52 protein-coding genes, 1 pseudogene and 1 riboswitch (1 of these 54 running past the window's edge) are annotated in these 57671 nt (G+C 48.1%); of the genes and pseudogenes, 19 read left to right on the forward strand and 34 right to left on the reverse strand.

What is annotated here, in order from left to right:
- Positions 1-319, reverse strand: a 319-nt coding sequence (locus tag C6Y45_RS17860; protein WP_218017815.1) for a hypothetical protein, incomplete at its 3' end; no start/stop codon positions are given.
- Positions 320-505: 186 nt separating this feature from the next.
- Here C6Y45_RS17860 and C6Y45_RS12320 point away from each other — a divergent pair.
- The 6 genes from C6Y45_RS12320 (at position 506) to C6Y45_RS12345 (ending at position 8985) form a co-directional block, all read left to right on the forward strand.
- Entirely contained in the window at positions 506-1915 is a 1410-nt protein-coding gene (locus C6Y45_RS12320; RefSeq protein ID WP_107585533.1) for an MFS transporter, read from the forward strand.
- Between the two features lie 314 nt (positions 1916-2229).
- Positions 2230-3987, forward strand: a complete 1758-nt coding sequence (locus tag C6Y45_RS12325) for a helix-turn-helix domain-containing protein (protein WP_107585534.1) — start codon at positions 2230-2232, stop codon at positions 3985-3987.
- A 135-nt stretch (positions 3988-4122) separates the two neighbouring features.
- Positions 4123-5439, forward strand: a complete 1317-nt coding sequence (locus C6Y45_RS12330; protein WP_107585535.1) for a Zn-dependent hydrolase — start codon at positions 4123-4125, stop codon at positions 5437-5439.
- Positions 5436-6554 carry a TRAP transporter substrate-binding protein gene (locus C6Y45_RS12335; protein WP_107585536.1) on the forward strand — a complete coding sequence of 373 codons (1119 nt, stop codon included), beginning with the start codon at positions 5436-5438 and terminating at the stop codon, positions 6552-6554. The genes C6Y45_RS12330 and C6Y45_RS12335 overlap by 4 nt, the downstream gene beginning before the upstream one ends.
- Before the next feature lie 636 nt (positions 6555-7190).
- A complete protein-coding gene (locus tag C6Y45_RS12340) occupies positions 7191-7733 on the forward strand; it encodes a TRAP transporter small permease (protein WP_245922652.1) in 543 nt (180 codons plus the stop codon).
- The gene (locus tag C6Y45_RS12345; protein WP_107585537.1) at positions 7711-8985 is read left to right on the forward strand and encodes a TRAP transporter large permease; all 1275 of its coding nucleotides are present in this window, start codon (positions 7711-7713) and stop codon (positions 8983-8985) included. The genes C6Y45_RS12340 and C6Y45_RS12345 overlap by 23 nt, the downstream gene beginning before the upstream one ends.
- A 177-nt stretch (positions 8986-9162) precedes the next feature.
- On the opposite strand, the gene C6Y45_RS12350 is transcribed toward C6Y45_RS12345, so the two are convergent.
- On the reverse strand, positions 9163-9963 hold the full coding sequence (locus tag C6Y45_RS12350; RefSeq protein WP_160058349.1) for a class F sortase: 801 nt from the start codon (positions 9961-9963) through the stop codon (positions 9163-9165).
- A gap of 689 nt (positions 9964-10652) precedes the next feature.
- The gene (locus C6Y45_RS12355) at positions 10653-12005 is read right to left on the reverse strand and encodes a copper amine oxidase (protein ID WP_146159180.1); all 1353 of its coding nucleotides are present in this window, start codon (positions 12003-12005) and stop codon (positions 10653-10655) included.
- A gap of 695 nt (positions 12006-12700) precedes the next feature.
- Here C6Y45_RS12355 and C6Y45_RS12365 point away from each other — a divergent pair.
- Both C6Y45_RS12365 and C6Y45_RS12370 read left to right on the forward strand, forming a co-directional pair.
- A complete protein-coding gene (locus C6Y45_RS12365; protein WP_107585585.1) occupies positions 12701-13261 on the forward strand; it encodes an RNA polymerase sigma factor in 561 nt (186 codons plus the stop codon).
- The gene (locus tag C6Y45_RS12370; RefSeq protein ID WP_107585541.1) at positions 13258-14100 is read left to right on the forward strand and encodes an anti-sigma factor; all 843 of its coding nucleotides are present in this window, start codon (positions 13258-13260) and stop codon (positions 14098-14100) included. The genes C6Y45_RS12365 and C6Y45_RS12370 overlap by 4 nt, the downstream gene beginning before the upstream one ends.
- A 198-nt stretch (positions 14101-14298) precedes the next feature.
- Here the strand turns inward: C6Y45_RS12370 and C6Y45_RS12375 are convergent, their stop codons facing one another.
- Together C6Y45_RS12375 and C6Y45_RS12380 are read right to left on the reverse strand one after the other, a co-directional pair.
- Entirely contained in the window at positions 14299-15225 is a 927-nt protein-coding gene (locus C6Y45_RS12375) for a CobW family GTP-binding protein (protein WP_107585542.1), read from the reverse strand.
- 81 nt (positions 15226-15306) lie between these two features.
- Positions 15307-16233 (reverse strand): AEC family transporter, encoded by a 927-nt coding sequence (locus C6Y45_RS12380; protein ID WP_107585543.1) that lies wholly within the window; start codon positions 16231-16233, stop codon positions 15307-15309.
- A 1135-nt stretch (positions 16234-17368) separates the two neighbouring features.
- Here C6Y45_RS12380 and C6Y45_RS12390 point away from each other — a divergent pair.
- Positions 17369-18184, forward strand: a complete 816-nt coding sequence (locus C6Y45_RS12390) for an MBL fold metallo-hydrolase (RefSeq protein WP_107585545.1) — start codon at positions 17369-17371, stop codon at positions 18182-18184.
- A 334-nt stretch (positions 18185-18518) separates the two neighbouring features.
- Here the strand turns inward: C6Y45_RS12390 and C6Y45_RS12395 are convergent, their stop codons facing one another.
- Positions 18519-20192: a C69 family dipeptidase gene (locus C6Y45_RS12395; RefSeq protein WP_218017816.1), complete on the reverse strand. Its 1674-nt coding sequence runs from the start codon at positions 20190-20192 to the stop codon at positions 18519-18521.
- Positions 20193-20444: 252 nt separating this feature from the next.
- Here C6Y45_RS12395 and C6Y45_RS12400 point away from each other — a divergent pair, with 252 nt between their 5' ends.
- A complete protein-coding gene (locus C6Y45_RS12400) occupies positions 20445-21881 on the forward strand; it encodes a phospholipase D-like domain-containing protein (protein WP_160058351.1) in 1437 nt (478 codons plus the stop codon).
- 53 nt (positions 21882-21934) lie between these two features.
- On the opposite strand, the gene C6Y45_RS12405 is transcribed toward C6Y45_RS12400, so the two are convergent.
- Positions 21935-23011 carry an alpha/beta hydrolase gene (locus tag C6Y45_RS12405; RefSeq protein ID WP_107585547.1) on the reverse strand — a complete coding sequence of 359 codons (1077 nt, stop codon included), beginning with the start codon at positions 23009-23011 and terminating at the stop codon, positions 21935-21937.
- Between the two features lie 620 nt (positions 23012-23631).
- Here C6Y45_RS12405 and C6Y45_RS12410 point away from each other — a divergent pair.
- Positions 23632-24708, forward strand: a complete 1077-nt coding sequence (locus C6Y45_RS12410; RefSeq protein WP_107585548.1) for an Ltp family lipoprotein — start codon at positions 23632-23634, stop codon at positions 24706-24708.
- Positions 24709-25041: 333 nt separating this feature from the next.
- Here C6Y45_RS12410 and C6Y45_RS12415 read toward each other — a convergent pair whose 3' ends face one another.
- The 3 genes from C6Y45_RS12415 to mgtE form a co-directional block, all read right to left on the reverse strand.
- The gene (locus tag C6Y45_RS12415) at positions 25042-26910 is read right to left on the reverse strand and encodes a putative bifunctional diguanylate cyclase/phosphodiesterase (protein WP_107585549.1); all 1869 of its coding nucleotides are present in this window, start codon (positions 26908-26910) and stop codon (positions 25042-25044) included.
- A gap of 666 nt (positions 26911-27576) precedes the next feature.
- Complete coding sequence (locus C6Y45_RS17605; protein WP_160058353.1) at positions 27577-27783, reverse strand: hypothetical protein; 207 nt, start codon at positions 27781-27783, stop codon at positions 27577-27579.
- Between the two features lie 155 nt (positions 27784-27938).
- On the reverse strand, positions 27939-29300 hold the full coding sequence (gene mgtE / locus C6Y45_RS12430) for a magnesium transporter (RefSeq protein ID WP_107585552.1): 1362 nt from the start codon (positions 29298-29300) through the stop codon (positions 27939-27941).
- Between the two features lie 228 nt (positions 29301-29528).
- Positions 29529-29694: riboswitch (M-box (ykoK) riboswitch) on the reverse strand.
- A 228-nt stretch (positions 29695-29922) separates the two neighbouring features.
- On the opposite strand from mgtE, the pseudogene C6Y45_RS17965 reads away from it, so the two are divergent.
- From C6Y45_RS17965 to C6Y45_RS12450, 3 genes and pseudogenes are all read left to right on the forward strand, one after another.
- Positions 29923-30087 (forward strand): annotated as a pseudogene (locus tag C6Y45_RS17965) (IS5/IS1182 family transposase); the annotation flags it as partial.
- Positions 30088-30333: 246 nt separating this feature from the next.
- Positions 30334-31329, forward strand: coding sequence for a DoxX family membrane protein (locus C6Y45_RS12440; RefSeq protein ID WP_107585553.1), 996 nt, complete (start codon positions 30334-30336; stop codon positions 31327-31329).
- A 532-nt stretch (positions 31330-31861) separates the two neighbouring features.
- Positions 31862-32611 carry a potassium channel family protein gene (locus tag C6Y45_RS12450; protein ID WP_107585555.1) on the forward strand — a complete coding sequence of 250 codons (750 nt, stop codon included), beginning with the start codon at positions 31862-31864 and terminating at the stop codon, positions 32609-32611.
- A 6-nt stretch (positions 32612-32617) separates the two neighbouring features.
- Here C6Y45_RS12450 and C6Y45_RS12455 read toward each other — a convergent pair whose 3' ends face one another.
- On the reverse strand, positions 32618-33088 hold the full coding sequence (locus tag C6Y45_RS12455) for a DinB family protein (protein ID WP_107585556.1): 471 nt from the start codon (positions 33086-33088) through the stop codon (positions 32618-32620).
- Between the two features lie 241 nt (positions 33089-33329).
- Positions 33330-33812, reverse strand: a complete 483-nt coding sequence (locus tag C6Y45_RS12460) for a small multi-drug export protein (protein ID WP_107585557.1) — start codon at positions 33810-33812, stop codon at positions 33330-33332.
- Between the two features lie 80 nt (positions 33813-33892).
- Between C6Y45_RS12460 and C6Y45_RS12465 the strand changes: the two genes are divergently transcribed.
- Positions 33893-34498: a TetR/AcrR family transcriptional regulator gene (locus tag C6Y45_RS12465; RefSeq protein ID WP_107585558.1), complete on the forward strand. Its 606-nt coding sequence runs from the start codon at positions 33893-33895 to the stop codon at positions 34496-34498.
- A gap of 181 nt (positions 34499-34679) precedes the next feature.
- On the opposite strand, the gene C6Y45_RS12470 is transcribed toward C6Y45_RS12465, so the two are convergent.
- The 3 genes from C6Y45_RS12470 to C6Y45_RS17610 form a co-directional block, all read right to left on the reverse strand.
- Complete coding sequence (locus tag C6Y45_RS12470) at positions 34680-35369, reverse strand: DUF1361 domain-containing protein (RefSeq protein ID WP_107585559.1); 690 nt, start codon at positions 35367-35369, stop codon at positions 34680-34682.
- A gap of 92 nt (positions 35370-35461) precedes the next feature.
- Positions 35462-36283: a hypothetical protein gene (locus C6Y45_RS12475; RefSeq protein ID WP_107585560.1), complete on the reverse strand. Its 822-nt coding sequence runs from the start codon at positions 36281-36283 to the stop codon at positions 35462-35464.
- 27 nt (positions 36284-36310) lie between these two features.
- Positions 36311-36517: a hypothetical protein gene (locus C6Y45_RS17610; protein WP_160058357.1), complete on the reverse strand. Its 207-nt coding sequence runs from the start codon at positions 36515-36517 to the stop codon at positions 36311-36313.
- 297 nt (positions 36518-36814) lie between these two features.
- On the opposite strand from C6Y45_RS17610, the gene C6Y45_RS12480 reads away from it, so the two are divergent.
- The gene (locus C6Y45_RS12480) at positions 36815-37360 is read left to right on the forward strand and encodes a DUF6155 family protein (protein WP_107585587.1); all 546 of its coding nucleotides are present in this window, start codon (positions 36815-36817) and stop codon (positions 37358-37360) included.
- Positions 37361-37508: 148 nt separating this feature from the next.
- Here C6Y45_RS12480 and C6Y45_RS12485 read toward each other — a convergent pair whose 3' ends face one another.
- The 6 genes from C6Y45_RS12485 to C6Y45_RS17615 all read right to left on the reverse strand — a co-directional run bounded on the left by C6Y45_RS12485 (position 37509) and on the right by C6Y45_RS17615 (position 42112).
- A complete protein-coding gene (locus tag C6Y45_RS12485; RefSeq protein WP_107585561.1) occupies positions 37509-37916 on the reverse strand; it encodes a VOC family protein in 408 nt (135 codons plus the stop codon).
- Between the two features lie 139 nt (positions 37917-38055).
- Positions 38056-38406 carry a DUF2200 domain-containing protein gene (locus C6Y45_RS12490; RefSeq protein WP_107585562.1) on the reverse strand — a complete coding sequence of 117 codons (351 nt, stop codon included), beginning with the start codon at positions 38404-38406 and terminating at the stop codon, positions 38056-38058.
- Positions 38407-38487: 81 nt separating this feature from the next.
- Positions 38488-39990, reverse strand: a complete 1503-nt coding sequence (locus C6Y45_RS12495) for an amidase family protein (RefSeq protein WP_107585563.1) — start codon at positions 39988-39990, stop codon at positions 38488-38490.
- A gap of 35 nt (positions 39991-40025) precedes the next feature.
- Positions 40026-40868, reverse strand: a complete 843-nt coding sequence (locus C6Y45_RS12500; RefSeq protein WP_107585564.1) for a sulfurtransferase — start codon at positions 40866-40868, stop codon at positions 40026-40028.
- Between the two features lie 116 nt (positions 40869-40984).
- Positions 40985-41887: a macrolide 2'-phosphotransferase gene (locus C6Y45_RS12505; RefSeq protein ID WP_107585565.1), complete on the reverse strand. Its 903-nt coding sequence runs from the start codon at positions 41885-41887 to the stop codon at positions 40985-40987.
- 21 nt (positions 41888-41908) lie between these two features.
- Positions 41909-42112, reverse strand: a complete 204-nt coding sequence (locus C6Y45_RS17615; RefSeq protein ID WP_107585566.1) for a hypothetical protein — start codon at positions 42110-42112, stop codon at positions 41909-41911.
- A 608-nt stretch (positions 42113-42720) separates the two neighbouring features.
- Here C6Y45_RS17615 and C6Y45_RS12515 point away from each other — a divergent pair.
- Positions 42721-43743 (forward strand): ArsR/SmtB family transcription factor, encoded by a 1023-nt coding sequence (locus C6Y45_RS12515; protein WP_107585567.1) that lies wholly within the window; start codon positions 42721-42723, stop codon positions 43741-43743.
- Positions 43744-43758: 15 nt separating this feature from the next.
- Positions 43759-44985, forward strand: a complete 1227-nt coding sequence (locus tag C6Y45_RS12520; RefSeq protein WP_107585568.1) for an MFS transporter — start codon at positions 43759-43761, stop codon at positions 44983-44985.
- Positions 44986-45518: 533 nt separating this feature from the next.
- Here the strand turns inward: C6Y45_RS12520 and C6Y45_RS12525 are convergent.
- The 6 genes from C6Y45_RS12525 to ctaG all read right to left on the reverse strand — a co-directional run bounded on the left by C6Y45_RS12525 (position 45519) and on the right by ctaG (position 50026).
- Complete coding sequence (locus tag C6Y45_RS12525; protein WP_107585569.1) at positions 45519-45848, reverse strand: ArsR/SmtB family transcription factor; 330 nt, start codon at positions 45846-45848, stop codon at positions 45519-45521.
- A gap of 3 nt (positions 45849-45851) precedes the next feature.
- Positions 45852-46502 (reverse strand): SRPBCC family protein, encoded by a 651-nt coding sequence (locus C6Y45_RS12530; protein WP_107585570.1) that lies wholly within the window; start codon positions 46500-46502, stop codon positions 45852-45854.
- Between the two features lie 132 nt (positions 46503-46634).
- The gene (locus C6Y45_RS12535) at positions 46635-47243 is read right to left on the reverse strand and encodes a class I SAM-dependent methyltransferase (protein WP_107585571.1); all 609 of its coding nucleotides are present in this window, start codon (positions 47241-47243) and stop codon (positions 46635-46637) included.
- Positions 47244-47365: 122 nt separating this feature from the next.
- Positions 47366-48190, reverse strand: a complete 825-nt coding sequence (locus C6Y45_RS12540) for an MIP/aquaporin family protein (RefSeq protein WP_107585572.1) — start codon at positions 48188-48190, stop codon at positions 47366-47368.
- A 280-nt stretch (positions 48191-48470) separates the two neighbouring features.
- Positions 48471-49094, reverse strand: coding sequence for an SCO family protein (locus C6Y45_RS12545; RefSeq protein ID WP_107585573.1), 624 nt, complete (start codon positions 49092-49094; stop codon positions 48471-48473).
- Between the two features lie 14 nt (positions 49095-49108).
- Positions 49109-50026, reverse strand: coding sequence for a cytochrome c oxidase assembly factor CtaG (gene ctaG / locus C6Y45_RS12550; RefSeq protein ID WP_107585574.1), 918 nt, complete (start codon positions 50024-50026; stop codon positions 49109-49111).
- Positions 50027-50191: 165 nt separating this feature from the next.
- On the opposite strand from ctaG, the gene C6Y45_RS12555 reads away from it, so the two are divergent.
- Positions 50192-50644 (forward strand): GNAT family N-acetyltransferase, encoded by a 453-nt coding sequence (locus C6Y45_RS12555; RefSeq protein WP_107585575.1) that lies wholly within the window; start codon positions 50192-50194, stop codon positions 50642-50644.
- Between the two features lie 335 nt (positions 50645-50979).
- On the opposite strand, the gene C6Y45_RS12560 is transcribed toward C6Y45_RS12555, so the two are convergent.
- From C6Y45_RS12560 to C6Y45_RS12590, 7 genes are all read right to left on the reverse strand, one after another.
- Positions 50980-51906 (reverse strand): YusW family protein, encoded by a 927-nt coding sequence (locus C6Y45_RS12560; RefSeq protein WP_107585576.1) that lies wholly within the window; start codon positions 51904-51906, stop codon positions 50980-50982.
- Positions 51907-52297: 391 nt separating this feature from the next.
- Positions 52298-52603, reverse strand: coding sequence for an AzlD domain-containing protein (locus C6Y45_RS12565; protein ID WP_107585577.1), 306 nt, complete (start codon positions 52601-52603; stop codon positions 52298-52300).
- The gene (locus tag C6Y45_RS12570) at positions 52600-53310 is read right to left on the reverse strand and encodes an AzlC family ABC transporter permease (protein ID WP_342752442.1); all 711 of its coding nucleotides are present in this window, start codon (positions 53308-53310) and stop codon (positions 52600-52602) included. Before C6Y45_RS12570 ends, C6Y45_RS12565 begins: the two co-directional genes overlap by 4 nt.
- A gap of 66 nt (positions 53311-53376) precedes the next feature.
- Positions 53377-54663 carry an SgrR family transcriptional regulator gene (locus C6Y45_RS12575; RefSeq protein ID WP_107585578.1) on the reverse strand — a complete coding sequence of 429 codons (1287 nt, stop codon included), beginning with the start codon at positions 54661-54663 and terminating at the stop codon, positions 53377-53379.
- A gap of 6 nt (positions 54664-54669) precedes the next feature.
- A complete protein-coding gene (locus C6Y45_RS12580) occupies positions 54670-55902 on the reverse strand; it encodes a M20 family metallo-hydrolase (RefSeq protein WP_107585579.1) in 1233 nt (410 codons plus the stop codon).
- A gap of 4 nt (positions 55903-55906) precedes the next feature.
- Complete coding sequence (locus C6Y45_RS12585) at positions 55907-57205, reverse strand: amidohydrolase (protein WP_107585580.1); 1299 nt, start codon at positions 57203-57205, stop codon at positions 55907-55909.
- Positions 57198-57671: the end of a M20 metallopeptidase family protein gene (locus C6Y45_RS12590; RefSeq protein ID WP_107585581.1), read on the reverse strand. The gene runs 717 nt beyond the window's last position; only the last 474 of its 1191 coding nucleotides appear in the window; the start codon falls outside the window, past its right edge; its stop codon occupies positions 57198-57200. The genes C6Y45_RS12585 and C6Y45_RS12590 overlap by 8 nt, the downstream gene beginning before the upstream one ends.

The raw sequence follows: 57671 nt of genomic DNA on the forward strand, positions 1-57671 counted from the left end.
TTTCATCAACAAACCATGGAAGGTCGTCTTCCCCGGCAAGAACTATGGGTTTGATAACGAAAAAACGAAAAAGACAGACCCATGGAGAATGAGTGAGAACGTGTCCAGAATTAGGGGGCCTAACCGAAACAGGCCTCTGATCGGACTTCGTTCGTTTCAAAAATATGCCCTTCTGCTTCCGCCACTGGAAGCCTCCGTAAAAATTAAGTTCCTTTCCGCTGGTCCGTAAAAGTTCAGCCTCTGCATGACTGGTAAATAACAGCGGGAAGCTGCTCCGGATCTTCTGCTTGAACTTGCACCTCCTGCTTTCATCGTTCATAAAAGGTTATTTGTATCATCACCTTCCTGTTTCCCCCTGTGACCAGTCCCGGTTATTAATGGGCATACGGAAACTATCAACCTCTTTCATTGAATTGTATTGAATTTTCAAAATAATTACATTATACTTATAACAGTTACATACCAACTGGTCAGTATATCTAATTATTAGAAATGGGGAGATGGCATGTCGGCGAAACAGGAACAGGATGTCGCGGCTTTACAGGCTCTGCAGCAGGAAAGGCAGGCAGCCCAGCAGGAGCGGCCGGGCCATAAGGAAATGCTTCATTACGGGATGGGCTTTTTCGGGATTATTTTAATTTGGACGATGGTCGGAACGTTTCTCGCGTTTTACTATACGGATGTTGTCGGTATCTCTGCCGGAGTCGTGGGAACGCTCATGCTTGTCTCCCGCCTGCTCGACGGCGTGACTGATATAGGCATGGGATCGGTCGTGGACCGGACAAAATCGAAACATGGAAAAGCCCGGCCGTGGATTCTCTGGATGGCAGTTCCGTTCGCGGTATCGGGAGTTCTCCTCTTTGCTGTGCCTGACATCAGCATGACCGGCCAGATCATTTATGCGTACGTCACGTATATCCTGCTTATTTTAACGTATACGGCGATTTCGATTCCTTACAAAACGCTGCTCGGCCTGATGACGCAGGATCCGAAAGGCCGCTCCCTCGTTAATGTGTATACCGGCGTGTTCACGATGCTCAGCACGATTTTAGTTATGACACTCGCGGAACCGATTGCAAGTGCTATCGGCGGCGGGCTGGGCTGGACAACGATTGCTCTTGCGATCGGTCTTATTATCATCATTACGTGCTTTATGTCCTTCCGGTCAACGACAGAGCGGGTCGATGTGCAGCCGGCCACCGAGCCGAAAAAGACCGTCCCTTTTAAAATTGAATTCAAGGCGCTGTTAACAAATAAGTTCTGGGTTATTATTACGATTTACTGCGTTCTCGCTTATACGCTGAATGCGCTTTTGACTGGTGCCGGCATCTACTACGCGACCTATATTTTAGGAAACAGCAGTTATTTTTCGTTCTTTGCCCTGTCGTTATTTTTACCGACGATTATCTGTTTCTTTTTTGTAGGAAAACTGGCGGGCAGATTCGGCAAACGAAATATTGCTTTAGTTGTTTCCATCATCGCGATTTTCGGTTCGCTTATTAAAATGATTGACCCCGCTAATCTAACAATTTTTTTAGCAGGGAATGCCATCCAGGGATTCGGATTAATTCCGGTTATCACGTTTTTATATGCGATGATTAACGACACGACGGAATACGGCGAATGGAAAACGGGCTTCCGGACAGCCGGACTCGTGAACAGCGCGGCCAGTTTCGGCATGAAAGTCGGTACTGGAATCGGCGGCGGATTGATCGGATGGATGCTTGCATTCGGCGGGTACCAGGGAGCGCTGGCTGAACAGACAGCCGCCGCAAACCAAATGATTCTTGCATTAAATATTCACCTTCCGCTGCTGTTCACTGTGCTCCAGGTGATTCTGCTGTGGATGTATAAACTGGATAACCAATACCCGCAAATATTAGACGACTTAGGAAAACGAAAACTGGAAGAGTAAGGATCCGGCAGCACTTTCTGCACTGGATAGAGCAGCAGGACGGGGAGTATTCCCCGCTCTGCTGCTCTTTTTTTCTGCCCCGTTCAGCCGCTGACGATTCACTCTGGTCTACGGCCGGCTGGTAATTTTCGATTAATCGAATCGGGTCGTATAGGAAATTTCCGGTTTTTGCAGGCAGCAAAGCAGACGTCTCATGAATAAACCTGCTTCCACCTGTTGTCCCTTCTCTTTCCTCCTTTATAATAGAAGAAAAGACTCTGTATCGTCTGACATTCAAAACAACTCAGATATACGCGCAGAAAGAAGGAGATGGCATGGAACATAACCAAAAGCTGATGAGCCTGATCGGTGCGGCAAGAACGCTGACGTCCTCTCTCGACCTGGAGACGGTGCTTCGGCAGCTGACGACCGAGGTGAGCCGTGTGATCGACGGCGCCCACGGGATTCTTTTGTTTCTATACGATGAAGATCACGACCAGCTCCGCATCCGGATGACCGGCGGCTATTTTAAGCTCGGGGAAATGCGGCATTCTGTTCTCGCTCCCGGGGAAGGTATGAGCGGCTCGGTGTTTGCTTCGAGAAAGGGGCACATTTTCCGGTCTACGGAAGAAACAGAGAAAATGATGACAAATATCCGTCCCGAATCCCGGGAGGCCTATACAAAAGCGCTCGGCGGATACTTTCTCCCGACGAGCGTGCTGTCGGTTCCGATGATCGTACGCGATAAAGCGATCGGTGTGCTGACAGTGGATGCATTCGATGAAAAAATCACGTTCAATAAAGAGGACCTGGAGCTTTTGGAAACGTTTGCGTCCCAGGCTTCCATTGCGATTGAAAACGCCATCCTTTTCGCCCGCAACGAGCGGACGCAGATGATTCACGAAGCGCTGTCCAACGTAGCGCTCGCCCGCGGCGGTACGCGGGACATTACGCGTACGCTTGCGGATTTGATCGATGAAAAAGTCCTCCTCGTCAACGATGTGTTCGATCTTATGGAAAGCTCCTCCCCCGCAGCAAAAAGCAGTGCTTTAACGCTTTTGGAAACAGAAAAAGAAGCCGTGATTAATACGGTAAGCAGTAATAACCCTTCCCTCTTCCAGTGGGAAACTCCGCACGGCTCTGAGCAGGCGGTTTTCTTTCCGATCCGCTCGGAAGGAGCGACGCTCGGCTATCTCGCTGTACTGATGGACGGAGGCAGCCGGCTGGACCCGCTGGACCGGTTCGCTATTGAACAGACGAGCGTCGTGTTTGCCGGGGAAATGTCGAGAAGAAAGCGGGACATTATTGAAGCGGCGGCTGCACGGGGCGAGCTTTTGATACCGCTGCTCGATTCAGAATGGCAGGATCTGTCGTACATGCAGATCGCCTCTCTTCCGTACCATCACGTAAACGAAGCGGATTACATCGTTGCACACATTACCCTTATGCAGCCTGTAGAAACCGGTGAAACGAGCCCCCTCCTCCGCTATTTAACGAGAACGCTGCTTGAAGACGAAGAAAATACGTACATTCTTCACCGCGGCCAGGAATTGACGATTATGTTTACATTAACAGCGGCGGACGAAAAAAGTCTCTCCACTGTCCGGCGCCGGCTGGAGGAATTCACGGGCCAGGTGGAGCGCTATGCAAAGGTCCGGACAGCTTCCGGGATCGGCCGGACAGTCAAGCACTTGAAACACGTCCGCACGTCCTACCGGGACGCCCTGAAATGCGCGGAAACGGCGAAAAGCGGCGGCGGCATTCTGTCTCCGGAGGACCTCGGCCCGGACCGTCTGTTTATGAGTCTCGAGCACAGCGAACTGGAAGGCTACGTGGAAGAAAAGCTTACGCCGATTCTAGCGTATGAAAAAGAGCGCGGAGCTTCTCTTCTTCCTTCTCTTGAAACATACCTCGATCATAACCAGTCGCTCCGCGCGGCTTCGGACGCGCTGTTTATTCACGTCAATACGCTGAAATACCGGCTGAATACGATTCGCACGCTGCTCGGAATCGACACGCTCGACGGGCGGACGCTGTTCGAACTGCAGCTCGCCCTTTATATTCGGCAGTACATGCAGAAAACTTCCAGATAGCGCCTCCAGACACGTCTCTTTGTCGGAAACCGACAAAAGGACGTGTCCTTTTTTGTCGAAATAGTATCTGTCATTATATTCTGAATAGTCTATAATCAATACGCAACAACCGATTATGAAGGCAGGAGGAAACAGATGAAACAACAACTATTAAATGATTACAACACATCGCTCTCCCATTCAGGAATAAACGGAGAACGGCTTGCCTCCCGTCTCGATGAACTTTCCGCCATCGGAAGTACAGAAGACGGCGGCAGCTTCCGGCTCGCTTTCAGCCCGGAAGAAAAACAGGCAAAGGATCTTGCTGCTTCGTGGATGGAGGAAGCGGGAATGATCGTTCGCCGTGACGGAGCCGGAAATGTTATTGGACGTCTTGAAGGCTCCACCCTCCCCGGACGACGGGTAATGAGCGGCTCTCATCTCGACAGCGTACCGCACGGCGGACATTTTGACGGACCGCTTGGAGTGCTTGCCGCCATCGAAGTGGCCCAGGCGTGGAAAGACAACGGTGAACAGCCTCCCCTTACGTTTGAAGCGGTCGTTTTCAGCGATGAAGAAGGCGCCCGGTTTCAAAGCGGCCTTTCCGGAAGCCTCGCGATGACCGGTGAAATTAACCTGGAAGAAAAAGCGGGCCTAAATGACGAATCCGGCAGAAGCTACGAAGAAGTGCTGAGCGATCAGGGACTCGATCTCGATTCAGTCCGCCGGGCAGAAGAAGATTTTTCCGATGTGGAAGCTTTTCTTGAAGTACATATCGAGCAGGGAAAGCGTCTTGAAAAAGCGGGGCTCTCCACCGGGGTCGTTGAAGGAATTGCCGGCCCGGCGTGGTTGAAAGTCACTTTTACCGGACGGGCCGGACATGCCGGCAATACGCCGATGGACGACCGGGAAGATGCTTTGATTGCCGCCTCCCGTTTCGTGACCGAAGTGGAAAAAATTCCGGCAGCGATCAGCCGCACCGCTGTAGCAACCGTTGGAAAAATGCACGTCAAACCGAACGGCGTCAATGTAATTCCCGGAGAAGTGACGTTAACTGTGGACATCCGGGACATTGATCAAAAAGCGAGAGACGAAGTTATCCGCCGCACGAAAGCGATGGCACAGTACATCGCCGATGACAGAGGGGTTGCCACTTCCACCGAAACAATGATGTCGACGCCTCCGCAGCCGGTGCCGGAGGAGCTGCTCGCACTCGGAGCGGAAGCGGTCGAAAAAACGCTCGGCACGAAGCCGTACATTCTGCCGAGCGGTGCCGGGCACGACGCGATGATTATCGGCAGAAAAGCTCCTTTTGCGATGCTCTTTACGAAAAGCCGGGACGGCGTGAGCCACCATCCCGCCGAATGGTCGTCGCTGTCAGACTGTGTGGAAACGATCCACGTATTGAAAGTATTGACGGAAGCCGTGATGACACAGGCACAGACTAAAAACCAAGGGGGAAATATTTCATGAAAAAATCAGTTCGTCTTACACTCGGAACAGCAGCGGTGACACTCTTTCTTGCCGGATGCGGCGTGGAAAGCGGTAATAACGGAGGCAACGACAATACAGCGGCGGATAACAATGCGAATGAAGCTGCAGACAACGACGGCGGAGAGGAAAACGAAGAAGGTGAAACGTATGAAGCCGGTGACGGAGAGGCAGAGCATGAATTTCAGATCGGCTGGAACTCCGGTTTGGAAGATGATTCAAAAGGTGTCGCTGCCCAGGCGTTTATTGAGTACGTAGCGGAAGAATCCGACGGCGCCATCGCTTTTGAACTTTTCCCGAATGAAACGTATGCCACTTCCCCGGAAATGATCGAAGCTGTACAGGTCGGCGCGCTGGATATGGCGCTTCCCGGAGCGAATGAACTCGCAAGTGTCGTTCCGGAATACGCCGCCCTCTCCCTCCCGTTTTTAACGGAAGGTCCGGAGGAAGCCCACGCCGTACTGGACAGTGATGTCGGGGATCATCTGCTCGAGCTGAGTGAAGGAACCGGTTTTTATTCCCTGTCTGACGTCGAGCTCGGCTTCGCCCAGATTACGAACGATGTGCGTCCGATTGAAGAACCGGAAGACGTGGAAGGCCTTACGATCCGCTCCCCTGATGACGCCAGCCTGATTGAAACATTCAACACACTCGGCGCAAGCGTTTCTACGATGGCCTACACAGAGCTTTACAGCGGCCTGTCCCAGGGAGTTATTGACGGCCAGTTCAACCCGCTCCCGTCCATTTACGATCAGAACATGCAGGAAGTGCAGGACTACTTGTCTGTAACGAACCACTCCTACTACTATTCCTACTTCATCATTCACGATGATTTGTTTGATGAACTGGATGAAGATCTGCAGGAAATCATCCGCCAGGGTGCGGATGAAGCCCGCCACGCCGCACGTGAATTTATCGCGGACGAAGAAGAAGCCGCACTGGAGCGGGCGGAAGATGAATTTGAAGTCGTCTCCTATCCGGAGCTGGAGCCGTTCCAGGAAGCAGTACAGCCTGTGTATGAAGAAATGGAAGACGTGATGGGCGAGGATATCATCAACAGAATGCAGGAGTTCCTCGAAGATTACCGCAGTGAATAATCATACCATATGAAAAGGGAGCTCCGTTCGTTTAAGGAGCTCCTTCTTCTCAAAAAGCTGCGTTGAAAATAGCTCGTTTATGAGATAGGCATAACGCTGCTGCACTTGCGGCGGGGCTTACCCGAGGGCTTGTTCTCGACTAATTTTGGCGGGAGAACCGGCCGCCAAAATGGATTCTCGAACGGCGCTGATCCTCCGGGTGTCCCCGCCTTCGTTACACAGCGTTAGATATTTTCATTTTTCATCGGGCTATTTTAACTGCATCCATGTCTCTGTTAATGCTCCGTTTTGGTAGATGGGCACCCACAGCTCTTTCCACCTGCCGCGGAGAAAACTCTCGGCTGCCCTTCGTCCGGGAGTATCTTCCAGCTTTCTTTTCCGCAGGCGTCACCAAAAATCATCTTGGTGCCCTTTTAGTGAATGGTAAACTCTTCTCCTGAAAAGCAGGCGTTTCCACTTAGAATAGATCGCAAGACGAAGCGGAAACCGGCCCGTGGAAGAAGGAGATTGGAAGTTCCCGCAGGGTGTAAGCTCAAGGAAGCTGGAAGATCTCCTCCACGGCAGAGCGGAAGCGAAGTTTTCTGCATCTACCAACGCGAAAATTTAACAGAGCTTTCCCAAAAAAGGAGGATACCGATGACTGTATTTCAGCCAAAAAGTCGTGCGGAACGTCTGATGGGAGGCGCTATTTACGGTATTGACCTTGTGTCGGCACTGCTGCTGGCGCTCCTGACGGCTGTCGTGTTCCTCGAGGTGTTCAGCCGCTATGTGTTTTCACTGCCGCTTGTGTACTCGAATGAACTGACGCTGCTTTTATTCCCATGGATGATTTTCATTGCCGGCGTTTCCGTGACGTTTCACGATAATCACCTTGCGATAACCTTTTTACGGAGGAAGATGCCGCCGAAAGTCCAGCAGGGAATGTTTTTGATTTCCAAACTGATCATGCTGTTTTTCTCGATCATGATGACGTATGCCGCCTGGCTGTATACTGAAAATCAGGCAGGACAGGTCATGCCCGTCCTGCGCATTTCCCGCGGCTGGCTCAGTACGTCGATGCTTATTGCATTTGCCTTGATTTCACTCGTTCTTATTTATCATATTATCCGGATTGTACGCGGCAGAATGACGGTTCCAAGAGAGGAGGAGGATATCGATGCTGTGGCTGATGATAATTAGCTTCTTCGTTCTTCTTCTGATCGGGGTTCCGATCGCTTTTTCCATGGGGGCTTCTGCTCTATTGTATTTCCTTATTGCAGGGCTTCCGATGGAAATGATGTCCCAGCGGTTTTTTTCCAACACCCAGTCATTCGCCTTTCTTGCGATTCCGTTTTTCATTTTTGCCGGAAGCCTGATGATTCAGGCCGGTATCGCCCAGCGTATTATTAAAGTTGCCGACTCGATGGTGCGTCAGCTGCCGGGCGGACTCGGCTGTGTGTCGGTCGTGACGAGTATGGGGATGGCCGGTGTTTCCGGGTCTTCCGTTGCCGACGCGGCTTCCACAGGTAGTGTACTTATTCCGGAAATGAAGCGGAAAAAATACGACGCTCCTTTCGCGGCTGCGATTAACGCCTCGAGTTCGGTTGTAGGAATCATTATTCCTCCTTCGAGCACGATGATCATTATCGCCTGGCTTGCTGACCTTTCCGTCGGCGCGATGTTTCTGGCCGGAGTTATTCCGGGACTCATCGTCGGCCTTGCATACTTAGGTACGACCGTACTGATTGCGCTCCGCCGCGGCTATCCGAGCGAACCGCGCCCTACACTGAAGGAATTCGGACGAAACATCTGGAGTGCATCCTTCGCCCTTCTTCTCCCGATTCTTCTCGTCAGTGTAATCATTTTCGGTATTGCAACAGCGACAGAAGCCGCTTCGCTTTCTGTTGTGTATGCCCTTCTTGTCGGTTTATTGATCTACCGGACCTTGAACTGGGATAAGATTTTGTTTGCGATGAAGGAAACGGTACAGGGAACGGCGATTGTTATGATCACGATCTGTGCGTCGATGATCTTTACGTGGGTGCTTATTTCCGAAGGAGTGCCGGGAGTAATCTCCGAGGCGCTCGGAGGACTCGGCCTTCCCGGATGGGGACTGCTTCTCGTGATGATTGCGATCATGCTTGTCGCGGGCATGGTACTGGAACTCGTACCGAACCTGTTTTTATTTATTCCGATTTTCATGCCGATTGCGACAGAAACGATCGGGATGGATCCGATGCACTTCGCGATGATTATGCTCGTGACACTTGCCCTCGGCATGTTCACACCGCCGGTCGGTGCGACGCTGTTTATTTCGTGCTTTATCGCAAAAATCAACATCGAAGACACGATCAAGGACGTAGCACCTTACTTCCTGACAGGTATTATCGTTATTCTCCTTATGTCCTTCGTACCGGGCACGAGCCTCTGGCTGCCGGGACTGTTTGAATAATTGGTTTATAAAAATAAACGCCCGCGGCGGTATTCCGCTGCGGGTGTTTTAATGCATCAGGGCTGCTTTCGGATGGCGCAATGACTTACCCTGCAGGCAAAAACTTCGCTCTTATTAATCAAGCTTATGATTCTGTCTGCAGCGGGAAGAAAAATGGAGTTATCTACGAAAGAATCCCTATTTCTTTTCCGATGGAGATGATTCTGTTCCCTTCCTGCTGACGGCGGTAATAAAATGCTTCTCTTCTCCAACGTTTTCTGATATATACGTTTTACGCTCATACGTAGCGATGCTGTCAACCTGTTCCGACGATCCGTCGGCGTATTCTACATACACCCGGTATCCAATAACCTCCTCTTCATCTACCGCGTGCCAGCTGATCCGATTGCCCCGAATTTCAACATTTTCAGGGGAAGAGGGCCGTTCTTTTTGTTGAGCGTTCTGTTTTTCAGACTCGTCTTCCACCAGCTGCGTATAAACGACCAGCCGGTCATCATGGGTGCCGTATTCCTGATTGAATGTTCCGGTGCACGTAATAAGATTTAAATGACGTCCTTCCGAGCTGCCAAATATGTCTTCAATAGGAGCTTCTCTACGATCGTATTTTGCAACTTTCGTCACCTCAAAGGTCAATGTCCCTCCCTCTTCATCTGTCACATGCACTTCATCCCCAGCTTCCATCTCCTTCAGCTCATAAAAAACTGCAGGTCCTGAACGGCTGTCCACGTGTCCTGCCATTACGGCGTTTCCCTGTTCTCCTGGTTTCACTCCCGGTTCAAACCAACCGATACCTTCTGCAGAGTCAGGTACTCCCATCTGTCCATTATCAAGAATCCCGACTTTTTCTACAGGCCCTCCGACTCCAACCGAAGGAATTTCCAGTCCCACTGGTTCCTGACGCTCTGGTTCAGAAAATTCTTCGCTGTCTTCCTGTCTCTGGCTATCCCTGTTTTCCGGATGAATTTGAAATTCTTCCACTTTTTCAAATTCCCCTGCTTCTTCTTCAGAAAGGTTTGCCTGATCACTTTCCGTTTGTATGTTTTCTCTTTCTGAAAGAATTTCCGTTTCTGATCCAGCAGAAGAAAAAACGGATCCTGCGTAAAAAAAAACTAAGTACTACAATGGATCCCGCGATGATCGGGTATAAAATGAGATATAAAAAACGTTTCATACATACAGCTCCCCTTTCAATAAAACGATCTCTGCCGAAAGTCTTGTACGTTCAGACAGTAACGAAGAAAAAACAAGTTGTTTTCCCTTCGTTACTCCCCGAAAAAAAGGTGAAAGAGTGTTTTCTATTTATATATACAGTTTTTTGCTTTCGCCTCCGCAGGACGCTTTCCGGGCGGGCCGGCTTCAGCTCATTTCTTCCTCCCACTGCTCGGAAGAAATGGATCTTCTGCTCGTCCTATCTCGCCTCTCGCCTGCTTCAGCTTCAGCAAAAAATAAAAAGAAGAGTTCTCTTCTAAAAACTTGTTGATTGCGTTCTTTTTTCCTTCAAGGAGCTGCTTTTTCTTCCGGAATGTCCGGCGGTTAGTGAAGGAGAAAGCTATACGCTGGAATAATTGTTCCACCAATAAGACTTAATCAACAATCTGAGGAAAAGAGAAGGATTTTCTCTTTTCCCAGTTTGTCCGTAAGGTTTGGTGCAGTCGTCTGTTTTTATTTTATTGTTCTGTATTTACTTTCTTCCGTCCGTATAGAAAAGCACCCGCTGCTGCTGCGAAAGTTGTGACCATCGCCCAAAGAACCATTGTATTCGAGCTGCTTCCCCCAAGACCTGTAGCAGGCATTTCTTCCGGCATTTTATCTTCAGCAAACATTTCCGGATTCTGAGCCACAAACGCACCGCTCAGTACTTCTCCCAGTCCAAACATATGGTGGAACCCGTGACGGAACTCTTCATTCCAAGTGCGGTCAAAGTTCCCGGCTGCATAGGCATCGAATGTATTAGTAACATCTGCTACGTGTGCAGAAATGGCTTCTTCGCCCGCTTCCTGTGGAATGCCGCCTTCTGTAGCTTCGTCAAGGAAAGCAGAGAATTCTACGACGTATTCAGCTAAATCCTCTTCTGCTTGTGCCCGGGCTTCCTCATTACCTTCTACTTCCGCACCTGTCATGTCGCCAAAGAAATTAATGTGGCTCTGCCAAATGGGTTCAAATGCTTCTGCTCCTTCCTCTCCGTAAACAGATTCGACAGCTTCTGTAAGGTCGGCTGTATTTTCGTCAAGTGCCCACTGAGCTTCATCGAAATCATCTGCTCCATCAAGGCCTTTCTGCATTCCAAATACAGCAAGGAAGAAATGTTCCGAGAGCAGGTGATTCAAGTCAGAACGAAGATCGGAAGCCGGTGTAGATACCTCTGTGTTATCAAACTCTTCCGGCATCTGCTCCGTAATGGCTCCTCCGAGATTCACACCAATGTCAAACATATGATGAAAACCGTGGCGGAAATTCTCGTATGCTTCCTGGTGGTCTCCAGCAGCATAGGCATCAAACGTATTCGTTACATCTGCCACATGTGCCGTAATGGCTTCTTCCCCGGCTTCCTGAGGCAGGTTTCCTTCGGTAGCTGCGTCCAGAAATCCGGAAAATTCCTGCACATAATTTTCAAGGTTGGCTTCTGCCTCTGCCCGGGCTTCTTCATCTCCCTCAGCTTCGGCTCCGACCATATCTCCAAAGAAGTTGATATGACTCTGCCAAATACGTTCAAATTCTTCTGCGCCTTCCGATCCGTAAACAGATTCAATCGCGGCTGTCAGTTCAGCTGTGTTCTGGTCCAGCGCTGCCCCCGCTTCTTCGGCATCTCCTTCTCCATCATACGCTTTCTGCATAAAAGCTACTGTCAGGGCAAAGTGTTCGGAAAATAGATGATCCAGATCGGCTCTTAAATCCGCGGCCGGACTGGTAACCCCTGCTTCTTCATAATTTTCTCCGTGATCCTCGTGATCCGCTGCCATTGCCATAGATGGTGCAAGTACTAGTGCTGCACAGGAAGATAAAACTGTTTTCTTAAACATTCCCATATTCTCATCACCTTTCTTTCGATTTTTTGAGGAAAATATTATATCCATTTCCCTCTGTACTTAAGACAACGAAAAAGAAAAGCGGATGGATCATATTTTTTGCAGATTTTTTTATTTTTTTTGAGTAGGTTCCTTTTTCGTTCGGAAAAGCAGCTACGTACAGCGGAAATCCGCCCGGGAGAAAATGCCGGCAGTAAAAGTAGAATTTCTTTATATAAGAACAATTTTTCCGAATTGTCCATGTTCTCTATTATGGAAAACAGTTATTCAGGTTTCCTTTCGTTTCTGATTCATGATGAAAAGACTGCATGGTTTTTTAACTTGAATAAATAAAGGGGTTATACATTACTATTTTTTTATTCTCCGCCTTATTATTCTGATAGTATATTTGTAGGGTTCTTTTATCGGCTCTACTATTATTTATTGTCCCGAATAACCAACATGGAAATTCTTAAGAATGGATAAGTGAATATATCACTTAATTAAAACGTTACGGAAAACGATTTTCTTTCCTCCTTTCAAAACGAAGGATAAACTTACATAGCGGCCGCCTCTTAAGCCGATCGGAAACGAAGTGATCAATTTTAACTTTCCATTCCACTTAATAAAAAGTTTGCGCCAGGATGATCAAATCCTATTTTTCTTTCGTTTATAGGAGTAGAAGCGTGTTTCTGAAAAAGGAGGGTCATATGGAAAAGCACGAAGACGTACAATTGTACGAGCGGATCCGTGCCAAGGATGAAGCTGCGATGGAAATGCTTTACGACAAGTATGCGAAACTGCTCTATTCGTTTGCCTATAAAATGGTTTATAATGCCGCAGGGGCGGAAGAAGTAGTTCAGGAAGTAATGATTAAGCTTTGGAGAGGAAAAGGCATTTATTCTGAAGAAAAAGGAAAATTCACGACGTGGCTGCTTACGATAACCCGGCACACGGCCATTGACTACCTTCGTAAACAGAAAAAAACTACAGAAGACGTGATTCACCAGGAAACAGAACACGAAGACTCCCAGCCAGGAACAGAGGAACTGGTGGAATGGAAACACCGCGGCGAACGTGTAAAAGAAGCAATGCGTACGCTCAAAGAAGAACAGCGGCTTATTATCGATCTGTTTTACTTCAAAGGGTATTCCCAGAAAAAAATAGCAGAAAAAGTTAATGTGCCCCTGGGCACAGTCAAAGGCCGTATACGGCTTGCTTTAAAGCATTTAAAAGATGAACTTTACGAAGAAAGGAGGGATTGGCAGTGACGAATCACCAGTGTGAAAAACTGATTGAATACTTTAATGGACAAATGCTGGAGGAGGAAAAAGAAGCGTTTGAAAAGCATTTGGAAAGCTGTGAAGAATGCCGGGAAGAACTTTCGGAATGGGAAGAACTCTCCGCAGACCTTCCTTTTTTAAGCGAGGCAGAAGAACCACCGCAGGGAATGAAAGAACGGGTGCTGACGAACGTTTGGAACAGCGAAGAAAACAAAGAAAATACAGAAGCACCGGAAAAAGAGAAAGATGAGGAAAAAAACCACTCTTTTAAACGTCCATCTCCTATCTGGCTCGCTGGCACAGCCGCTGCCGCTCTCCTTCTTTCTTTGGCAGGGAACGGTTATTTACTCAGTGAAAACCAGCAGCTCGCAGAGGAAAGAGAACAACTGGCAGAAGAAGCAGAGCAGCTTGCTTTGGAACGGGATGTCATTGCGTCAGACTACGAAGCTCTTCTTGAAGAAGAGGAAGATGGAAACGGCGTGGCAGACGTTCTGCTTGCCTCAAATCTTGCTTCTGCAGATGAAGCTCTCTTTTCAGGAGAAGGTTCGGCAACCATTATTTCAGAAGACGGGCACGTTGACCTGCTCGTTCAAGTAAGCGGCATGCCCGAACTGGAAGGAGAAGAAGCTTTTCAGGCATGGATCATTGAAGGGGAGACTCCGGTATCCGCCGGAAGCTTTACCATCGATGAAAATGGAAACGGAGCTGTCCGTTATCGTCTAAGTGATATGGAAGATATGCAAATTGATCAGATCGCTGTTACGCTCGAACCGCAGCCAAACAATGACCAGCCGGAAGGGCAGATGGTCCTTGCCTCGCCTCAATAACAGTTTATAATGCAGTCAAGGGCTGCCCCCATCGACAACGTCGATTATGGGGCAGCCCTTGTTATGGACGGATGGATATTTCAGTTCTCATTAACGGATTTTTAAAAATCGAAATTTTACAGCTTCTCCCAAACAAATCCCCGAAACGCTTAGGATGATTCTTTTCGATGTCACCTCATCAAGAAACCTCGGATAATATTAAGCAGTCCCTTTTTTCTCTATTTCCATCAAAGTCCTGGAAAGCTCCTCATGATCCATTTCGTCACCTATAAAAACAAGCGTATTTTTCATTTTTAGGTCGGCTTTTTCGTAGGAGGTCATTCCATAGGAATATTGGAAGAACAACGTTTCCTTTTTCTCGTCAAAGCGGAGGTATCCTTTAATGCGGTAAATCGAATCCGGCATCGACCGTAGAAAGTCTTCAAACAGCTGCTGGGAGACGGGGTTTTGAAAACTGTGAACGAACGTTTTTATATGCAGATGCCCGTCCGCGTGAATTTTCACGTGATCCCCGCTCTGCTGTCTTTCATTCTGTATCAGTTCATTGAGATCGACATCCGCAAATGTCGTCGGCACGACAGCCCCCTTCGGATTAAGAGAGCGCACTTCTTCTTCCACCGCCCGGCGGGCATCGTCACGTATGCAATCTATTTTATTCATCACGACAATATCCGCGTGTTTTACCTGCTCGGTAATGAGCTGCCTTACAGGAATACTGAGGGAGTGCCGTTCCTTCCAGCTCATGACATCCAACAGAGTGATAATAGAACGTATTCTTAATTTCTCCGCCAGCATCGGGGACAAACAGGTATCCAGTACTTCGACGGGATGAGCCACCCCTGTCGTTTCGATATATATTACGTCCAGCTCATGTCCGTGGAGTAGTTCGGAAAGCTTAATTTCCAGCTTGCCGGAGAGGGTGCAGCAAATACATCCGTTAAGAAGCTCTTTTAACGGGGTTTCTTCCGGAACAGAATCGGAATCGATAGAAACTTCCCCTACCTCATTCATTACTACCGCTGTTTTTCTGCCTGCCTCCTGCTCCTGCTTGAGCATTTTTTGCAGGAGGGTCGTTTTCCCGGATCCAAGAAACCCCGATAAAATAATGACGTCCACTTTTTTCATTGAGTAACCTCCTCTTTGCGAGCTTTTTTACTTTGAGTAATTATTTTGTTTCTTCGTTTCAAATGAAGCGTTTGTTCCGACTTATAGGAACAGGAAAATAATGAATGGAAGCGTGGCTATACTGAAAAATGTCGTCAGCACCACTGCGGACATGCCCAGTTTCTCGTTACCTCCGTATTTGGCAATCAGTACTGTCGCCAGCGTGAAGGAAGGCATCCCCGCCTGAATAATAATCAGGCCTTTTATTTCTTCTGATACGGGCAGAAATGGGGTGACCATTGCGGCCGCCACGGGCAGGGCCAGAAGCTTCACGAAAACGAGTATGAGAAGAAAAACGAAATACGTGCTTCCAAGCCACTTCAGATCAGGGAGTTTAAGCTGTCTCGCGAGCATGCCGATGTAAATCATCGCAAGCGGTCCTGCCAGTCCTGCGAGCATAAATGTGCTTTCCAACAGAATAGCAGGCACGGCAAGACCGAGCCCCGCTGCCGGCAGCGTAATTAGCAGCGTGACGAAAGGCGGGTTAAGCATGGCTTTCATCTGCGACAGCTTAAACCGCTTCCGGCTTAACAGAAAAATTCCGAGTGTGAAGGCCGTCGTTATCGAAGCGGCATCGTATATAGCTGCATACACCGCCGCCGAAGACCCGTACATCATTACGGCGAGTGGAATTCCTATGAATCCTGTATTCCCGCATCCGCATAAAACGGCGAGCTGCTTTCTTTCCAGCTCTCCGTAACCGGCCAGTCTGCCGAAAAGATAGCCGAAAAATATGCCCGTCAGATTCAACGTCAGGGAAGTTGTATAAATGACTGCCAAATCCTGAAGCAGATCACTTGTGATGTCTCTGGAAACGATACTCGAGAAAATCATGCTCGGCAGTGCGATATTAACGACGATAAAAATGATAAATAAACGGACGGACGACGTTAGTTCGATCCGCCCCGCTAATAGGAAACCGAGAAGGCCGATGAGAGCCATCACCAGTATCGGCAGAAATCCTTCCATAAGCAAGACATCCTTTCTTCTGCCGATAATATTAACAGACTTTTATCAGACAGCCTACTCCAACGGATAATTTCTTCTATTCCCCCTATCTTAAAGACTCCCTTGAAAATAAAGAGAAACGTCCGCTTTCGTTTCCATGAAGAGGCTTTCCGAGCGGACCGGCCTCAGCTGATTCCGCCCTCCTTTTGTCGGTCTGAGTGGGGCTCGGCCTTCATCGCTTCGGAGTCCCTCCATGTCCACTTCAGCTTACGGTAAAACGCTCACGGCATTTCCTCTTTTGAAGTGAAAAGCAGAAGTTGTCAAACGAACGATGGAGAAGACTGTTTTCATTTATTGTGATTAAAGCTTTCTATTATTTTTGAAAGTCGCCTGGAGATCGGTTTTTACAGAAGAAAGAACAGCGTTCATGTAAAGCAGAACTTTTCTATTTTTCCATTCATTTAGAGCTTTAACACAGCTATATTAAATGCAATTTCCAAAGCATCACCTAAACTTTATGCCTTCCTTCTTTTATATCTGCGGACCGCCGCAGAAGTAAAAGGTAAAATATACATGCCGATAAAATCATAAAGAAAACGAAGTCACCAATTGGGAAAGGCGATTCGGACTGTCCAAATATCCCCTGTTCATGCGCCATTCCTGCAAACACTAAGGACGACCCGTGCAGGACCTGGACAGTAAAGAGAATTAAAACAATTACATAAAATTTCCTCATTAAAAAAGCGTTCAAACGATTCATATGGAGCACCTCAATGATGTAGTTAAGTAGTTGAATAAATCCTATGGTAAAGGAAATATGTGTAAAGATCTAAGCTGCACAAAAATATTTTATAACCAGGAACAAATATCCTAGGAAGAAAAAATCAGAGGTGCCGCTTCTCTTCCCTGCAAATGAAGGACTTTTTAAGATGCGGGCACGATCCTAACGAGTAGCCTGCCCGGATACTAGCATAACTATCTATAGATAGAATTTCACCTTTTTCATAACCTATTTTTCACTGTCACGTGTGGATTAAACCAGAGCGGTGGTTCCTGCGGTCGAAACCTGTATCCGTGTTTTTATACGCAGTTATTGAATGAACAATCATTCATAATATGCTACTATGGTAAAAAGTACCTTTCGGGGGGAGAGGCTATGTTATTAAAAAGGAGTTTTACAGAGGACACTGTCAACGGCGTACAGATCGGATGCGGCACGGTCGCTTTTCAAAATATGAAGCTTCATGTGTACAGCTATTACACCGACGGCATTTTAATCGATACGGGTGCTGATTCCTTACACCGTTTGTTCAGGAGTTTTTTTAAGAAGCTTGATATTGAAAAGGTATTGATTACTCACTATCATGAAGACCATACAGGGGGTGCGCAGTTTTTACAAGATGATTATAAGCTGCCTATTTATATGGACAGCTTGATGATCCCTTACTGTAAGGAGAAGGCGGACTATCCTCTGTATCGAAAATTATTCTGGGGAAAGCGGAAGCCTTTCCGAGCTGAGGCGGTTACGGATACGTTTCATTCGGAGAATGCTGTGTGGCGGGCTGTCAAAACACCTGGTCACGCAGCCGATCATCGTTCATTTTTAAATGAGGAAACGGGTCAGCTTTTTACTGGCGACCTTTATTGTCAGACGAAAACAAAAGTTGTACTGAAAGAAGAAAGTATTCCTGTGATGATCCATTCACTGGAGAAGATGCTGACGTATGATTTTGAGGAAGTGTTCTGCAGCCATGCGGGGTGGCTGAGGAATGGCCGGCAGGCTTTAAAAGAAAAGCTGGATTACTTACTGAATCTTCAAGGGGAGATATTAACACTTCATGACAAAGGGCTGAATACGCAGCAAATCAAGGCAGAACTTTTTCCAAAATATTACCCCATCACACGTTTCTCTTTAGGTGAATGGGATTCCGCCCATATTGTTAATTCTGTCGTTAGAAACAGGAATAACTGAAAGGAGTATTGGGTACCACTAAGCTTAGTCATAGTGATGAGAGCAGGCCGGCTAATGATAGGACAGACAAGTATCACTTTCATATTCGACGGTGTCATGTCTCCAAGATCCCTGAAAAACACAATTAAGATGGCAGCAGTCTGCAGTAATGAACATTTCTTATAAGTTCAGTGAAATTTACTCCGTGGCAGAACGATTAAGCCAATATTAATTGTAAATGAAGACTATCTTAAAGACGAACCTTCAGGATATAACTTTGACATATAACAAGTATGAAAATGTATAATGCAGAAAGGCATCCTGGAAGCCCCAGGATGCCATTTTGCGTACTGCTTTAATGTCCTTTAACGTCTGAATCCTCTGTGTCACTGTATATACCGTGCTCTCTTGGATATTCGTCCAGCTCCGGGTCGTAGCAGGTGACCATGCCGCCCGTCATCGGCTGGCTTGCTGCCGGAACAGTGGAGCCTTCGATGTCTTCCCCTTCCGGCAGGCGGATGCCGCCATTTTCCCTCGTTTCCTGTTCCACCCGGTCTGTCAGTTCCATGCCGAGTTCCAGACTTTCGGTTAAACGAACCTGCACGTTTTCTGTGATCAGTTCTGCTGCTTCCGCTTCCTGACCGCTGTCGAGAAGGGCCGCCGCTTCTTCTTCGAGAGACGCTCTTTCTTCGAGCATTCCCTGTTCAAACGCCTCGATTTCCCCTGTTACTTCATGAAGGAAATCCTCCGGCCGCTCGCAGGTGAAATACATGAGCCGTTTGAATTCTCTTACAGCCGACCGTGTGGCTTCTACGTGCTGATAATCCGGATCAAGAAACTCGCTGTCCGCGTCTTTCGTTAAATAGCGGTGCTGCAGAAACTCAGGCGGCACTTCCTCTGCCGCAATCGGGATCGGCACGAACGGCGTTGTTACGGCTCCTGTCGTTGCGACCCATAACGTCTGCAGTTCCGCCGGTACGTCGGAGCGGATTTCCACCGCCTGTCCGTATCCTGAATAGTCGTTGGACCATCTCGGGTCACGGACGAGCGCAAGCATATCCTCGAGACTTACTTCCTCCATGGAAGCTACTTCTTCTTCCAGGTCAGGCGGAATCCTCTGCGCCGTATAGTGATCGTCCTCTTCCTCCACGCCTTCCCCAGGGAACGGCTGGCCGTACACATCCTGCAGGTTCAAATAGTCTCCTTCTTCCGGATCCCACCATCCCTGCTCTTCAGCAAACTCCACAATATTCGGGGAGCCCATGAAATCATCATTTTCTTCAAAGTCTGCCGGGAAGTCATGAATGTATCCGGGGTAGGAAACTCTTATCTCGTCGGAACCAAGCCGTTCAGCGGCCCACAGCCCCTCGCCCCCGGCATAGTTAATAAACACCCATCCTTCTTCTTCGTCCGCGAACATATGAGAGTTCCCACCGTACGTTGTATAGCCGTACTCATCAATCAGCCCGCCGATAATTTCCACCGCTTCGGCAGCACTTTCCGCTCTTTCCATCGCAATACGGGAAAGGTCACTGTACTGCGGACCCTGCTGCGGGTCCGGTGTCATATCCACGAGTTCGTCCCTCGACGGCGACCAGATGTCTCTTCCGGCCACTCCTTTCTCGTTTAATCCCCCGTTCGTGAGCGGCGGTGGAAAACCTGCATATTCCGAGTAAGTAGAACTAATATACTTGTATGTCTCTTCCGCCTGCGGAATTTCAATTAATTCCCCCGGAAGATTGGCGTCCCCCGTGACTCCAACTTCCATCGTGGAACCCGGCGGATGTTCCTGGGCCGGTACGATATCTATCCAGTGGCTCGACGGCTCGTGCCCGAATCCTCCCAACAGCGTATGACCGTTTTCTGTTAAATCGCTTCCTACGTAAAACCCGATACTCTTGGACTCTGTTTCCGCCAGCTTTTCAGATGCAGATAAATTATCTTCCTCCTCCTGCATCATCCCCGCTGCATAAAACGCACCGGCTGCCACGCTGCCTGCTGCTCCTGCCAGTAACCATTTTCTTTTCACCGGACATTCATCTCCTTTAGTAAAGAAAGAATCTCCCGGAATCCCATATCTCATAATTTTCTGAATTTTTATATAATTATACGTTTTTATCCTGCAAAGTCAAATTCAGGCTGAATACTTCAATAATTGCCCTTTGTCAAAAAAGCTGATAAAAAGGTACAATAGTGTAAAATCATCGTATAGATTATTTGAAAGTCCATAAATACAGACTTTTGTAAATAAGAAACATATTTTATGTATAGGAATGATACTATGTGGAAAAAAATATTGGCAGCGGGTACTGCCCTTGCCGGTATATTTCTCATTTACCTCTGGATCGGCGGCGCGCTGATATTACAGCTTACCGTACCGGTTGCTGAGGAAACGAGTGACCGGGCGGGAACAGAACGCTTTTACAGCCAGGAGCTGTCGAGTGACCGGGTCGCGTTGATTCATGAACGGGTGGAGTCGAAAAAAATGCGGACGCACTTAAAAGAAACGGCCGACGAGTCACTTGATGTGACGATGTTTAAAATCACCGACGGGACAGCTGATCTTCTTTTTTACACGTCCCTTTTGGAAGCAGCCGACAGAGGCGTCCACGTCCGTGTCCTCGTTGACGGCATGTTTCACAACCTCCGGGGAGATAAAAGTGATATAGCAGAAGCTTTTATGTATCATCCCAACATAGAGCTGAAATTTTTTGAGCCGGTAAATTTGTGGAAACCATGGAGCCTCAATAACCGCCTTCACGATAAGCTCATTATTGCAGATGACCGGTTCGGCATGATCAGCGGAAGAAACATCGGGGACCGCTACTTTGCTCCCACCGGGTTTGATGGAGCAACGGACGACCGTGATGCGGTTGTTTATAATCCTTCCGGAGCTTCGTATGAAAACAGCGGTGTTTTTCAGATGCAGGATTATTTTAATCTTGTCTGGAATCATGAATACGCTCAGGAAGCCGTACCGGAAATGTCCGGCACGCAGCGTGAAACGGCAGAGGACAGGCTGCAGGAACTGCGCCGCCAATACGCTCAGTTCCAGGAAGAATACGGCCTTCTTTATAATAACGACTATGAGTGGGAAAACAGCACGTATGAAGTCAATAACGTCACCTTTGTTCACAATCCTCTCGGCAGGATGAACAAAGATCCTTGGGTATGGAAGGATCTCATCGGTTTAATGGAGGAAGCAGAAGAGTCCGTTATTATGCAGAGCTCTTTTATTATTCCGTCGGACACGTTAACGAATCATATTAACGCCGAAAACCTTCCTGCTGATGTACAGATGATCACTAATTCCCTTGCCGCTACTCCTAATCTACCCACCTTTTCCCGCTACGCGTCTTACCGGGAGGATCTCGCTGCATCGCAGGCCGACGTGTACGAATATCAGGAAACAAGGAAATCCATCCACGGAAAATCCTATGTGTTTGATAACCGTCTCAGCGCTATCGGCTCTTTCAATCTCGATCCACGAAGTGTTCATCTCAGTACAGAAAGCATGCTCGTTATTGACAGTGAAGATGTAAACAAAGAGCTGCGCGCAGAAAAGGTATTGCTAATTCACGAGGAAAGTCTCCGGGTGAAGGAAGACGGATCCTACGAAGATAACGATAATGTTGAAAAAGAAGAACCTCCTGTTACGAGAGAAGCCGGCAGACGGATATGGACAGCCATCACTTTCTTTTTTGAACATCTTTTCTAAAAGCAGCAGACAGCAAAAAAGAAGCCGGGAGAAAAATTCTCCGGCTTCTTTTTTTAACTGTTTTGTCTGCGCAGTACCAGTGAAAAATGTTTGGATAATTCTTTTATCGCATCTGCTGCCTGTGGATAGTAACCGAGCTTTCGGACAAACGCATGATCCATTCCTTTGTATTCAAAATGACGCACCGGGACTCCTGCCTCCAGCAGCTGGTTAGAAAACTCTTCTCCCTGAATACGCAGAAAATCAAATTCTGCTGTAATGAGCGTAATAGGAGGAAGACCTGTTTTATCTCTACGCAGCAAAGGAGAGACGAGCGGCAGCAATACGTCCTCCAGATTATTAAGATACAGCGTCTGAATAAAAATAAGAGATTCTCTCATCGTTATAAGCTCCTGGCGAATTAACTCATAATCTTTTGCCGTGTCGTAATGCTTTATATTCCAGGTTTCCCTCGATACGTCAGATAAATCAACCAATGGACAGAGTAAACCTATATAGCTTATCTCCCACGGCTTTTTCCTGCTTAATTGATGCACACCGAGTGCAAGATTGCCACCGACACTGTCTCCAACAATACCAATTCTATCGGTGTCCACATTGAATTTTTCGGGATTGTTATACAGATAACGCACAGTTTCGAAACAGTCATCGAGGCCATCCTGATAAGGGTGTTCCGGTGCAAGACGATACTCCACACCGATGACTACCGCCCCGGCTTCCTGGGCCAAAAGCTTGCACATATTTTTCATGACATCTACATCCCGCTCAAAAAAACCTCCGCCGTGCAGATAAACGAGCACCGGCTTTTTTTCATTCGTGCGATTATAAACCCCGAGTGGGATTTTGCGGTCTGGTAAAATGATATTTGTGGTTTCCAAACGGATCCCGCTGCTTAAATCTTTACTCCTTACTTCCGTTCTGTTCCGGGTGGTTTCCAGGTCGTCCATTTCGAGCGGACGTCTTGTTTTCGGGTCGGCCTCTTCTGCAAGAAATTTTCTTACTCTCGGATCCAGACCACCGTTCCCTTCCTGAAAAGGAATTTCCTTATTAATAATGTTTAATTTTCCTTTTTTCGAATGCATTATTTTTGCTTTTAATCTTTCTGTAAGCTCCTCATGTGTATAATTCATGACGCACTATCCTCCTGATCAAAACATCCGGGCAGGTGTTCTCCAGCTAAAGGGCTGTTCTTAGATTTGTCCGGGCATCTCTCGGGCTCTGCAGGCTTTCAAAAAAGGGTGAGCACAGGAATGTCCTCTTCAAAGAACTTAATCTCCAAAAAGCCTGTGTAAGAACATCACTTTATAACTAATGGCAGCGAATTTCACCTGCAGCGTATCGGACCTTTATCTATAGTAACTGTTAATTAAGATTCCACCTCCTTTCACAAGTTAAACGCAGGAAGGGAAAATTAGTTAATTATTCATATATAAATGAGGAGGATTTTAACAAGTGGATAAATTTACTTCAAAAGATAAAATTAACTTTCACTTTTTTCTGCATTTCTTTGATCGAAGACGAAGGTTTCTGCCATGATTTATAAGGATTTATGCGTACTTTTATTAACGTCCTTCAGAAAATCACCTGTTCTTCGAAAGAAACGGTCTTCGTTATCTGCACTATCGTTGAATATGAAGAGTAATACGCCCGTGACACAGCGTCTTATTACTAAAGATCTATCGCGCTGCCCCCTAAATTATGTAATAATAAATATAAACAAACCTATAAAACGAACAAAGGAGGTGTGGAAATGGGAAATTTGTTTGTATTGTTATTTCTTTTTTCCAGCCTGGCACTTTTGGCAGGCATGATTAAACCGGGTCTCGTATTAAGATGGCTCCCGGAAGGTGGAAGAAACAGAAAACAGGCTGCTAAATATTTCGGATCCGCTGTTGTATTGTTTTTCATTTTAGCAGGAGTAACCCTGGATCCACCGGAAGAAAGTGCACTGGACGAAGAGAATCTTTCTCAAGAAGTGGAAGCCGGAGAAAAAGTGGATGAGGATAGCGAAGAAGAGACCATCCGCGAAGAAGCAGAGCGTAAAGCGGAAGAAGAAGCTGCTCGTGAAGAAGCAGAACGCGAAGCGGAAGAAGAAGCCGCTCGTGAAGAAGCAGAACGTGAAGCCGAAGAAGAGGCTGCACGCGAGGAAGCAGAACGCGAAGCCGAAGAAGAAGCTGCTCGTGAAGAAGCGGAGCGCGAAGCCGAAGAAGAAGCTGCTCGTGAAGAAGCGGAGCGCGAAGCCGAAGAAGAAGCCGCTCGTGAAGAAGCGGAGCGCGAAGCTGAAGAAGAGGCCGCACGTGAGGAAGCAGAGCGTGAAGCCGAAGAAGAGGCTGCTCGTGAGGAAGCGGAACGTGAAGCCGAAGAAGAGGCCGCACGTGAGGAAGCGGATAATTCGGCAAGCGGATCCCAGCAGCAGGCTGTAAGCATGGCAGAAGATTATTTGAACTACACTGCTTTTTCCAAAAGTGGGTTAATCGGGCAGCTGGAGTTTGAAGGCTTCAATAATAACGATGCCACGTATGCGGTGGAAAATATTGATGTCGACTGGCAGGAGCAGGCCGTAACAATGGCAGAAGATTATTTGAACTACTCGGCCTTTTCGAAAAGCGGATTAATCGGACAGCTGGAATTTGAAGGCTTCAATAATGATCATGCCACGTATGCAGTTGAAAACATCACTGTCGACTGGCAGGCACAGGCTGTAAAAATGGCGGAAGACTACCTTGATTATTCTTCTTTTTCAAGAAGTGGTCTGATCCAGCAGCTGGAATTCGAAGGTTTCAGTAACGCTGATGCGAGCCATGCCGCTGATGCCGTGGGGCTTTAACAACTGCTCCGTGTTATCGATAAAAAACAGCCCCCTCGTCTGAACCTTTGTAGAAAGATTCAGACCGGGAGCTGTTTTTTTTATTAATTGCACAGGAAATTGTGCTGGTTCCAATTGTGATTTCTTCCTATCCCACGCCGCACAGCAGGAAAACAGGGAATCCTGTTTATTTATGCCGGCTCCTTAATTTTTGAAGCGGACCCTTTTCGGTAAAATAAGCCTGCCCCGCTTTAAATATCACAAGGATCTGAATGGCTTACCCGCAGCCTGCAGGTATCTTCTCTGGATGTTTTTTTATTTAAATAGTCATCCGTTGCTTCTGTTCCCACCCTTTCACACCGTCGTTAACTGCTGCTTTAATATTTTCTCAACTTCCTCAGCCGGCAGTGGCGGACTGTACAAATACCCCTGCCCGAGGTAACAGCCATTTTTCGTCAAAAAATTCACCTGCAGTTCATTTTCGATGCCCTCGGCAATTAAGTCGAACTCCAAATCTTCCACCATGGTAATCATCGATTTTACTAATGAAGCTTTGTTGGGATCCGTTAATACTTCACGGATAAACGATTGATCGATTTTTACTAAATCAATCGGCAGACTGCTGAGAACATTCAATGAAGAATATCCCGTGCCGAAATCGTCCACGGACACTTTGACACCGAGTCTTTTAAGTTCGTGAAGCGTCGCAGTCGTCCGTTCCAGATCGTGCATAACGCTTTCCGTAATTTCCAGCCCTAAATGTTCGGGAGGTAATCCGCTGTCTGTTAAAGCCTGCCTTATTTTTTCGACGAAAAAATCATCTTCAAACTGGACGCTTGAAACGTTCACAGCCATTTTTACGTTAAGTCCGGAATTCTTCCACGATTTCGCCTGTGCACAGGCTTCCTGAATGACCCAGTCTCCTATTTTTTTAATAAAGCCTGTTTTTTCTGCAATAGAAATAAATTCTATCGGAGGGATCATTCCCAACTCCGGGTGTTTCCAACGAATCAGCGCCTCCACCCCGTAAGGTTTTCCAGAGGGTAAATACACTTTTGGCTGGTAATGAAGCTCCAGTTCCCCGTTAATCAGCGCGTCGTTTAATCCGCGTTCTATTTTTACTTTTCTGTCGAAAATATCTTTATCTTCATAAATGTAAAACTGGAAGTTATTTTTGCCGCGTTCTTTCGCTATATACATCGCATTATCAGCATGTTTAATAAGCGCCGCTGTATCTTTCCCGTCTTTTGGATACATACTGATCCCTATACTCGGTGTTGTAAAAAACTTCCCCCCTTCCAGCAGAAAAGGTGAATTGAACTGATCGAGAATCCGTGTGGCAATATCTATTGCTCCAGCCTCCTCTATATCTTCAAATAAAATAATAAATTCATCTCCACCGTGACGGGCAACTACATCCAAGTCGCGGACACTCCGGCTTATTCTGTGACTGACTTTCTTCAAAAGTTCGTCTCCAACGTCGTGACCCATCGTATCGTTTATGAATTTAAATCTGTCCAGGTCGATAAACATGATCGCTGATTTTTTGGAATTTCCTTCACAGCGTTCAATAGCTTTTCTGGCAGCCTGCTTAAAATATCTGCGGTTAGGAAGTCCTGTCAGGCTGTCGTAATAGGCGAAATTCTCAAGTTTTTCTTCCATCTTCTTCCGCTCGGTTACATCATAAGCTACACCGTTTAATTTTATGACATGTCCGGAATTATCGAAAATCGGGTTTCCGAAAACCTCCAGCCAGCGGATTTCTCCATCTTTTCGAAAAACCCGCCACTCACATTTTGAAGGGCCTCCTGACAAAAGTCTGTCGTAATGTTCCTGGACTTTTCCTTCGTCTTCCGGGCAGGTTCTTGAAATCCACAGATCAAAATTCTGCTCAAACTCTTCCGCTGAAAAGCCGAAAGTATCTTCAATTCCTTTGGAAACGATGACTTTTTTTTCGTTCTCATCTATTGTCCATAGAAAAGTTCCGCTGTTGTTAAACAGGCTTTCCACTTCTTTCTGTTGCAGTTCCTGTCTTTTCGCCGTATCTTTTGATTTGTCGTATTGTTTCCCGAGCCACCATAAAAATGGCTGAAGCAGGAGAGTGAAAATAATGATTTCCTCGTACGTCACGACTAATGTTCCCGCCACCTGGCGATACATAATCCAGATAAGGGTTATAATAATACTGACGAGGCAGACACCTATTCTTCCTATGTATTTCAATGTTCATCCCTCCATCGTCAGCTAATTCAAATTTTCCAGTACTGGCTGCTCGATAATATATAAAGATTAATTCATATTTTACATATTTTTCATCATATTGAAAGAGCGATTATAACTACTTTCGTTTTACGGTTTGGATAGTTTATTTTAACCTGTATTTAAAGGGTTCATTAACGTCTGGAATAAAGTGAAGTGGTCTTTACCTGTCGACAGGGCTTAATAACACAGCTTATTGAAAGAGGGGATTTTCTAATTTCCAGGCTATATATGTTGAACTTAATAATTAGGTTTCGCTTCTTTAACCAGGCGCTTTCGTTTCTATGGGGACGCTTTCCGCTGCGTTTATTCTTCATAGAAAAAGAAAAGTTCTGTTTTTACATGAGCACGGTTCTTTCTTCAGTAAAACCGATGCCCGGACAGAGAGGCAGGCAACCTTCAAAACAATGCGGAGCTTTAAACAAAGCTGATTTTTCAGAGTGTTGATTAAGTCTTGATTTAAGAATAATTATTCTTCTGAACGTACAGCTTTCTCCTGCACTCCCCGAGCCTGCCGTGGGGCTCGCCGTCAGCTATTTTCCAGACCTGCGGCCATGGAAAAGGATCTTCCGACTTCGCTCTATCCCACCGGCGTCCCCGCCGGACGTTCCGGAGGAAAAAGCATCTCCTTTATGAAAGAAAAGACGGAATCAACACGTTTTTTAAAAGAGGAAACTTCTTTTTATTTTCCTGCTGGAGCCGCAGCAGGCGACTCCAGGGCGATGAAGGACGAGCGGAAGATCCATTTCTTCCGAGCATGGAGAGGAAGAAATTAGCTGAAGCCGGCCCGCCCGGAAAGCGTCCTGTGGAGGCGAAAGCAGGAAATTGCATAGGCATGTATAAAAAACTCTTTATAAACAGCCTGAAAAAACCGCCTTCAAACTTTGAAGGCGGTTTTTTGATACGTGTAGTCCTGAGAAGAAGCGGCGATATCCCACCGCCTTTTCCAGCTCTGGGAGGCTCGAAAAACCTCTTTAATTTACGTATTATTTTTACAAATACTGAAGAAGAGACGTGGCGATAGTAAAGTATACCATCAGACCGATCACATCGTTCAACGTCGTAATAAACGGACCGGATGCGACAGCTGGGTCTATTTTCAGCTTGTTGATGATAAGAGGAATGACAGCTCCAACGATCGTAGCTACGCTCAGTGTAATGAAAATGGAAGCGCCAACTACGCCGGCTAACACGAAGTTGCCGTAAAGCAGTGGAATAAGAATCATAATGGTAATCGCGCAGAAGATGCCGAGATAAACACCTGTACCAAATTCCCGTCTGACCATTTTGCCGATCTGCCCTTTTTCCACGTCACCAATTGCCAGCCGGCGTACGACAACGGCGAGCGCCTGAGTGCCTGTGTTACCAGCGGAGTCCATAATGAGCGGTATAAAAGCAGCTAAAATCACGACTGCTTCCAGTGTTTCTTCAAACTGATCGATGACGTTTGCTGTCACGAGACCTAAGAACATGAGCATAATAATCCACGGGGCACGTTTTTTGGCAGCTCCGAAAGAAGAAATTTTAGCGTCCAGGGACCCTCTTGTTGCAGAAATTTCTCCGAAGTCCTCTTCCGTTTCTTCTTCGACGACATCGAGAATATCGTCGACGGTGATAATACCAACGAGGGTATTCTGCTTCGTTACGACCGGGACGGCGAGGAAGTCGTATTTTTTGATGAGGCGTGCCACATCTTCCTGATCCTCCTCAGCTTCCACCGAGACCACCCGTGTGCTCATCGGCTTTTCCACGTAATCGGCAGGATCCGCTGTGATCAGGTCTCTCAGGGAAACGACCCCTGCAAGTTTATTATTATCATCAACGACATAAAGATAATAAATTGTTTCTGCATCCGGCGCTTCTTTCCGCAGCCGCTCGAGTACGCTGCTGACAGTATCTTTTGCGTGCAGGGCGATAAACTCTTTTGTCATTAAGGCACCGGCGGTTTCTTCGTCGTAAGCCATGAGCTCCCGGACTTCCTCCGCTTCTTCGTCTTCCATGGAGCTTAAAATATCCCGGGCTTTTTCATCGTTCATTTCCGCCAGAAAGTCTGCCGCATCGTCTGCGTACATATCATCGAACATCGTTGCCGCATACTGCTCGTCCACTTCTTCGAGCAGCTGCTCCTGCTCTTCTGTTTCGAGCTGTTCAAATACTTCCCCCAGTTCTTTCGGGACGAGCAGCTTGTGAACAAATTCCCGCTGCTCCTTGTTTAGTTCTTTGTAAATTTCAGCCCGGTCGGTCGGATGAAGATCCATCAGCGTATCATAGACGCTCGTCGTATCCTGGTCATCAATTTTGGAGATAAGATACTGCTTATACTCTTCCCGGGAGTAGTTTGTAAGTTTTACCATAGATAAGCCTCCTTATTAAACGGGACGCTTACCGTAAGTGAGGGAAGCGGACCCGTTTCTCTGCAGTTTTATTTTTTTACTTTGTGTATAATGACATGAATCGGGATCCACACCTCTCACTCCTTTCGCAGAACAATTTTATCAGCTGTCCATCAAAAAAAAAGCACCCTCCACAAATAGAGGGTGCCTTATTGTATGCACACATAGCAGGCGTCGGGATAAACCCGGCACGATCCTCTAATCGTAGAGCTTTAGCACTGTGCGGCATAGGACGAATCCAGCTGCGTTAAAAACTACCTTATGTCGATAGTTTCTGTTGACCCATTGGCGTCTTTGGACGTTTTTGGGCAGCAGCGTATCTCCTGCACAGGAGCCTCACCTAACGAGGTATTCAGCTGATTTTCTTTTTAAAAGCGTAACAGCTGTACAATTTCTGTGTCAACAAAAAAGTTTACTGCGGGCAATATTTTAGTTCTTTCGTAAATCAACATGTTAAGGCGTACTTTCTTTCTGCAGCATGGGGGCTTCACGCTTACTGACCATCTTTTCTTATCACCTGTTTTATTTTTCACGATGCGTTTTCCAAAAAGAACTCTTCTGCCGGCTTTACATAGAAAATGCTCAATACTATCTGAAAGATTAATGCCAGTTGGACATCGTCTGTTACCGGACAGGAAAACGAGTAAAGGTTCATTTTGATTTCGTCACGCTGGTCTACAATGGAATGAAATTAGCCAGTCTGCGGCTTGCCCAGCAACGATCGCCAAGCGTGGTAGCTGTTTCTTAGTTTTGCATCGTATGAACATTTGAAAAAAAGTCGACAAATACGTTTAAAAGTAATCCAACAGGCACGTACCCATAAAAATTTTTAGGTAGAAACCATTTTTCAGAAAGTTTGTATTTCCGAAAAAATGAATGATGAAATTGGCTCAACCAGCAGATATTTTCAAAAGAAGGAAAGCTTTAGGTTTCGTTTAACAGCATGGAAGGAAAATAAGCTAAACTGACACTTAATTTCTTGGGGGGCTGGGTAATGAAACGGCTGTTTACGATAATCTTCCTATTTTTATTTCTTTTGCCTGCAAGTGGTTTGGCGCACGTAAAGTGGTTTACGGAAACAGAAGCGGAGCGTGCTCCGATTGATACAATTATCAGTCCTTTGTTTGTAACGTTTGCTTTTCTTTCTGCTGCACTGCTTTCTTTCCTGCCTTTAGCCATGAAAAAACTGCATGCACATAAGCCGTCTATTAAATGGGAAAGCAGGGTGGCGAGGTTTCGTCCGTATACATTTTTTATTTTGCAGTACGGAACAGTTGCCACGCTCCTGATTCAAATTTTTGAAGGATCGCTGTTTGCGCCGGAACTGCTGGAGCTGCAGGGGATCTGGCTGTGGGCTGTATGGATTGTTATCTTGCTGCTTTCTATTCCTATGCGGATCACAGTAAGAGCCGGAGCAGCGCTGCTGCTTATCCTGTTTGGAGTATCGGTATTTGAACACAGCTGGCTGCATATGCTCGACTATGTATTTTACTTAGGAATTATTTTTATGTTTTTCTTTTACCGGACCAGAATGAACATCTGGACCTTTCCTTTTTTATATTTAACGACAGGTTTTTCCCTTTGCTGGGTTGCAGTGGAGAAATGGGTGTATCCGAACATGTCGGCAAACGTTTTAATTAATCACGACATATTTACGTTCGGCTTTGCTCCGGGTACGTTTGCGATGATGCTTGGTTATGTGGAATTTATCATCGGCTATCTGCTTATTGTCGGGCTGCTGAACCGCATGCTTGCGCTTGTTCTTACGTTGATCTTTTTCAGCACAGCGCTGCTGTTCGGCTGGATCGAGCTGATTGGGCATTTCCCAATTCACGTTATCCTGCTTACTTTCATCATAGAAGGAGTGTCTTTCCATAAGCCTCCGGTGCAGTTTCACGAACGGACATGGCAGCAGACGATTTTCATTTCCTTTAATTTCATCTTTGCCCTGTCATTTATTCTGCTCGTCTACTACCGTCTCGCATCATAAGGAGCACGATAATATCATGAACTAACTTATAATGTAAATTCCGCTGGAGATGGCCTCATTTCACCTCCGGCGGAAGAACGTGAAAGGCAGAGGGAAATTATGCAATTAATCTGGAATTACTTACGCAAATATAATCTGGCGTCTTACTATTGTAGAGCTCTTTGTGGAGCTGTTACAGCCGCTGTTAATTGCCCGCATTATTGATAACGGTATTATGATGGAAGATATGGGAGTAGTTGTGACATGGGGGAAGTGTTATACTCCGCGCACATCTGTTGGTCGCGGGTTCCTTAGTCATGGCGCTGATTGTTAACTGGCACCTTTCTCTTTTTCTTCTGGTCGCTATTCCGCTTCTCATTGTGATGCTGTTCGTAATTATGAAAACAGCTGGCGTAAAAAAGCAGAAAAAGCTTCCGGAGAACCGGAAGCTTTTTCTTCATCCCCCACCTCTTCCCCGGTCTGATGGAAATATACCCGCGCCATGCGGCTGGCTTTGTTGTATACTTTTTACAGATGTCTGGGGGGATAAATTATGAAGCAGAAGCTGAAAATCGTCTATGAAATTATGCTTATACTGCTTATTTTATGGTCGGCTTCCACCGTGTTTTACGAATTCAATTTAGTGTTACTCGATCACCTCGTCTGGATCGTGCTGTTGACGGATGTACTCGTCCGTTTTTTTATGGCCCGGGATAAAATAGATTTTGTTAAGCGCAACCCGTTTGATTTTATTGCGGCGATTCCGCTGGATTCCATCTTTCAATTTGCCCGGCTCGTGCGGCTGTTCCGGCTGATACGGATCGCCCTGCTGCTGAAGAGGACGCCGATTTATTCGATTCTGCAGACGAACGGACTGATCAAAACGCTCGCTGCTGTCGGTATTCTTATCTTCCTGTCGGCGATCCCGATTACCTATTTGGAAGCAGATGTAGATACATTTATGGACGGTGTTTGGTGGGCAATTGTTACGGCGACGACCGTTGGTTACGGAGACATTGCCCCGGTCACCGCGACAGGCCGTACGATTGCTCTTGTGCTGATGATATTCGGTATCGGTCTTATCGGGATGGTGACAAGCTCGATTGCTACTTATTTTCTGCAGAAAAAAGAAAACCGCATCGAAAACGATACGGTCGAATTTCTGCGCAGCCAGCTCAGCCACTACGAAACGCTCACCCCGCACGACTACGACCGGCTGCTTTACATGCTGCAGTCGTTAAAGGAGGAGCAGGCCGAAGCGGAGCGGGATTCTACGGACAGGCCGCACCACGGAATCGATTAAGGATTGTTACTTTAAGAAAGGTTGGGTATTTTTAATCTGCTCAAAATGGTGGCAGTCGTGGTCTGCCAGTCCCTTTAAATATTCATACAATGAAAGTTTGGATGAACCAATATAAAACTCTCTCTCCCATAGTTCATCCGGGAGGTACAAAATCTCCTCATAGAATTCTTTTCTCATTAAGATAAATTTATTTAATGTATCCCGCATGCTTTCTTCCCTGCTGGATGCCGCTGATTCCAAGTTTATTTTTTGAGCGTCAGGCCCTTTGGGAAGCTCTTCAGCTGAGAACAAATAAGGTAAACGATGTTTAATCACAAACTCATCCCAAGGTTTAAAATGGCCAATGATCTCTGCAATGGTCCACTTTCCTTCTTGAATAGGCGTTCTCCATTGATCTTCACTGAGAAAACTCAATGATTTCACAAATTCCATTGCGTTTATTTGGTGATCTAAAATTTCTTGCTTATACTTATTCATTCTGTTCCCCTCAGTTCCAAATAATTGATTTTTCCTTCTAAAATAACCTGGATGCCGGCGTTTCCTGCGGAGTAGTTCTGTCCGGCGTATGAGCTCCTATTTTTATCTTTTGTTCTTACGGATTAAAAAGAATTCTATGATCGAGCTTTTTACTCCCCCCTATTTTGTCACAATGTGAACCTGCGAGGGTGTTCATACAGCCTCCTTTTCTTATAACCTCCGTGTTAACATTTTGCCTTTTTCATCCTTCGACATCGACAAGCCGAATGACAAATTCAGTCGCGACTACTGAGGAAATCGCCATGACCACTGCAAGTGAAAGAACGCCAAGATTTGTCCATAGAAAAACTTTTCTTTTCGACGCTCCAACTGACGCCATCGTCGTTGCCCCTATCTGGCTGCTTACTAGGATGGAGGAGAAAAAGCAGACGCCGATGACGCCGAACCGGTCGAACGTTTTTTTCATTCGTGGAGACATGCCTTCTGCCGGCCGCTCTTTTTTTTGATATTTCCTGCTGAATGTATGATAAAGTTTCCTTATTCCCCCTCCAAAATAAATGAAAAGAAGAACGCTGAAACAATTTCCGAGAAAAGCGGTAACAAGGGAAAGTACGGGAGAAAGGTTGAAAACGATAATAGCTGTCGGTATCGTGATAAACACTTCAAAAAAAGGAACGGTACTTACTAAAAAGATCATTACATATTGAAGAAAAACGTTTTCCATACAGCACCACTCCTTTTTTGAGTCAGTTGACCTAATAAAATCTTAATCTATTCTGCCGAAAAACACAAGGAGGAGCTTTTATGCCGAAAAAAATTGATCCTGCTGAGCCGAAAATGCACATTTTTGACGCGGCCTGCCGCGTCATTTACGAGCACGGATTCGAAAAAACGACGCTGCGGGAAATTGCCAGAGAAGCCGGGCTGTCCCTGAGCTCTGTGCAGCACTTTTTCCCAAAGCAGAAAGATATTTATATGTATGCGATGGATGTCATGCTCGATAAATACAGGACGAGGATGAAAAGAGCTTCCCTGGAAGGGGAAAACAGCTATGAAAACGCTGTCCAGCGCATGAAACAGGTCGTCCATGCAAGTACGGAGGAAGAAAGAATGGAAAATGACATATGGGTGAAGTTTTCCATGATGGCAGTTATGAATGCTGATTATACGGAGAAAAAAGATAAATTGCGGGAAATAAACGTGGAGTATGCCGAAAGCATTTTAGCGATGCTTAACGAAGAAGGGTACATTTCCGATGCTGATTCTCTACCTGAGCAGACAAATTCACTCATCGTGTTTCTTCACGGACTCGTCTTTGAGTCTGTGATTTACCGGTCTCTTTACGATGATAAGACAGTGGAGAAAGAAATCCGCGGGTACCTGGAGAAACTCTGCCGTCTGAACGCGTAAAAGGCCGCAGTCCCCCTCCGTCTCCTGGAAGACGCTTGCCGGACTGGAAAACCACGGCTTTTTAATGAAAATAAATTCTGCTGGTCCAAACAGAAACCATGATTTCCCTCTATCTGCTTATAAACGGGACTTTCATAAAAGGTTGAAGCAGATAATTTCTATGCAGCGGTTCTTACAGATTTTATTTTGATTTCGTCATTCGGGTCGCAGTGTAGAAAAACAAATAGGAAAACAATCCGATCAAAGTAAAACCTCCGGTAAAATAAATCATAAACCGGTCGATACTGTTGATCGTTACAGCAAGAATCGTGAACGGTTCCCTTAAAATGTCCCACGTGTTAAATCGGATAAAACGGCCGAGGTACACGCCGATGCCGCAGAGAGCCTGAACGACTGCTACAAACAGCCAGCCGCTTATAGTATGGAAGCGCTTCTGGACATGCCCGTGCATAAGATAGAGGCTGATTACGCTAATGGCGAGTCCGATCCCTGCACTGAAAGCAATAGTGAAAAACGAGTTCCATGCCCGGCCATCCATCGCGTACAGCGTGGCATCACCGCCTGTTTCTTCCGGTTCAGAATGATGAAAATTCAGGTCTGACAAATGGAGAAAATCGGTCAGAATATATACGGTATTCGGGTAAAAAAACAGCCAGCCGGCTGCGAGAATAAGGGCGATAATCCCACGTCCGTGCATCGTTCGGGAAGTGGAAAGCACCCAGTGAGCCGCACAGGCAAAACCAAGAGGAATCCAGGCAAGGAGCAGGTTCCAGAAAAGCGGGTCGAAATCCGTTCGGTTGAATAACACCATCCAGACATTAATAAAAAAAGTAGCTCCAAGAAGCAGTGCCATAAAATAGCCGAGATTCATACAAGTCCCTCCAGATCAGCATTTGTATACTAACCTTACTTTAATTGAAGAATGAAAGCGAGAGTTATTATACTTCCTGTGACTCAAGCATTTTATTGCTGTCCGTACGTTCTGTCCAGATGATGAATAAATTCACTCAGCACGACGGTCATATCATAAAAAGCTTCTTCATTTTCCCGAGGGTTTCGAAAGCTGGACTGAATCTGAAGCTGCATCGAGGCCAGGCCCAGTTCCCGGTGGGAGAAAGCGGCAATCGTCTGTTCGCTTGAAGCCGAAAACGTATTGTTTAAAACGACCGGTCCTAAATTCTCCTGCTCAGCAAAGGCGTTCAAGTCCGCTGGATACGTATCTTCTATGTACGTCCCGTCGTCGGTTCCTATATCTATCGCAAAGTTATGTGAAGCTCCAGCACCGAGCAGATCAATGACAACGTCGATTTCGTGGTCTTCAACGATCCTTTCCATTTCCTGCTTAAACGGCGAGCCCGCATAAAACGAAGGGTCGGCGTCTTTTTTCACTGTGTAGAGGATGTGGGCCCCGGTATAATCCTGAAGCAGCTGAATGAGCGCCCCGGTGTAAATGGCAGCCGGCTGGGTTTCCTGATCGCTGTCCCGGATATAGGCTGTCGTATGAGGTGCTGTGAGGAGGATGGTGGTGTCCTCCTCCCCTTCTTCAAATTGATACAGCTCATCGCCATCTGTTTTTCCGGCATAGTCATTCTGGGCGAAGGCCGCTTCGTAGTCGAACGTTTTGTCCATAAATTCGCCGCTTTCCCAATCCTCCTCTGCCGGCTGGCGCACCTCCTCTATTTCTTCTGCTTCTGTACTTTCTTCCCATTTCTGCTCCGGCGCGTCTTCCTGACAGGCTGCCAGGAGAAAAATCGGGATCAGCAATCCCATTTTCGTTTTTTTCATTTTCATTCTCCCTTTTTATAGACGTGTTTATGTATTGCCGGTCTTTCCACCAGCGGTGTTTGAAATCTGAGTATTTTCCTTTGTTATAATATCACACGTTTTTTCCATGACATAAACATAAATAGAACTATATTTGAAATTTCTTTTGGCAGATTTGGGATTATCGGTCGTTTTTGGGGAAGAACTGTTTTTAGCTGAAACTGTCTTTCCGTTGGCAGGCGGGCGTTTAATCATTATAGGGGACGGATTAATCATTATAGCGGATGGTTTAATCAACATAGCTGGTCTTATTGTCATTAAGACAGTTATTAATCATTATAAATCGTTATTAATCATTATAAGCCTGTTACAGCGAGGAATTAATCAGCAGAAGCTCATAATTAATCTTTTCCCACATCCACTAAAAAAACTGACTCTTTTTTCGAGTCAGCTCCTTTTTAACTATTCTACTTTCATTCTGTCACGCAGGAGGGATTTTTTACTTTCATGCCGAAAGTTTTACTGCCGAAGAAAATGAAGGAGGATGTTTTAATGACTACTATCAAAATCAATGAATTAAAGAAGGAACTGAAGCAGCTGGATAATAAAGAATTGATGCAGCTTGTCGTTGAGCTGTACAAATTAAATAAAGATACGAAGCAGTTTCTCTCCAATAAATATTTTGGGGAAGAAGCTGTCAGAGGTCAATTTGAACAGACGCAAAAGATTATTGAAGACCAGTTTTTTCCGGAGCGGGGCCACCCAAAAATGAAACTGCGGGAAGCAAAATCCGCTATATCCAGCTATAAAAAGATGACCGGAGATGAAACAGGCTGGCTGGATTTAATGCTTTACTATGTAGAACTCGGCACAGAATTTACCGTTGCGTATGGGGATATGGACGAAAAGTTTTATTACAGTATGGAAACGGTCTACGACAGGGTCGTGACTGAGTGCAGCAAAAATGAAGCGTTGGCGGAGCATTTTAAAGACCGGCTGTATATGGTTCTTTGGAATTCCCAAGGAGTTGGCTGGGGCTACCATGATGTGATCGGAGATATTTATTTTAACGGGGGATTTGAGGAGGTAGAAGAGTAATATGAGGCTGTCTCCAAAGGTTCATAGAGACAGTCCGAAAAGCACTGGTGGAGCCGGACCGAAGTTCTTAAACCCTGTTAAAACGGGATTTATCTGACAGAGTTAGGTCCGTGCTCCATCCTTATGGGACATTCCCAAACGAGATGAGTTATTCATACTCCCTGTTCATTAACACAATCCGCCAGCCGTCAGGGTCTTCTATCGTGATACCCTGCTCCTTCCAATAGTCATTTTCCGGCTCAACTTCTATATACCCCATTTTTTCCAGCCGCCTGGAGACACGCATTATTGCCGCTTTATTCTTTATGTAAAACACTAACAGGTTGTCTTTTGTCGGTGCAGGACAGGGACTTCCTTCTTCATGCCGGGTAAATTCCAAGTGATAGTCAGCGTCCGGCAGACCAAAGATCACTCCCTCGTACCCACTGTTTCCTGTGAATTGATCAATTTGTTTAAGTCCTAATCCCCTGCCGTAAAAATCAATTACTTCTTCGAATTTGTCTGTCGGCCTGGCTATTCTGACTTGCGCTGCTGTAAAATCATTAAAGTCCATCATACACCCCCTGTACATTTATTTGAGGTTCTTTTCTTCTCCAGTGATCTTTTATATTTCATTATTTCCGCTTTAATGATTCTCTTCCATCAGTCTTCACCGGATGAATTTTTCTTCCGGGTACACATAATATACATCCGTTTTATTTCCTCAAAATCTTTTCCATTGCTTTGCCTTTTGCCAGTTCGTCGATCATTTTATCGAGGTAACGGATTTCCTGCATGAGCGGCTCTTCGATGTTTTCCACGCGTACCCCGCAGACAACCCCTTTAATCAGCCGGCGCGAAGGATTCAGTGCAGGTGCTTCCGCGAAAAACGTTTCAAAGTCGTTTTCCTGTTGAAGCTGTTTTTCCAGTTCTTCCCGGCTGTAGCCTGTATGCCAGAAAATGATTTCGTCGACTTCCTCTTTTGTCCGCCCTTTTCTTTCGGCTTTATGAATGTAAAGAGGATACACTTTGGCGAAGCTCATCGTATAAAGTTTATGTCCGGCCATTCTTCTCCCCCGCTTCTTTTTAAAATTTTACGAAAAGAAAGGGAGAGTAGGTCTCCCCCTTCTCCACTTTTAAGACATTCTTTACAGACGCATAAATGGATTGTTATGGACGTCGATCCACAAATCGGACTGTTCGAGTGAAGCGGCCATCTGGAAAAGCAGATCTTCCCTGCCTCGTGCTCCCATGAACTGAACGCCTACCGGGAGGTTCCCGGCGGTTTCGTACAGCGGGACACTCATTGCCGGCTGGCCGGTTAAATTGGCGAGCTGCGTAAACGGTGTCCGCTCGAGGCTCTGCTGGATCAGCTGGTCGGTCATACCGGATTTCAGCAGTGTTTTTCCAGCGTCGAGCTTGGAAACGAGCTGAATAAGCAGCTCTTCTTTTTTCGTTAAGTCCAGTTCTCCGATTTCTGCCTGAAGCATGGCGTTTACCGGGGTCATATACAGGTCGTACGTTTCGTGGAATGCTTCCATCCGAATCGCCGCTTCGTCCCAGGTCCGCATTCTCCACACGAATTCTTCGGCAGAAATTGCTTTTCCGAGCATACCGAGCAGGCGGGTGACAGGTTCCACTTCCGCCGGAGCAGTTTTTTTGCCGTGGCGGATTTCCAGTTCTTTGATTTTGGCGGCGGCTTCTCCGAAATAAAGCGTCATATAGCTCTGGGCAATGCTCTGGCCGTCAACGGGTGCCGGCATTTCTTCCACGTGGTGCCCTTCTTCCTCGAGCCATTTGGCGGTATGAAGCACTGCCTGACGACACGCGGAATCAACTGGTGTCCCGATCGGCGAAGCGGTGGAAAAAGCGATTTTCAGCGGCTTGGTCAGTGGTTTTTCCAGCTGATCCACGTAGCGCCCGTTAAAAGGAGGGGCATGGAAAGCCCTCGTTTTTTCCTCCACATTCAGGATATCGAGACAAGCCGCACTGTCCCGGACGGTTTTTGTCAGCACATGCTCGGAGGAAGCCCCCTGCCAGACACGCCCTCTCTCCGGTCCGGACGGCGTTCTTCCGCGCGTCGGCTTCAGGCCGAACAGTCCGCAGTAGCCAGCAGGAATACGGATGGATCCGCCTCCGTCATTCGCTCCGGCAACCGGTACCATCCCGGAAGCAACGGCCGCAGCCGATCCGCCGCTTGAACCTCCGGGAGTTACGGTGATGTCCCACGGATTTCTTGCAGGCCCGTACAGCGTCGGCTCGGTGACGCCGAGCAGGGCAAATTCCGGTACGTTGGTAAAACCGATCATGTTAAGCCCTGCCTGCTTCAAAAGCTTCGTATACGTCGCGTCCTGCTCCGCGCGGTAATGCTCGAGCGCTCTTGATCCTTCGGTCATTTTTTCGCCCGCCGCTTCCTGGGTGATGCTCTTTAAAAGCATCGGCACCCCGGCAAACGGTCCTTCACCGAGAGACGATTCCGAAGTATCAACGGCTTTTTCATAAAATTTATCGACGACGGCGTTCAACGTTGGATTAAACCCTTCGATGCGTGCAATTGCTTCGAAAAGAACTTCTTTTTTCGTTACTTCTTTCGAACGGATGAGCTGGGCAAGATCTGTCGCGTCATATGTTTCGTACGGGAAATCCTTCAATGCTGTTCCCCCCTTTGTGTTTTTTCGAGCGGCTGTTACTTTTTCCGGCTGACCGGGTTGTCCTCATAGCTGATCCAGTCGCTCCAGCTGCCGGCGTACAGCTTTGCTTTTCTTCCGGTTTCAGCGAGTGCCAGGACGTTGACACAGGCGGTTACGCCCGATCCGCAGTAGACGATGATTTCTTCCTCTCCGCCGGCATACGGCTGCATTTCTTTTTGCCATGCACCTTTATCCTTCAGGCGTCCTTTTTCGTCGGAGCGATTCAGCCAGTCTTCCTGCTCCGCACTCGGAATGTGGCCGGCGACCGGGTCGAACGGTTCGGAAATACCGAAAAACCGCTCTTCCGCCCGGGAATCGATGAGACGGACTTCCGGATCGTGCAGCGCCTTCCGCACGTCTTCCATCGAGGCAAGCATGCCGCTGGCCGGCTCTGCTGTGTAGCTCGTTTCTTTCAAAACGGGCATTTCGTTATCCACCGGATAGCCTGCAGCTTTCCAGTGGGAAAAGCCTTCTCTCATCACATACACCTCGTCGTGGCCGTAGTATTTCAAAAGCCACCAAAGATGAGACGCCATGCCGCCGGACTGATCGTCATAGGCAACGACGATGCTGTCATGCTGAATCCCTGCCTTTCCGATAACAGAAGAAAACTGTTCCGCATCCGGAAGCGGGTGTCTACCGCCGTGTTTTCCTGTGGGAGCCGAGAGATCGTTTTCCAAATGAAAGTAGACCGCTCCCGGAATGTGCTCCTGCTTATATTCTTCGTATCCTTTTTCCGGTTCGGTTAAATGAAACCGGCAGTCCGCTATTACCAGTTTTTCATGATCGAGGTTTTCTTTTACCCACTGCATATCGACAATATGTGAACGCAACAACATCCGCTCCTTTTTTATGCTAACTTACAGTATATACCATTTATTCGCACTGAAAAACACAATTGAAATTTTTCTGTATGCGCTTTCAATCCTTTTAAAGGGAGCAGCCTCCCCCATGTCTACCTCCCTGTTTCCGTGGAAAGCATGTGTACCGCTGCTTCGTGCATTTCCTTAAGACCGGAAACCTCGGCGTATTCCGCCACGGTGATACCGCTCGTCGTTAAAAGTTCTTCTATATGCTTTTCGATTCCGGGCCACGTTTTTCCTCCCGCTTTGGCGTATGCGTTAATGATTTCTGTAAGTCCTTCCTGACCGAAAAGAAGATAGTGCGAGAGAAAATCGGTCGACACGTCCCCGATACCCACTTCTGTCCAGTCGATAAGTCCTGTTACACGGCTCGTTTTATCGATCAGAATGTGGCCGGGATGAACGTCCCCGTGACAGACTCCGGCCGCTTCCGGCCATAGTTCATCCTGCAGAATCCACGTCTGCCAGCGGTTCCATAGTTTTTCGTTGATTTCATACGTTTCTTTCACGCGCTCCATTCGTCGTTTCATCGACTGCTGCAGGGTTTCGCCTTTCCCCATTTCCACCCCTGCCGGCAGCATCAATTCGGGGGAAATAGCATGCAGCTGCGCCAGCGCTTTCCCGAGGGTCTCGTAATAGCCGGACGGCACCGGCTGCCTGGCCATGTTCCATACGTAATCCTGTTTTTCCATATCAATAACGGCCGCGGGCACGCCGCTCAGCTGCCTGTAGGCGATCATATCTTCACTGAAAACGGACCACACAGGCACTTCAAAATCCACATGATGCCGGATAATTTCAAGCGCTGCTTTTTCCTTTCGGGCGTGCCTCATCGACTCTCTTCTCCGCGGTATACGGAGAATCCATTGCACGCCTTCCCCGTCTTTCGCGTGAGCTACGAGAAAGTCCACACCGGATTCATTCGTTTTAATAGCGTCTTCTGCAATGTGCAGACCGTTTTTTTCTGCGAGCTGTTTTATTTCAAGCGTATTCATTATTAATGTCCTCCATTTGTTTTAGTCATTTTCCTGCATTAATTTATACAAAAAGCTATGTTTATTTCGCTGTCGGTTGGAGAAACACGTCGCTTCCAACCGGCCTGCCGTGGAGGAGATTTTCGGGTAGGCTGCGGCCCTGCGGGATCTTCCAATCTCCTTCTTCCACGGGCGTCCGCCGGTTTCCGCTTCGTTTTTCACAAAAAAGAAAAGTTCTGTTTTCATAGACGCTGCTTTTTATTCTATAAAACCACCGCCGAGGTAGAGGCGCCTGCGGAAGCGCGCAGATCCTCCCGGACATTATGAAGAGCCACCTGCTTTCTGCGCGGCAGGTGGAAAGATCCGCAGGCAACCTTCACAAAGAACACGGAGCTTTAACAGAGCCAAACAAAAAACCACAGACAGGCTGCTGTCTGTGGTGAAGAATAAACGAAACCAGCACAAAAAGTCAGACGGACCTCTGCCTTCCTTTTCGTAAACCAGTTTATTTTCCGTAGATGGCTGTTAAAAATGGGCAGACTGCTCCCGTTTGCTCTTAATAAACAGAGCCTTTGAACGTATTCAGTTACTTTTCGTTCAAAGTCCGAAGCCGGATTCTTCCTGGAAGCATCATTTTTAACAGCCCTCCTCTTTATTTATTATCTTTACTTTACTTGATTTTCAAAAGGACCGCAACACGATGGTTTCTACAGAAAGTTCGGATACTTCTCGTATCGAGCTTGGTTTGTTTCGATATATACCAAAATAAACATTTGACATAAATGAAACTATGTAGTTTAATATATATTAAATATAATATTCGATTTATATAAAATCTATTTGGAGGTGCCCGCATGGAACTACATTTTCATGTCTCGGAAGCGGTCGATTTGACGGCTTTTATGTTCAGTATTCATAACAGCGGCCGGAAAGAGGATAAAGAGCTGATCAGTAAAATGCTTCAGGACGATGAAACAGAAAAAAAGCTGGAAGAAATCCGAAGCCGGCTTTCCGCAGAGGATCACGAAAAGCTGGAAGTCTTTTTTAATGAAGACAGTGCGATCGGACCAGCGCTTCTGCCGGGTGTCATGAAAGACGATCACACCCTCTCGGCGGAAGGATTCGTCCAAAAACTCCGCGCCATGAATGAGGAGGAAATCCGCAGCTTTTTGTTCGGGAGAGGATTTGCAGACCGGGACTACGACGGAAGTGATCCGGAAGCAGGAAAACGCATCGTGGATACGCTTGCTGTTCCGAAACAGGAAAAGTGGAAACTGTACTATTACCTGGACCGGCCGGAAGCAGTAAAAGAAGAGCTGTCGGAACTGACAAAATACGTGTATGAGACTTTTTACAAGCCGTTTCAACAAGACGCCGTGGAGGCAGCGCAAGCGTTTATCGAAGAGCTGAAGCAGGCTCCGAATGATCCGGAGCACCCGGTGCGAATGCTCGTCCGTGACTACACCGATCCGGAAATGATCGAATACATTCACGTCTACCCTTCCTTTTCACTCAACATCGGTTTTATGCTCAACGACCTGAGTGTGAAAAACGTCGTCCATCTCGCGATCGGGGTGAAGCGTTTTTCACTTCTGGAATCGAAAATGAACGAAGAAGAGCTGTTCGGCCTGCTGAAAGTACTGACGGATGAACGGCGCTTCCGGCTTCTTAAACTGCTGAGAAAGCGGCCGCACTACGGGTACGAAATCGCCGAGGCGCTCGGTGTGTCCAATTCGACCGTCTCCCACCACCTTGCAATACTATTAAGCCACAAGTTTGTGAAATCCGAACGGGCCGAACACCGCGTGTATTTTAAAGTGAACACTGAAGAAATTAAGCGTGTCATGGGAGAGATGGAGCGGATGTTCGCCGAGTAAAAGGAGGAGGAAACAATGAACGACAAGACCACCCCGTCCCTTTGGCACAACCGGTCGTTTGTCCTTTATTTCCTGACACTTCTCGCTTCCGGCCTGAGCGTTTCATTTTTTCTGTTTGCGGTCAACTGGTACGTGGTCGACTCTCTGGAACTGGAAGCGATGCTCGGTATTGTCTTTTTTGCAAGCTCTGTTCCGCGGCTCGTGTTTATGCTGTTAGGCGGGGTGATTGCCGACCGCGTGAACCGGGCGGTGATCATGCTCCTGTCTGATTTTACGAAAGCCGTACTTTTGATCGGCATTGTCGGACTGCTCGTGTTCCAGCTCGTCAACATCTGGGTGCTTGTCATTCTTGCGCTTCTTTTCGGCCTGCTGGATGCTTTTTTCTGGCCGGCGAGTCAGACCGTGCTGCCGGGAATCGTGTCGAAACAGCAGCTGACGCGCGCAAACTCGGTCGTGCAGCTCACAATGAACGCGACGCTCATTGCCGGACCGATGTCTGCCGGCTTTCTTATCGGTTTTGGAAGCTACGAGCTCATGTTTCTTCTCGTTTCGGTTATGCTCTTTGCAGCTTCTGCTGTCGATTGGATGCTGAAAAAAAATCTTCCGGTGCCGAAGCCGGATGAAGCCGGGGATTCTATTTGGAAATCAGTAAAAAGCGGCTTTCAGTACGTGAAAACCTCCCCGTTTCTTTTCACACTCATGATGACTTCTGTATTTCTGAATCTGCTTTTAGTCGGCCCGCTCGTCATGGGGCTGCCGATTTACGCCAATCTCGTATTAGGTGGAGACGAGCTGACGTACAGCTACTTGAATGCAACAAGCGGTGCCGGAATGCTTGCCGGGGCGCTCCTCGTCGGCATGCTGAACATCCAGCGGCGGAGGGGGCTCGTTTCGGTCGTGGGGATTCTGCTTCTGGCTCTCGCTTTTCTCGGTTTCGGCCTGATTCCGGATATGCTTTGGAGCCTCGTGTTTATCGGCTTTATCGGTGTCCTCCTATCCGTCATCGACATTCCGCTTATTTCTGCGATTCAGGCCAACACATCAGAAGCATACCTCGGCCGCGTCATGAGCATGCTTTCTTTCGCTGCGCTCGGCCTTGTACCGGTGAGCTACCTGCTCACATCGCTTCTGTTGTCTGCAGGGTTTACGATCGATACGATCATGATCGGAGGCGCTGTTCTTATGAGCCTGCAGGCACTCTTTGTCGTCGGCTTTGCCAAGTCACTCCGGGAAATAGACTAAAAAAAGAGGCTGGAGTCAGCCTCTTTTTTGCAGAGTGTTGTTTTAATCGTCAGTGTAGAATATTTATTCGAGGTATTGTATGAACTCCTTCTCTTACCGGTGGAAGCTTGCCGTGGGGCTGGTCTTCAGCTATTTTCCATGCCCTGCGCTATGGAAAAGGATCTTCTGACTGCGCTCAATTCCCACCGGCGTCTCCACCGGACGTTCCGGAGGAGAAGAAATTCTTTTACGAAAGAAAACGGCTGGAGCAGCGTGTTTTTTAAAGCAGGATACATCCTTTCCATTCCCTGCTGGAGCCGCAGAGGACGACTCCTGGGCGATCAAGGACGAGCGGAAGATCCATTTCTTTCGATCATGGAGAGGAAGAAATTAGCTGAAGCCGGCCCGACCGGAAAGCGTCCTGTGGAGGCGAAAGCAGGGAGATGTCTACGCCTGTATAAAAAATACTTTATAAACAGCCTCTTTTTTGTTTCATTCGTTTATGAAATTCCAACCGAAGGATCCCGTTCCTGTTTAAACCGCTGCGCAGGGGTTCATTCCCGGTTCTTTTTCTTTCCGCGGGCGATCTCTGTATCGAGGGCGTCGAGCTTCGGTTCCCAGAACGAGCGGAAGCGGCTGAGCCATTCTTCGACTTCCCGGAGCGCTGTGCCGTCAACGGAATAAATGCGGCGAGCTCCGTCAACGCGTACGCTCGCGAAGCCGTTTTCCCGAAGAATCCGCAGGTGCTGGGAAACAGCGGCCTGGGTAATGCCAAACTCGTGTTGAATCACTTCCACGATATCCCCGGACCGCTGCTCGTTTTCCGCAAGCAGTTCGAGAATACGGCGCCGGACCGGATCGCCAAGAACATCAAACGCCTGCATCCGTCAGTCCTCCTCCGTTTCCTCGCCCGTGTAGAACGCCGTTGTTCGTTCAGCGGCAGCGACGGCTCGATCCGGATCTTCTCCAGAGGCTTCCGCAGCTCTTCCCCAGTCCCTGCTCGCTCCCGCTATAAAAGTCTTTCCTTCTTCAGAAATCATTAAAGCTTCTCCCGCTGTGCGGTTAAAGTCCGTTTCTGTGAGATAAGCTTCGAGACCGAGCAGGCTCAGATCCCATCCGACACCAGCCGCTCCCGGCCCGAATTTTTCCCAGTGTTCATCGACCGGGCAGATATGCGAAAGCATCAGCCGGGCTTTTTCCCCCTCCCCGCTGATACGCACTTCAATCCAGCTTTTTTCACCGCCGAACTCCCACGTTGCGGCGAAAAACTGCGGCGGCTCACAGTCTGTGATTGTGCCTCCGGCGTTTCCTTCCACCTGGTACTTACCACCTGTCCTCAGCTCGCCGCTGACCGGGGCGAAAAAGCGTTCCAGCCGTTCCGGGTTCGTCACCGCATCCCATAGATCATCCGTTGTTGTATTATAGGCCCGTTGCAGGTTGACACTCTTCAGCTTCCCGTCTTTTTCAACACTGGTTACGGTGCGGGTAACGGCTCCAAGCGATGCATTCAAATCGATCGGTGTGTTTTCTGATTTCATTTCTCTTCCTCCTTTCTGGACTTTATATAAGTTTGAGCTTATTTAAGTATAATCTTATATAAAAATTATTTTCCTGTCTATATGTCTATGGACCTGTGCAGTATACGCAGTGATGATAGAGACGAGCAAAATTTATTGTTCTGCCTGTTTACGGCTGACCGCTAAAAACATGGACGCGTCCTTTTTCATAAATATTTTTCTGCCACGGTAAAAGGTCGAGATGTCTGTCGAGATAAACCCGGCACCGGAAAGCTGCTTCTTCAGACGACTGTAAGAAAAACCGTGATGAACAGCCGGATGATGCACCCTTTCATTTTTATCGAAATCAACGATAATCAGCTTTTCCCCGTTATTTATGAGTCGGAATAACGTACGCAGCATGCCTTCAGTGTCCGGGATATGAAGGAGTACTAATGACATGAAAATAATGTCTGCCTTGATCTCCGGGATTTCCTTCGTAAAATCGGCATGCTGAACGCGGCAGTTTGCGAGGCCACGCCGGGAAATTTTCGCTTCTGCTGCTTCCAGCATCTGCCCGGAGGAATCGACGAGCAGGACAGATTCGACTAAATCAGCGAGAGCGAGAGATACGAGACCCGTGCCGCTTCCGTAATCGATGAAGGAGGCCGTGGTGCTGCCCGCAAGTTCCGGCCTGACTCTTTTAACGATTATGTCTGCTGATTTTTTTCTTTCGGCCGTGTCATATTTATCAGCGAGCTGTTCAAATACGTTATCATCCACGTTCACCCCTCCTTATTCAAGTATAAACTTCTTTATAGCCCCAGCCTGCATAAGAAGCCGTTTACCGGATAAAAAAAGCCCGCAGGACAAATCGCTTGTCCTGCGGGGCTTTAAAACGAATGCTAGTTTTTTACGTCCGGGTTGCTGTGCATCGGCTCATACGGCTTTTCCGTAAATCGCAGAACGGCCATTACGACAATCGTCACACCAGTGAAGACGGCAAGAGCCGTAAATCCTTCTTCCAGGAAAAACGCGCGGTAGAACATAGCACCGAAAACACCACCGAAGAGCGGACCGAAAACAGGAATCCAGGCGTAAGCCCAGTTGGAGTCTCCTTTTCCAGGGATCGGAAGCAGCATGTGGGCGATCCTCGGCCCGAGGTCACGTGCCGGGTTGATCGCGTACCCCGTCGGCCCGCCGAGTGAAAGACCGATCGCTGCGATCAGGAAACCGACAATGAGCGGGTTCAGTCCTTCCGTGAATTCGTTCGCACCGATACTGAGCAGCCCGCCGACAAGGACAGCTGTTCCGATAAACTCCGACAAAAAGTTGGAAAAACGGTTCGGAATCGCCGGATCAGTCGAGAAGACAGCCAGTTTGATGCCGGCATCCTGTGTCTCTTTAAAGTGGTCCTTAAAATGAGCATACACGATTATTCCGCCGATCATTGCCCCGAACACCTGGGAGGCAATATAGCCCGGCACGAGTGCCCAGTCAAACTCCCCGACCGAAGCAAATCCGAGTGTTACAGCCGGATTGATGTGGGCACCGGAAAACTGGCCGACGGCGTAAACTGCCATTGCAACGGCAAACCCCCACCCGAAAGCAACAACAATCCAGCCGCCTCCCTGCGCTTTTGATTTTTCCAGGTTGACGTTGGCAACAACCCCTCCCCCGAAAATGATAAGTATCATCGTCCCGATAATCTCTGCAATATACACGGACATTGTTTTCTCCTCCTTTAATTTTAGCAGCTGACACCCTTTTTTAGAGCGAAAAAAAGCGCACAGCAACAGACCCCTTTCAGGGTCAGTGTATCTGTGCGCGGCTCACTCCAAGTCTCAGCCTAGACTATTAACTTAGTTAGAAGAGTATCACTTTTTGAAAGCGATGTCAAAAACCGATAAAAAATGTTGTTTTGTTTTATAGGGCGGCGCTGTTAAAGTGCACAATAAACTTTAAAATACAGTGAAGCATAAAAACCCCCGGATAAGCCCGGGGGAAAGTTTAATATTCACTGATCACCTGTTTCATGTCTTCGACTGTTGCCTCGGCGTCAAAATTATCTTCGCCGGCGTACATCCGGTGAACGACACCGTCCGGGGCGACAAGGTAAAACCTTGTAGGATGCATAATGTCATCCTGCTCCGGCACTTCCTGAATCTGTGCTTTAAAGGAATCGAGCGCGTAGGACTGAATTTCTTCTTCGTCATAACCGGTTAAAAAATCCCAGTTGTCAAAGTCAGCTCCGTATGATTCCCCGTAGCTTTCGAGACGTTCCGGCGTATCGAATTCCGGATCGACCGTAAAGGAGACGATGCGGACGTCTTCCACATCTTCTTCCTCCATTTCCTGCTGCAGCTCCGCCATGTTCGGAGACATGACGTTACAGACCGTTGGACACCTCGTGAAAATCGTTTTCGTAATCCACCATTCTCCTTCGAGCATGTCACTCGTTACTTCTTCTTCGTGCTGGTTCACTGCTTCAAAGTCCCCTGTTACCCACGGGTCTTCGGTCGCCGTCGTATCGATGATCGATTCCCCCTGCGCCGATTCGGACGCGTCTTCATAAAGAAAACTGCACCCGGAAAGCAGGAGGAAAACACCGAAAAACCCTGCTGATTTTTTCATAGTATCCGTCCTTTTTACTGCACTTTTGGCTCGTACATATCATACTCTTTAAACTCGAGTTTTGGTGTTTCATCTTTATCACGTTTTACCCAGAGACGGAAAGAGTAGCCCATCGCGACGCCGTAGGCGAGTTCCTGGATAATTTTCATCATTGCTCCACCTAACTGCTGGTCGTTTTCCGGGGATAAAAATGTCATGGACTGCTCACCGGTAATCACGCCGTAAGGGATATCCGCTCCCGGCGGCAGACAGTACGCAATCGCCGTGGCCCAAGTGGCCGGATCGGTATATGTAGCGTACAGCGGGGTGCCGGCAAAAATAATCAAGGCACAGGCCGGGGTAAAAAGCACCCCGCTCATGAACATGTAGCCGATCCGTTTAAGCTCGGAAATGGTGTATATGGTCGTGATTCTTGGAATAATGTGCCACCACATCAGTACGGCAAGCGCGAGCATTCCGAGCTGATAAATGTTGTGGGCACCTTCATTTGTCATCAGAAAATCAAACACGCCGGGGACGTGGTACACGGAAAACGCGGCGTTAAATGCAATAAGGCCGACGATCGGAAAACCCGCAATAAGAAAAAAGCCGCGTATCGCTTTTTTCTGCCGGAAATACTCGTAAAACCATGACGGGATTCCGAGCAGAAGCAGCGGCGGTGCCAGCAGGAACACGATCGCCATCGAGATCATGTGCATGCTGAGCATAATGTGCCCGAGAACATACAGCGGACCGCCGAATCCGAGGTATACGGCGAGAAGTCCGAGATGGAAATAAACGATACGCCTCGTTTCCACCGGTCCTCCATCTGGAAAACGATCCCGGAATTTTGTTATGATAAGAAAATAAGCAGCACTGATCAGGCCGAGAACGAGAATCAGCTCCGGCGTCCAGATCGTGCGGAAGGTAAACGTAGAGAAAAATTGTTCCATCGCCTTCTCTCCTCTTTTATTAAGTATAAATAACCGATATAATATAAGGGCTTCACGCCTAATTATAGTTATATCACGATTCTCGCATAAATCCTACCTTTTCTGAACAGGCAGAAATGACTATTCCTTGAACAACGACTGCAGTTTATACAAAGGAGAATTGCTATGAAAATCTACCAGATACAGAAACCGGGGACCCGGGAGGAAATCGAAAAGCTTGCCGGACTCATGATGGAACAGATGGAGCAGCTGAGCAGCCCGCCCCACATGGACGAACTGAAAAACACGATTGAGACGGCGCTGAAACAGGAATGCGCATCGGAATTTTTTGTTGCAGAAAAGCAGGATGAATTTATCGGCTGCGCTTTTATGAACAAAGGAGTCGCGCTCGATAAAGGCGGCTATTACATATGGTTGAACGATCTTTATGTAAAGAAAGCCCACCGTCAGAAAGGTATCGCGAGGAAAGTCCTTCTTCACGTGCTGCAGTGGGCGGAAGAAGAAGAATTTAAAGGCATCGAACTGGAAACCGGCATGAACAATGAAGCAACCAAGCGCCTTTACAATTCGCTCGGGTTCTACGACATCATTTCCAAACGATACGGCCGCACGCTTTAGTGCGCAGGGGAACGGCATGACTTCGGTCGTGCCGTTTTTTTGGCGGTTGGCCGGAGGTGCTGCCGGCTGCGGGTCGCATAGAGGGGAGGAAAGTACGCGGAAACGGGAATTCTACCAACCTTCCCGGAATTTCTACCAACTTTTCTCGTATTACTTCCAACCTCCCTGCCGAATACTTCCAACTTCTTCATTATTACTTCCAAATTCAAATAATTCTACCAGCGGCCTCCGCTTTTCTACCAAATTCCCACGTTTTTCTATCAACTTTTGATTCAGTCTACATAATAAAAGCCTTTCCGGACTTCCGGAAAGGCTTCGACTATTGCTGTTAATTGCTATTCGACATCGTGCTTGAATTTGACAGTTTCTCCGTTTTCGTATTCGACTTCAATATCAAAGTCCTCCACTTCGTCTTCTGCAATATCCAGTTCACTCAATACTTCCTCTTTCATGTCGGAGATGGAGCGGTCCATGCTGATCGTAATGTTTTCCAGCAGTGCTTCAATTTCTTGAATTGCTGCGGCTCCTTCTGCTTCTGACCCGTCACGGCGTTCAATTTCCCCTTCCGGATCGTCAGCCTCGTAGTCATATTCGAGGTCTTCCCCGTTGAAAAAATCAATATCCAGATCGAATTCTCTTACTGCTCCGTAATCGGCGGCCTGCTGTCTTCCTTCGTGGTCGATCGTTATTTCTTCACCGTCAGAAAACTTTATTTCCAGATCGACGTCGTCGACTTCATCTGCTGAAGCACCGGTCGCTTCCAGAGCTTCCTGAATCATGTCTTCCAACGGGCGGTCAGTGTTGATCGTCATCTCCGAAAGAATTCCTTCTATTTCTTCGAGGGCCGCTTCTCCCGACAAACTTTCTTCGCCATCACGGTCGACTTCTGTATCATCGAGATCGTCCCGCTCCAGTTCGTATTCCCATTCGGTATCATCCTGGAATTCAATGTGCAGGTCGAATTCCGTCACGTCCTCGGCATTTACGCCGGAGGCTGTTTCGTCCGAACTTGTCTCCTCGTCCGCTTCTGCTTCTTCCCCGGTATTTTCATCAGCTGAATTTTCGGCCGCGTTTTCTCCGGTGGAAACTTCTCCGTTCTCTTCGGATGATTCGGATTCATTCTGCTGACTTTCGTTTACTGCGGTGCCGGCTTCCTCTGCTTCTCCTGCCGACGTGGTGTTTTGTTCCGGTTCCACGCTGTTGAGGCCTCCGCATGCTGCAAGAAATGTCAGCGCCGTCAGTCCGGTGATTACTTTTTTCATTGTGACTCATCCTTCCCTTTGGTGTGTATAGTTACTATACTACCCTGTGAAAATGAGGAAATGATGAGCTGAAGATTAGAATTTGATGAGAAATAAATAAAATTACTTTTTTATTCGGAAGATCATGGGTGCAGCAAGTTTTTCCACGAAATTGTTTCAAACGGCGGCTGTGCTGTGCCTCGAATTCTACCACCTTTCACCGGATTTCTACCAACATTTCCCGTATTACTTCCAACCTCCCTGCCGGATACTTCCAAATTTTTTATTATTCCTTCCAAATTAAAACAATTCTACCAGCAGCCTCCGCTTTTCTACCAACTTTCTCTGTTTTTCTATCAGCTTTCGGGGTGTCAGCGCGAACGAAAAAACCTCCGCGGCGCGGAGGTTTAAGCTACATCATAAGGTTGATGCCGGTGAGTAAAAGGATTGTTCCGGCGACGACAGCGATAAGCGGGGCGCCGGTGTAGGCGATCAAAAAGGCTGCGGCCCCGCCGAGCAGGCCGTACCAGACGGCATCGTAGGCGAAAATGATACCGGGAAAAATGAGCGCCCCAAGTACGGCGTACGGAACTCTTGCAAGCATCCGGCGGAGCCAGGACGGCCAGTTTTCGGTGGAGAGCATGAGCAGCGGCAGGATACGCGGGATGTACGTTACGATCCCCATGCCGATAATCATCCAGACGACTGCTTCATTCATCGCTTTTTCCTCCTTCTCACATCAACTAGTTCATAAACGATGACAGCCGTAATCGTCGCGGACATAATCGCCCAGCCGGTATCGAGAAACAGCTGGTACAGCCAGTGAAAGCTTCCGCCGAGCAGAGCGAGGACGACAACCGGCCGGCCTTCTTCTTTAATCGACGGGACGAGCAGTGCAATGAAGAGTGCGTACAGCGCAATCCCCATGCTTTCCTGAAGCACCCCCGGAAGCAGCGCCCCGGTGTAGAAGCCGGCGGCGGTAAAGCCGACCCAGCTGGAATAGGCGCTCAGGCCGACGCCGAGTATGTAGTTTCCGCTGATGGGCGGCTGTTTGACAGAAGACACGGCGAATACTTCGTCAGTCAGAAAAAAACCGAACAGCGCGCGGAATTTTTTTGAGGAAGGCTCGGCCCGCTCCTGGATCGAAGCGCTCATGAGCAGGTGCCGGAAATTCACGATAAATGTGGCGAGCACAATTTCGACCATCCCCGCGCCTATGGCAAGCATCGAGAGGGCCATGTACTGGGCGGCGCCTGCGAAAACGACCATGCTCATCAGCACCGCTTCAAACACGGTGAGTCCGGTGGATCCGGCAAGCAGGCCGAACGTAATCGCCACGGGCATATATCCAAACGCAATCGAAAGCCCCGCCGTCAGTCCCCGGCGGAGCGAGTCATCTTTTTCCATATAAGCAGCAGTTTCCAACGGTCTTCTCTCCTCTCTTCTCCTCTATTTAAGCGGAAGAATGGGAGGGCTGTCAAGAATCTCCTATTAAAACTGCAGGGCAAATACTTTTCGCGGTCTTCCGCGGCGGACTTCCTGCTCTTCGCCGGATACTTTCGCAAGCCCTGCTTCTTCCAGCTCGTGCAGAATGCGGCGGGCATTCCGTTCGCTGCTCGTCAGCCAGCGGGCGATATCCCGCGCGGTCACTTCCTGCTGCTGATGGTAGCGGGCGTAGGAAAAAATTTTTGATACGATGCCCGGGGCGACTTTTCCTTTCAGCTTGTCGGACCAGTCCGGGCCGAGCTGGGAAGCATAGCTTAAAGAGCCTTCGCCGGCAAAGTATTCCGTCATTTCGTTGTTTTCATTGACGGAAATAATTACCTGTCCTTCCCGGCGTCTTGCTTCGCGCAGCGCCTGGTGCACGTGTTCCTCCGCTTCCAGCACGCTTTTGCCGTAGCCGAGGGCGAGGCGGACAGGAAGACCTGCCTGAAGGACGGCTTCCTCAATCAAAAAAAACGGCACCGGATGGGATTCCACTTCCCCGCGCGTCGTAAAAATGAGAAACAACCCGTCACCTGTCTGCACGAACGACCCTTTAATATCTTCGGCATACCGGAGAAGCATCCGCTTTAAGTCCAGCTCTTTGTGCCGGCGCCTGTACGAATAATATTCCTCCCGCGGGCTGTCCTGTTCGAGTGTTTCGATGCCGATGATGGCCAGCTGATGGCTCCGGTACCAGACGGCACTCGTTTTTTCGCGGAGGTATTTGAGCGTTTCCCTGATGGCAGAGCGGGAGGCAGTAATCCGGTACACCGGAACTCCTTGTTTCCGAAGTTCGGTGAAAACGTGCCGGACGCACGTGAGCGCGATCGTTTCCGGATGTTTTTTATGCTGCTCCAGGTGAAACCGGATAATTTCCTCCGATGATTTGTAGCCGGTGTACGGATACGTTGTAAACACAAAATCACTGAGGTAGTGCGTTTTCTTTATTTCCTTCAGTTCTTTTTCGTCGATCGTATCGATCGTAAACGAAGACGGGCGATCGTTGTTCCGCAGGACTTCGAGGAGCGTACCGAGGAGGCTCGATCCGTGCAGCGGCGGGAAAAATGCCTCCTCTTCCGAAATCAGTCCGTGATAAAGCGCATAGGCGTGCGGGGCCTGACCGGAAAAAAGCCACACGTCGACGCGGTGCCGGTTGGCAGGAATAATCTGTTCTGTTTCCTCTGTTTTTTTGTAATAAAAACTTTCGATCACAAAATCGGGGAAGTCCCCCGCCATTTCCTCAATAATCCGGGCGGAATCCTCCGGCCCGATCACCCCGACGCGTGTTTTCACCTTCCATCACCTGCTGTCTGCTGTAGTTAAGTAAGCGTATAAAAGCTCGACGCCGTTTTCGAGATCTTTGATCGATGCATGCTCCTCCGGATGATGGCTCAGTCCGTCTTCACACGGAATGAAGATCAGTCCGGACGGCCACTTTTCCTGCATATTCATGACATCGTGCCCTGCCCCGCTTTCCATCGGCAGTGCTTTGAGCCCGGTCGTTGTTTCCAGTTCTTTCAGTTTACCATACATTTCCTGGTCGAGAAAAACGGAATCGTTGCGCACGATCACTTCTTTTTCAACAGCTGTTGTCCAGCCGGCGAGGTACGTATCGATCGCCTCTTCCATTTTGTTTTTCTGCTCGTCAGACACGCTGCGGATGTCGATGCCGATTTTCACATATCCAGGAATGACGTTCATCGCATTCGGACGGGCTTCAATCGTACTTGCGGTCGCTACAAGCGGATAATCATCATTTTCATTCAGCTTGAGAGCCGCTTCGTGAACGAATGTAACCAGTTCTGCCGCCTGAACGAGCGCATCCTGCCGCTTATCCATCGGCGTCGTTCCGGTATGACCGGCTTTTCCGTGGATGTGCACGTGCAGCCGGATCGGACAGGCTATCGCTGCCGCGGCCCCGTAGCTGCAGCCAGCGTCTTCAATGCGTGTCCCCTGCTCGATATGCAGTTCCGTGAAGGAAAGCAGGTCCTTTTCGTCCCGCTCTGCCTTCTGGATGTTCTCCGGATTCAGTCCGAAAGCTTCCATTGCCTGCCGGAGCGTGATCCCGTTTTCGTCTTTTATATTATCCAGCTGATGCTTTGTCAGTTTCCCGGTCATCGCTTTGCTTCCGACGGTGGACATCGTAAAACGGGACGACTCTTCGGAAATAAAACAGATGACTTCCAGCGGAAATGGGAGGGTAATGTTCTCGTCCTGAAGCTTTTTCACCGCTCCAAGGGCACATAGCACTCCGGCTGTGCCGTCGTAGCCTCCTCCGTTTTTTACGGTGTCGAGATGGGAGCCGAGGGCGCGGGCCGGCTCTCCCTGCTGCTCTTTTGTTTCAAGTCTTGCGATAATGTTGCCGGCGCTGTCGGTGCGGCACGTCATACCGAGCTCCTCCGCATTTTTTCGAAACGCTTCGTGGGCCGTTTCTTCTTCTTTTGTGAATGAAAGGCGGTTGAATCCTTCCGGCTGATTCATTTTATCCGTTACGTTTAATTCGAGCAGTTTTTCGTTCAGCCAGTTCTGCATTGGGTTATTTCTCCTTCCGGTGGTAGTAGTCAATCAGCAGTCCGAGTGTTTCTACGGCTGCTGCCATCGCTGCTTCGTCAAAATCAAACTGTGGGTGGTGGTGGCCGTAAGGAAGTTTCGTGCCGTACAGAAGGTAGGCGGCTTCCCCGCCGTTTTCCTGGACGCGTTTCATCATCCACGCCGCGTCTTCCGAGCCTCCGAGCGGCAGCGGATCGACAACGTGTGTCAGTCGTTTTCCTTTGAGCCCTTTCAATACGGAAGCGGTTTTTTCACCGGAAGCGGCCGCGACGCCTTTTCCGGCAGTGTCGATCGTGACTTCCACCTCGTACATCGCAGCTGCCGCTTCGATAATTCTCCGGGCTTCTTTTTCCATGTAGTCGTTCAAATCTGTCGTTTCCCCGCGCGTTTCCAGCATCATGAAGGCGGAGGAAGGAATAATGTTCCGCCCCTCCCCGGCTTCCAGCCTGCCGACATTCAGCCGCGTAATGCCTTCTCTCGGCGGCGCGACTGCCTGCAGATTTCCTGCAGCGGAGGCCGCAGCAAGAAGCGCATTTTTCCCGGCCGAAGGATCCACCCCGGCATGGGCGGAAACGCCGGTAAAGTACGCGTCGAGTTTCGTCGTGGCAAGAAACTGGTACGTGCCGGAAGCTATAGTGCCGGCTTCCAGGTCGTGAATACCGAGGTGTCCGCTCAAAAAGTAGTCGATATGATCGAGCCAGCCTTTGGCGACCATTGCTTCAGCCCCCCGGCTTCCTTCTTCTGCCGGCTGAAACAAAAATGTAAACGTTCCGGTAAGTTCATCGAGATGTTCTGCGATAAAGCGGGCCGTGTACAGACCGATCGCCGTATGGCCGTCGTGGGCGCATGCGTGCATCGTACCTTCATTCCGGGAGGCAAAACCTTCTGCTGCCGGGAGATGGTCTGTGGAAGCTTCGGTAATCGGCAGCGCATCGATATCGAACCGGAGAGCGGAGGCCGGTCCGGGACGGCCGGTATCAAGTACCGCGACAGCTCCTGTGAAGCCTCCCTTCATCCGGTCGAGAAGTTTCCGGTCAACCCCTGAAGCTTCTGCTTTTTCAAAAAAGAACCGGTCCGTTTTTTTCGGAGGAAGGCCCATTCTTTTTTCTGCTGTCACGTCGCGCCCGGTGTAAACGACCGCCGGGAGCTTCTCGAGAAAACGGACGATAAAAGACGTTGTTTGATATTCACACCAGCCGGGTTCGGCGATCTGGTGAAGCTCCCTCCGTGCTGCGATCAGGTTCTTTTCTTCCCGGTCCAGAAAAGCGGTAAGTTTATCAAGCATTGGCATCTTTCCTTTTGGCCGCTTCGTACGCGAGCTCCGCAAGCATTTCTGTTCCAAAGGCGAGTGCTGTTTCGTCGATATCAAACTGCGGGTCGTGCAGCGGCTTTTGTACTTTGCGGGTCGGCACAGCTGTTCCGAGCCAGTAGTAGGCGCCGGGATATTTCAGCAGAAAGCGGCCGAAGTCCTCTCCGCCCATGCTCGGTGCGACTTCCGGCTGCGCGTCTTTTCCATAGGCGGAGCGGATGACGTTTTTCACAAATTCGGCACAGTCGCGGTCGTTGACAGTTGCCGGGTAGCCGTCGAGGTATTCGACTTCCGCTTTTCCGCCGAGCATTTCGGCTGTTTTTTTGGCGATATCCTGCAGCCGCTCCTTGATCATTTCCTTCACGTTTTCGTCGTACGTCCGTACGGTTCCGACAAGTTCCACTTCCTCGGCGATGACGTTGTAGCGGGAGCCGCCCTGAAT

The sequence above is a fragment of the Alkalicoccus saliphilus genome (assembly GCF_003044065.1).
Taxonomy (GTDB): Bacteria; Bacillota; Bacilli; order Bacillales; family Salisediminibacteriaceae; genus Alkalicoccus; species Alkalicoccus saliphilus.

What these genes read in the sequence shown, in the direction of transcription:
- C6Y45_RS12480 (WP_107585587.1), top strand. Translation starts at nt 36,815, where the DNA reads ATGACTACTATCAAAATCAATGAATTAAAGAAGGAACTGAAGCAGCTG.
- ctaG (WP_107585574.1), bottom strand. Translation starts at nt 50,026, where the DNA reads ATGGAACAATTTTTCTCTACGTTTACCTTCCGCACGATCTGGACGCCG.
- C6Y45_RS12565 (WP_107585577.1), bottom strand. Translation starts at nt 52,603, where the DNA reads ATGAATGAAGCAGTCGTCTGGATGATTATCGGCATGGGGATCGTAACG.
- C6Y45_RS12485 (WP_107585561.1), bottom strand. Translation starts at nt 37,916, where the DNA reads ATGATGGACTTTAATGATTTTACAGCAGCGCAAGTCAGAATAGCCAGG.
- C6Y45_RS12405 (WP_107585547.1), bottom strand. Translation starts at nt 23,011, where the DNA reads ATGAATTATACACATGAGGAGCTTACAGAAAGATTAAAAGCAAAAATA.
- C6Y45_RS17615 (WP_107585566.1), bottom strand. Translation starts at nt 42,112, where the DNA reads ATGAAAACAGAACTTTTCTTTTTTGTGAAAAACGAAGCGGAAACCGGC.
- C6Y45_RS12400 (WP_160058351.1), top strand. Translation starts at nt 20,445, where the DNA reads ATGTGGAAAAAAATATTGGCAGCGGGTACTGCCCTTGCCGGTATATTT.
- mgtE (WP_107585552.1), bottom strand. Translation starts at nt 29,300, where the DNA reads ATGGTAAAACTTACAAACTACTCCCGGGAAGAGTATAAGCAGTATCTT.
- C6Y45_RS12340 (WP_245922652.1), top strand. Translation starts at nt 7,191, where the DNA reads ATGACTGTATTTCAGCCAAAAAGTCGTGCGGAACGTCTGATGGGAGGC.
- C6Y45_RS12560 (WP_107585576.1), bottom strand. Translation starts at nt 51,906, where the DNA reads ATGAAAAAAGTAATCACCGGACTGACGGCGCTGACATTTCTTGCAGCA.
- C6Y45_RS12440 (WP_107585553.1), top strand. Translation starts at nt 30,334, where the DNA reads ATGAAACGGCTGTTTACGATAATCTTCCTATTTTTATTTCTTTTGCCT.
- C6Y45_RS17605 (WP_160058353.1), bottom strand. Translation starts at nt 27,783, where the DNA reads ATGCCTATGCAATTTCCTGCTTTCGCCTCCACAGGACGCTTTCCGGGC.
- C6Y45_RS12490 (WP_107585562.1), bottom strand. Translation starts at nt 38,406, where the DNA reads ATGGCCGGACATAAACTTTATACGATGAGCTTCGCCAAAGTGTATCCT.
- C6Y45_RS12455 (WP_107585556.1), bottom strand. Translation starts at nt 33,088, where the DNA reads ATGAATAAGTATAAGCAAGAAATTTTAGATCACCAAATAAACGCAATG.
- C6Y45_RS12380 (WP_107585543.1), bottom strand. Translation starts at nt 16,233, where the DNA reads ATGGAAGGATTTCTGCCGATACTGGTGATGGCTCTCATCGGCCTTCTC.
- C6Y45_RS12365 (WP_107585585.1), top strand. Translation starts at nt 12,701, where the DNA reads ATGGAAAAGCACGAAGACGTACAATTGTACGAGCGGATCCGTGCCAAG.
- C6Y45_RS12460 (WP_107585557.1), bottom strand. Translation starts at nt 33,812, where the DNA reads ATGGAAAACGTTTTTCTTCAATATGTAATGATCTTTTTAGTAAGTACC.
- C6Y45_RS12470 (WP_107585559.1), bottom strand. Translation starts at nt 35,369, where the DNA reads ATGAATCTCGGCTATTTTATGGCACTGCTTCTTGGAGCTACTTTTTTT.
- C6Y45_RS12465 (WP_107585558.1), top strand. Translation starts at nt 33,893, where the DNA reads ATGCCGAAAAAAATTGATCCTGCTGAGCCGAAAATGCACATTTTTGAC.
- C6Y45_RS12525 (WP_107585569.1), bottom strand. Translation starts at nt 45,848, where the DNA reads ATGCAGGCGTTTGATGTTCTTGGCGATCCGGTCCGGCGCCGTATTCTC.
- C6Y45_RS12540 (WP_107585572.1), bottom strand. Translation starts at nt 48,190, where the DNA reads ATGTCCGTGTATATTGCAGAGATTATCGGGACGATGATACTTATCATT.
- C6Y45_RS12505 (WP_107585565.1), bottom strand. Translation starts at nt 41,887, where the DNA reads ATGAATACGCTTGAAATAAAACAGCTCGCAGAAAAAAACGGTCTGCAC.
- C6Y45_RS12325 (WP_107585534.1), top strand. Translation starts at nt 2,230, where the DNA reads ATGGAACATAACCAAAAGCTGATGAGCCTGATCGGTGCGGCAAGAACG.
- C6Y45_RS12410 (WP_107585548.1), top strand. Translation starts at nt 23,632, where the DNA reads ATGGGAAATTTGTTTGTATTGTTATTTCTTTTTTCCAGCCTGGCACTT.
- C6Y45_RS12330 (WP_107585535.1), top strand. Translation starts at nt 4,123, where the DNA reads ATGAAACAACAACTATTAAATGATTACAACACATCGCTCTCCCATTCA.
- C6Y45_RS12530 (WP_107585570.1), bottom strand. Translation starts at nt 46,502, where the DNA reads ATGAAATCAGAAAACACACCGATCGATTTGAATGCATCGCTTGGAGCC.
- C6Y45_RS12500 (WP_107585564.1), bottom strand. Translation starts at nt 40,868, where the DNA reads ATGTTGTTGCGTTCACATATTGTCGATATGCAGTGGGTAAAAGAAAAC.
- C6Y45_RS12355 (WP_146159180.1), bottom strand. Translation starts at nt 12,005, where the DNA reads ATGTTTAAGAAAACAGTTTTATCTTCCTGTGCAGCACTAGTACTTGCA.
- C6Y45_RS12475 (WP_107585560.1), bottom strand. Translation starts at nt 36,283, where the DNA reads ATGAAAAAAACGAAAATGGGATTGCTGATCCCGATTTTTCTCCTGGCA.
- C6Y45_RS12335 (WP_107585536.1), top strand. Translation starts at nt 5,436, where the DNA reads ATGAAAAAATCAGTTCGTCTTACACTCGGAACAGCAGCGGTGACACTC.
- C6Y45_RS12520 (WP_107585568.1), top strand. Translation starts at nt 43,759, where the DNA reads ATGAACGACAAGACCACCCCGTCCCTTTGGCACAACCGGTCGTTTGTC.
- C6Y45_RS12545 (WP_107585573.1), bottom strand. Translation starts at nt 49,094, where the DNA reads ATGAAAAAATCAGCAGGGTTTTTCGGTGTTTTCCTCCTGCTTTCCGGG.
- C6Y45_RS17610 (WP_160058357.1), bottom strand. Translation starts at nt 36,517, where the DNA reads ATGATTAAACGCCCGCCTGCCAACGGAAAGACAGTTTCAGCTAAAAAC.
- C6Y45_RS12345 (WP_107585537.1), top strand. Translation starts at nt 7,711, where the DNA reads ATGCTGTGGCTGATGATAATTAGCTTCTTCGTTCTTCTTCTGATCGGG.
- C6Y45_RS12515 (WP_107585567.1), top strand. Translation starts at nt 42,721, where the DNA reads ATGGAACTACATTTTCATGTCTCGGAAGCGGTCGATTTGACGGCTTTT.
- C6Y45_RS12375 (WP_107585542.1), bottom strand. Translation starts at nt 15,225, where the DNA reads ATGAAAAAAGTGGACGTCATTATTTTATCGGGGTTTCTTGGATCCGGG.
- C6Y45_RS12555 (WP_107585575.1), top strand. Translation starts at nt 50,192, where the DNA reads ATGAAAATCTACCAGATACAGAAACCGGGGACCCGGGAGGAAATCGAA.
- C6Y45_RS12585 (WP_107585580.1), bottom strand. Translation starts at nt 57,205, where the DNA reads ATGCTTGATAAACTTACCGCTTTTCTGGACCGGGAAGAAAAGAACCTG.
- C6Y45_RS12320 (WP_107585533.1), top strand. Translation starts at nt 506, where the DNA reads ATGTCGGCGAAACAGGAACAGGATGTCGCGGCTTTACAGGCTCTGCAG.
- C6Y45_RS12450 (WP_107585555.1), top strand. Translation starts at nt 31,862, where the DNA reads ATGAAGCAGAAGCTGAAAATCGTCTATGAAATTATGCTTATACTGCTT.
- C6Y45_RS12390 (WP_107585545.1), top strand. Translation starts at nt 17,369, where the DNA reads ATGTTATTAAAAAGGAGTTTTACAGAGGACACTGTCAACGGCGTACAG.
- C6Y45_RS12580 (WP_107585579.1), bottom strand. Translation starts at nt 55,902, where the DNA reads ATGCAGAACTGGCTGAACGAAAAACTGCTCGAATTAAACGTAACGGAT.